The organism is Streptomyces sp. NPDC059454, assembly GCF_042749965.1.
Classification (GTDB): Bacteria; Actinomycetota; Actinomycetes; order Streptomycetales; family Streptomycetaceae; genus Streptomyces.
Window position 1 is genome coordinate 10,983 of the sequence record NZ_JBHYVC010000040.1, and the last position, 56,113, is coordinate 67,095.

At 71.0% G+C, this 56,113-nt stretch carries 45 protein-coding genes and 10 pseudogenes; 18 read left to right on the top strand and 37 right to left on the bottom strand.

Annotation, left to right across the window (positions count from 1 at the left end; all coding sequences use genetic code 11):
- Positions 1 to 282 precede the first annotated feature (282 nt).
- Complete coding sequence (locus ACFXAE_RS24370; protein WP_384718412.1) at positions 283 to 546, bottom strand: hypothetical protein; 264 nt, start codon at positions 544 to 546, stop codon at positions 283 to 285.
- A gap of 287 nt (positions 547 to 833) precedes the next feature.
- Between ACFXAE_RS24370 and ACFXAE_RS24375 the strand changes: the two are divergent.
- A pseudogene (locus ACFXAE_RS24375) lies at positions 834 to 2,492 on the top strand (NACHT domain-containing protein).
- On the opposite strand, the pseudogene ACFXAE_RS24380 reads toward ACFXAE_RS24375, so the two are convergent.
- Both ACFXAE_RS24380 and ACFXAE_RS24385 read right to left on the bottom strand, forming a co-directional pair.
- Positions 2,423 to 3,384, bottom strand: a pseudogene (locus ACFXAE_RS24380) (IS5 family transposase). The pseudogenes ACFXAE_RS24375 and ACFXAE_RS24380 overlap by 70 nt on opposite strands.
- Before the next feature lie 143 nt (positions 3,385 to 3,527).
- On the bottom strand, positions 3,528 to 4,562 hold the full coding sequence (locus ACFXAE_RS24385) for a LuxR C-terminal-related transcriptional regulator (protein WP_384718414.1): 1,035 nt from the start codon (positions 4,560 to 4,562) through the stop codon (positions 3,528 to 3,530).
- 96 nt (positions 4,563 to 4,658) lie between these two features.
- On the opposite strand from ACFXAE_RS24385, the gene ACFXAE_RS24390 reads away from it, so the two are divergent.
- From ACFXAE_RS24390 to ACFXAE_RS24405, 4 genes and pseudogenes are all read left to right on the top strand, one after another.
- Positions 4,659 to 5,063, top strand: coding sequence for a hypothetical protein (locus ACFXAE_RS24390; RefSeq protein ID WP_056792618.1), 405 nt, complete (start codon positions 4,659 to 4,661; stop codon positions 5,061 to 5,063).
- 53 nt (positions 5,064 to 5,116) lie between these two features.
- Complete coding sequence (locus ACFXAE_RS24395; protein ID WP_055512680.1) at positions 5,117 to 5,890, top strand: glucose 1-dehydrogenase; 774 nt, start codon at positions 5,117 to 5,119, stop codon at positions 5,888 to 5,890.
- Between the two features lie 6 nt (positions 5,891 to 5,896).
- A pseudogene (locus tag ACFXAE_RS24400) lies at positions 5,897 to 6,052 on the top strand (IS5/IS1182 family transposase); the annotation flags it as partial.
- A 46-nt stretch (positions 6,053 to 6,098) separates the two neighbouring features.
- Positions 6,099 to 7,676, top strand: coding sequence for a hypothetical protein (locus ACFXAE_RS24405; RefSeq protein WP_384718417.1), 1,578 nt, complete (start codon positions 6,099 to 6,101; stop codon positions 7,674 to 7,676).
- A 418-nt stretch (positions 7,677 to 8,094) separates the two neighbouring features.
- Here the strand turns inward: ACFXAE_RS24405 and gvpJ are convergent, their stop codons facing one another.
- Positions 8,095 to 8,460: a gas vesicle protein GvpJ gene (gene gvpJ, locus ACFXAE_RS24410; RefSeq protein ID WP_384718497.1), complete on the bottom strand. Its 366-nt coding sequence runs from the start codon at positions 8,458 to 8,460 to the stop codon at positions 8,095 to 8,097.
- A gap of 774 nt (positions 8,461 to 9,234) precedes the next feature.
- On the opposite strand from gvpJ, the gene ACFXAE_RS24415 reads away from it, so the two are divergent.
- Both ACFXAE_RS24415 and ACFXAE_RS24420 read left to right on the top strand, forming a co-directional pair.
- Positions 9,235 to 9,720 carry a hypothetical protein gene (locus tag ACFXAE_RS24415; protein ID WP_384718419.1) on the top strand — a complete coding sequence of 162 codons (486 nt, stop codon included), beginning with the start codon at positions 9,235 to 9,237 and terminating at the stop codon, positions 9,718 to 9,720.
- A 36-nt stretch (positions 9,721 to 9,756) separates the two neighbouring features.
- Positions 9,757 to 10,665, top strand: a complete 909-nt coding sequence (locus ACFXAE_RS24420) for an NAD-dependent epimerase/dehydratase family protein (protein WP_384718421.1) — start codon at positions 9,757 to 9,759, stop codon at positions 10,663 to 10,665.
- 109 nt (positions 10,666 to 10,774) lie between these two features.
- Here the strand turns inward: ACFXAE_RS24420 and ACFXAE_RS24425 are convergent.
- A pseudogene (locus ACFXAE_RS24425) lies at positions 10,775 to 12,143 on the bottom strand (IS1380 family transposase).
- A 488-nt stretch (positions 12,144 to 12,631) separates the two neighbouring features.
- Here ACFXAE_RS24425 and ACFXAE_RS24430 point away from each other — a divergent pair.
- Positions 12,632 to 13,156, top strand: a complete 525-nt coding sequence (locus ACFXAE_RS24430; RefSeq protein WP_384718423.1) for a hypothetical protein — start codon at positions 12,632 to 12,634, stop codon at positions 13,154 to 13,156.
- Positions 13,157 to 13,277: 121 nt separating this feature from the next.
- Here ACFXAE_RS24430 and ACFXAE_RS24435 read toward each other — a convergent pair.
- Both ACFXAE_RS24435 and ACFXAE_RS24440 read right to left on the bottom strand, forming a co-directional pair.
- A pseudogene (locus ACFXAE_RS24435) lies at positions 13,278 to 13,397 on the bottom strand (HTH domain-containing protein); the annotation flags it as partial.
- 148 nt (positions 13,398 to 13,545) lie between these two features.
- On the bottom strand, positions 13,546 to 14,199 hold the full coding sequence (locus ACFXAE_RS24440) for a GNAT family N-acetyltransferase (protein WP_384718425.1): 654 nt from the start codon (positions 14,197 to 14,199) through the stop codon (positions 13,546 to 13,548).
- A gap of 142 nt (positions 14,200 to 14,341) precedes the next feature.
- Between ACFXAE_RS24440 and ACFXAE_RS24445 the strand changes: the two are divergent.
- The 3 genes and pseudogenes from ACFXAE_RS24445 to ACFXAE_RS24455 form a co-directional block, all read left to right on the top strand.
- Positions 14,342 to 14,431 (top strand): annotated as a pseudogene (locus ACFXAE_RS24445) (transposase); the annotation flags it as partial.
- Between the two features lie 878 nt (positions 14,432 to 15,309).
- Positions 15,310 to 16,167, top strand: coding sequence for a MerR family transcriptional regulator (locus ACFXAE_RS24450; RefSeq protein WP_384718427.1), 858 nt, complete (start codon positions 15,310 to 15,312; stop codon positions 16,165 to 16,167).
- 11 nt (positions 16,168 to 16,178) lie between these two features.
- A pseudogene (locus tag ACFXAE_RS24455) lies at positions 16,179 to 16,400 on the top strand (IS6 family transposase); the annotation flags it as partial.
- A 142-nt stretch (positions 16,401 to 16,542) separates the two neighbouring features.
- On the opposite strand, the gene ACFXAE_RS24460 reads toward ACFXAE_RS24455, so the two are convergent.
- From ACFXAE_RS24460 to ACFXAE_RS24570, 23 genes are all read right to left on the bottom strand, one after another.
- The gene (locus tag ACFXAE_RS24460; RefSeq protein WP_384718429.1) at positions 16,543 to 17,379 is read right to left on the bottom strand and encodes an ABC transporter permease; all 837 of its coding nucleotides are present in this window, start codon (positions 17,377 to 17,379) and stop codon (positions 16,543 to 16,545) included.
- 5 nt (positions 17,380 to 17,384) lie between these two features.
- Positions 17,385 to 18,254, bottom strand: a complete 870-nt coding sequence (locus tag ACFXAE_RS24465) for an ABC transporter permease (RefSeq protein WP_384718431.1) — start codon at positions 18,252 to 18,254, stop codon at positions 17,385 to 17,387.
- Positions 18,251 to 19,270, bottom strand: a complete 1,020-nt coding sequence (locus ACFXAE_RS24470) for an ATP-binding cassette domain-containing protein (RefSeq protein WP_384718433.1) — start codon at positions 19,268 to 19,270, stop codon at positions 18,251 to 18,253. Before ACFXAE_RS24470 ends, ACFXAE_RS24465 begins: the two co-directional genes overlap by 4 nt.
- On the bottom strand, positions 19,267 to 20,352 hold the full coding sequence (locus ACFXAE_RS24475; RefSeq protein WP_384718435.1) for a hypothetical protein: 1,086 nt from the start codon (positions 20,350 to 20,352) through the stop codon (positions 19,267 to 19,269). Before ACFXAE_RS24475 ends, ACFXAE_RS24470 begins: the two co-directional genes overlap by 4 nt.
- A gap of 174 nt (positions 20,353 to 20,526) precedes the next feature.
- Complete coding sequence (locus ACFXAE_RS24480; RefSeq protein ID WP_384718437.1) at positions 20,527 to 22,068, bottom strand: hypothetical protein; 1,542 nt, start codon at positions 22,066 to 22,068, stop codon at positions 20,527 to 20,529.
- Positions 22,065 to 24,497: a pyridoxal phosphate-dependent decarboxylase family protein gene (locus ACFXAE_RS24485; RefSeq protein ID WP_384718439.1), complete on the bottom strand. Its 2,433-nt coding sequence runs from the start codon at positions 24,495 to 24,497 to the stop codon at positions 22,065 to 22,067. Before ACFXAE_RS24485 ends, ACFXAE_RS24480 begins: the two co-directional genes overlap by 4 nt.
- Before the next feature lies 1 nt (position 24,498).
- Positions 24,499 to 25,167 carry a class I SAM-dependent methyltransferase gene (locus tag ACFXAE_RS24490; RefSeq protein ID WP_384718441.1) on the bottom strand — a complete coding sequence of 223 codons (669 nt, stop codon included), beginning with the start codon at positions 25,165 to 25,167 and terminating at the stop codon, positions 24,499 to 24,501.
- Positions 25,164 to 26,282: a hypothetical protein gene (locus tag ACFXAE_RS24495; RefSeq protein ID WP_384718443.1), complete on the bottom strand. Its 1,119-nt coding sequence runs from the start codon at positions 26,280 to 26,282 to the stop codon at positions 25,164 to 25,166. The genes ACFXAE_RS24490 and ACFXAE_RS24495 overlap by 4 nt, the downstream gene beginning before the upstream one ends.
- Before the next feature lie 23 nt (positions 26,283 to 26,305).
- Positions 26,306 to 27,367 (bottom strand): monodechloroaminopyrrolnitrin synthase PrnB family protein, encoded by a 1,062-nt coding sequence (locus ACFXAE_RS24500; RefSeq protein WP_384718445.1) that lies wholly within the window; start codon positions 27,365 to 27,367, stop codon positions 26,306 to 26,308.
- Between the two features lie 154 nt (positions 27,368 to 27,521).
- Positions 27,522 to 28,175, bottom strand: coding sequence for an HAD family hydrolase (locus ACFXAE_RS24505; RefSeq protein ID WP_384718447.1), 654 nt, complete (start codon positions 28,173 to 28,175; stop codon positions 27,522 to 27,524).
- Positions 28,176 to 28,758: 583 nt separating this feature from the next.
- Positions 28,759 to 28,995 carry a transposase gene (locus ACFXAE_RS24510; protein WP_384718449.1) on the bottom strand — a complete coding sequence of 79 codons (237 nt, stop codon included), beginning with the start codon at positions 28,993 to 28,995 and terminating at the stop codon, positions 28,759 to 28,761.
- A 316-nt stretch (positions 28,996 to 29,311) separates the two neighbouring features.
- Positions 29,312 to 30,349: a 3-oxoacyl-ACP synthase III family protein gene (locus ACFXAE_RS24515; protein ID WP_384718451.1), complete on the bottom strand. Its 1,038-nt coding sequence runs from the start codon at positions 30,347 to 30,349 to the stop codon at positions 29,312 to 29,314.
- Positions 30,350 to 30,464: 115 nt separating this feature from the next.
- Positions 30,465 to 31,640 carry a hydroxymethylglutaryl-CoA synthase gene (locus ACFXAE_RS24520; protein WP_384718453.1) on the bottom strand — a complete coding sequence of 392 codons (1,176 nt, stop codon included), beginning with the start codon at positions 31,638 to 31,640 and terminating at the stop codon, positions 30,465 to 30,467.
- Complete coding sequence (locus ACFXAE_RS24525; RefSeq protein WP_384718455.1) at positions 31,630 to 32,706, bottom strand: hydroxymethylglutaryl-CoA reductase; 1,077 nt, start codon at positions 32,704 to 32,706, stop codon at positions 31,630 to 31,632. The genes ACFXAE_RS24520 and ACFXAE_RS24525 overlap by 11 nt, the downstream gene beginning before the upstream one ends.
- Positions 32,703 to 33,779 carry a type 2 isopentenyl-diphosphate Delta-isomerase gene (gene fni, locus ACFXAE_RS24530; protein ID WP_384718457.1) on the bottom strand — a complete coding sequence of 359 codons (1,077 nt, stop codon included), beginning with the start codon at positions 33,777 to 33,779 and terminating at the stop codon, positions 32,703 to 32,705. Before fni ends, ACFXAE_RS24525 begins: the two co-directional genes overlap by 4 nt.
- Positions 33,754 to 34,941 carry a phosphomevalonate kinase gene (locus ACFXAE_RS24535; protein WP_384718459.1) on the bottom strand — a complete coding sequence of 396 codons (1,188 nt, stop codon included), beginning with the start codon at positions 34,939 to 34,941 and terminating at the stop codon, positions 33,754 to 33,756. Before ACFXAE_RS24535 ends, fni begins: the two co-directional genes overlap by 26 nt.
- Positions 34,941 to 35,942: a diphosphomevalonate decarboxylase gene (mvaD, locus tag ACFXAE_RS24540; RefSeq protein ID WP_384718461.1), complete on the bottom strand. Its 1,002-nt coding sequence runs from the start codon at positions 35,940 to 35,942 to the stop codon at positions 34,941 to 34,943. The genes ACFXAE_RS24535 and mvaD overlap by 1 nt, the downstream gene beginning before the upstream one ends.
- The gene (mvk, locus tag ACFXAE_RS24545) at positions 35,929 to 36,933 is read right to left on the bottom strand and encodes a mevalonate kinase (protein WP_384718463.1); all 1,005 of its coding nucleotides are present in this window, start codon (positions 36,931 to 36,933) and stop codon (positions 35,929 to 35,931) included. Before mvk ends, mvaD begins: the two co-directional genes overlap by 14 nt.
- 147 nt (positions 36,934 to 37,080) lie before the next feature.
- Positions 37,081 to 38,451 (bottom strand): protoporphyrinogen/coproporphyrinogen oxidase, encoded by a 1,371-nt coding sequence (locus ACFXAE_RS24550; RefSeq protein ID WP_384718465.1) that lies wholly within the window; start codon positions 38,449 to 38,451, stop codon positions 37,081 to 37,083.
- A complete protein-coding gene (locus ACFXAE_RS24555; RefSeq protein WP_384718467.1) occupies positions 38,448 to 39,929 on the bottom strand; it encodes a protoporphyrinogen/coproporphyrinogen oxidase in 1,482 nt (493 codons plus the stop codon). Before ACFXAE_RS24555 ends, ACFXAE_RS24550 begins: the two co-directional genes overlap by 4 nt.
- Positions 39,926 to 40,951 (bottom strand): terpene synthase family protein, encoded by a 1,026-nt coding sequence (locus ACFXAE_RS24560; RefSeq protein ID WP_384718469.1) that lies wholly within the window; start codon positions 40,949 to 40,951, stop codon positions 39,926 to 39,928. Before ACFXAE_RS24560 ends, ACFXAE_RS24555 begins: the two co-directional genes overlap by 4 nt.
- A gap of 250 nt (positions 40,952 to 41,201) precedes the next feature.
- Complete coding sequence (locus ACFXAE_RS24565; RefSeq protein ID WP_384718471.1) at positions 41,202 to 42,263, bottom strand: polyprenyl synthetase family protein; 1,062 nt, start codon at positions 42,261 to 42,263, stop codon at positions 41,202 to 41,204.
- Positions 42,260 to 43,360 carry a polyprenyl synthetase family protein gene (locus tag ACFXAE_RS24570; protein ID WP_384718473.1) on the bottom strand — a complete coding sequence of 367 codons (1,101 nt, stop codon included), beginning with the start codon at positions 43,358 to 43,360 and terminating at the stop codon, positions 42,260 to 42,262. Before ACFXAE_RS24570 ends, ACFXAE_RS24565 begins: the two co-directional genes overlap by 4 nt.
- A 615-nt stretch (positions 43,361 to 43,975) precedes the next feature.
- On the opposite strand from ACFXAE_RS24570, the gene ACFXAE_RS24575 reads away from it, so the two are divergent.
- The 3 genes from ACFXAE_RS24575 (at position 43,976) to ACFXAE_RS24585 (ending at position 47,708) form a co-directional block, all read left to right on the top strand.
- On the top strand, positions 43,976 to 45,331 hold the full coding sequence (locus ACFXAE_RS24575; RefSeq protein ID WP_384718475.1) for a tol-pal system YbgF family protein: 1,356 nt from the start codon (positions 43,976 to 43,978) through the stop codon (positions 45,329 to 45,331).
- Positions 45,332 to 45,575: 244 nt separating this feature from the next.
- A complete protein-coding gene (locus ACFXAE_RS24580; RefSeq protein ID WP_384718477.1) occupies positions 45,576 to 46,979 on the top strand; it encodes a cytochrome P450 in 1,404 nt (467 codons plus the stop codon).
- Between the two features lie 498 nt (positions 46,980 to 47,477).
- A complete protein-coding gene (locus tag ACFXAE_RS24585) occupies positions 47,478 to 47,708 on the top strand; it encodes a hypothetical protein (protein WP_384718479.1) in 231 nt (76 codons plus the stop codon).
- Positions 47,709 to 48,035: 327 nt separating this feature from the next.
- Here the strand turns inward: ACFXAE_RS24585 and ACFXAE_RS24590 are convergent, their stop codons facing one another.
- The 4 genes and pseudogenes from ACFXAE_RS24590 to ACFXAE_RS24605 form a co-directional block, all read right to left on the bottom strand.
- Positions 48,036 to 49,646 carry a hypothetical protein gene (locus ACFXAE_RS24590; RefSeq protein ID WP_384718501.1) on the bottom strand — a complete coding sequence of 537 codons (1,611 nt, stop codon included), beginning with the start codon at positions 49,644 to 49,646 and terminating at the stop codon, positions 48,036 to 48,038.
- Positions 49,647 to 49,827: 181 nt separating this feature from the next.
- Complete coding sequence (locus ACFXAE_RS24595; protein ID WP_384718499.1) at positions 49,828 to 49,989, bottom strand: DUF6192 family protein; 162 nt, start codon at positions 49,987 to 49,989, stop codon at positions 49,828 to 49,830.
- 101 nt (positions 49,990 to 50,090) lie between these two features.
- A pseudogene (locus ACFXAE_RS24600) lies at positions 50,091 to 50,429 on the bottom strand (transposase family protein); the annotation flags it as partial.
- A gap of 100 nt (positions 50,430 to 50,529) precedes the next feature.
- On the bottom strand, positions 50,530 to 50,997 hold the full coding sequence (locus ACFXAE_RS24605) for a winged helix-turn-helix transcriptional regulator (RefSeq protein WP_384718481.1): 468 nt from the start codon (positions 50,995 to 50,997) through the stop codon (positions 50,530 to 50,532).
- 105 nt (positions 50,998 to 51,102) lie between these two features.
- Here ACFXAE_RS24605 and ACFXAE_RS24610 point away from each other — a divergent pair, with 105 nt between their 5' ends.
- Positions 51,103 to 51,597, top strand: coding sequence for a PaaI family thioesterase (locus ACFXAE_RS24610; protein ID WP_384718483.1), 495 nt, complete (start codon positions 51,103 to 51,105; stop codon positions 51,595 to 51,597).
- Positions 51,598 to 51,909: 312 nt separating this feature from the next.
- Here the strand turns inward: ACFXAE_RS24610 and ACFXAE_RS24615 are convergent, their stop codons facing one another.
- Entirely contained in the window at positions 51,910 to 52,452 is a 543-nt protein-coding gene (locus ACFXAE_RS24615) for a DapH/DapD/GlmU-related protein (RefSeq protein ID WP_384718485.1), read from the bottom strand.
- 45 nt (positions 52,453 to 52,497) lie between these two features.
- Between ACFXAE_RS24615 and ACFXAE_RS24620 the strand changes: the two are divergent.
- Positions 52,498 to 53,462, top strand: a pseudogene (locus ACFXAE_RS24620) (transposase); the annotation flags it as partial.
- A 415-nt stretch (positions 53,463 to 53,877) separates the two neighbouring features.
- On the opposite strand, the gene tpg reads toward ACFXAE_RS24620, so the two are convergent.
- On the bottom strand, positions 53,878 to 54,435 hold the full coding sequence (tpg, locus tag ACFXAE_RS24625; protein WP_384718487.1) for a telomere-protecting terminal protein Tpg: 558 nt from the start codon (positions 54,433 to 54,435) through the stop codon (positions 53,878 to 53,880).
- A gap of 12 nt (positions 54,436 to 54,447) precedes the next feature.
- Positions 54,448 to 54,768, bottom strand: a pseudogene (locus ACFXAE_RS24630) (transcriptional regulator); the annotation flags it as partial.
- Positions 54,769 to 55,000: 232 nt separating this feature from the next.
- Between ACFXAE_RS24630 and ACFXAE_RS24635 the strand changes: the two are divergent.
- Both ACFXAE_RS24635 and ACFXAE_RS24640 read left to right on the top strand, forming a co-directional pair.
- The gene (locus ACFXAE_RS24635) at positions 55,001 to 55,429 is read left to right on the top strand and encodes a phage holin family protein (protein WP_384718489.1); all 429 of its coding nucleotides are present in this window, start codon (positions 55,001 to 55,003) and stop codon (positions 55,427 to 55,429) included.
- Positions 55,426 to 55,875 (top strand): DUF3618 domain-containing protein, encoded by a 450-nt coding sequence (locus tag ACFXAE_RS24640; RefSeq protein ID WP_384718491.1) that lies wholly within the window; start codon positions 55,426 to 55,428, stop codon positions 55,873 to 55,875. The genes ACFXAE_RS24635 and ACFXAE_RS24640 overlap by 4 nt, the downstream gene beginning before the upstream one ends.
- Positions 55,876 to 56,113 lie beyond the last annotated feature (238 nt).

Genomic DNA, 56,113 nt, shown 5'->3' on the forward strand with positions numbered 1-56,113 from the left:
CCGCCCGGGGGGGGGGGCGGGGCCCCCCCCCCCCGGGCCCCCCCGCCGCGGGGGGGGGGGGCCCCCGTTCGGCCCCCCCCCCCCCCCCGGGGCTCCCTGCGCTCCTGGTGTGAACACACCCGATCGCGCGGCAGTCGCACGGTGGCCGGCTCCCCACCGTTTCGTCGTACGACTCCGGCACTCAACGGTCATGGAGAACCCTCGGCACCGTCAGCCCACCGGGGCGTATCGCGCTGCCCGGCGTACCCGCGCCTGTGCCGTTCGGAGATTCGTCTCCGCTGGTCAGGTCGCGTATCTGTACTCGTTGATCACGCTGCCGAGTATTCGGGGGCGTGGAAGCCGGTGAGCGGACGGGGTGACCATGGGCGTCGGGTGCGCCTGGGCAAGGAAAGGGGACTGTCCGCGAGCCTGGCGGGGGCGATGGCCGTTGTCATGCCGGGCGTAGGAATCGAGGGCATGCCTCGTGTGCGTCTCGTTCCAGATCAAGAGGTGGTCGAGGGCTTCGTGCCGCAGGGTTCCAATGATCCGTTCGCAGTGCGCGTTCATCCGAGGGGTCCGCGGTGCGGTCCTGTACCACCCGATACACCAGTGAGACGATCACCCGGACAGGGTTCCAGCAGACCGTGATGCCGCGCCAGAACCCCTCCGGGCAGCAGAGACGAGTTTCCGGACAGTACAGGCCGCCGGTGTGACATGGACGCCGCCGCAGCCGATGCCGAGCACCCGGCTTCGCGGTTCTCCGCGTCCTTCGCAATCATGCCGACGGGACTACCGGCGCGCGCGGTAGCGTCGGCCTCGGCCGAGCCTGTGCGGACGCGGGAGTGAGGAACATCGTGGCACGCAGACTCCTGGCGTTCGCCGACGCGCTGGTGCTTCTCGGTGCCGAACCGCCGCGGCTGGCGGCATTGGATCGGACGCTCGGTGGGGCGTTGAATCTGGCGACCGCTGGGGTCAGCGGCACGGTGATCGGCATGGCCGACGCCAGCGGACGCCTCCTCGGCCTCGGACGTGACGCGATCCGCGGCGTCGGCGCCCGTCTGGACCGTACCCAGGGGCGTGCGGAGCGGACCGATGTGCTCCGCGCGGCGCACACGGTCATCGTCGTGGTGGCCTTCTTCGAGGCGATGGAGGAGTTGGAGCTTCCGTTCGCCCTCGCCTAGGTGCGACTGACCCGGGACGAGCAACTCACCCTTGCCCGAACCGAATCGGGCCCGCCCCCGCAGACGTCGGATCTGGTGTCGCTGCTGCTCGCCACGGACCTGCCCTGCCCGGCACCGCACATACCGGCTTCGGCGCTCACCGCGATGCTGCTCGCGAGTTACGCGGACTACGCCCGCAGGTTCTGCGCCTTCCTGGAAGGCCTTGCCCTTTGGGAACACATGGACGCGTTGCGGCGCCTTCGGGCCCGTACGGCTCTCATGGATGATCTGCCGCGCGTGGCTCATGACCGATACCAGAGTCTGTACGTCGAGCTCGCCAAAGAGGCGCCCGAATTCGGCTTCTGGGTCACACACGTGGCGCAGCAGGCGATCCACACAGACGTCGGCCGTGCCCTGTCCGGGATCGAGACTCTCCTCACCCGCACCACCGAGGTGCTGCGCCCGCCGGCCGACGTGGCCTCCGCGCTGACACGCGCTCACCGGGCGGCGCTCGCTCACCCAGTGCTGGACGCCGCGTCGGCGCCGGACGGCATCAGGATCCCCACCCTTCAGGACCTCTACCTCGACCCGGACTTCCGCGTCAGTGCCGTCTCCGGGCAGGCCGCACCGGCCGACCACGAGTGGTGGGGACGGCTGCCCCTCCGTCGAGACCTCACCCGCTACCTGGCCGGGGCCCTCACCTCTCCTCAACTCGCCGAGGCGCCCCTGCTGATCCTGGGCCAGCCCGGTGCCGGCAAATCCGTCCTCACCCGGGTGCTCGCCGCACGGCTCCCCTCCGTCGGTTTCCTCCCCGTGCGCGTGCCGCTGCGGGACGTCCGGGTGGAGGACGAACTGCAGGACCAGATCGAACAGGCGATCCGCGCCTCCACCGGCGAACGGGTCAGCTGGCCGGAACTGGTACGCGCGGCAGGAGGCAGTACTCCCGTTCTGCTCCTGGACGGCTTCGACGAGTTGCTGCAGACGACCGGCGTCCACCAAACCAACTTCCTGGAGCGCGTGTCCCAGTTCCAACGGCGTGAGGCGGATCAGGGACGACCCGTGCTGGCCTTGGTGACGAGCCGGACCTCCGTGGCCGACCGTGCCCGATACCCCACCGGCATGGTCGTCCTGCGCCTGGAGCCCTTCCGCGCCGAGCAGATCACGACCTGGCTGGCCGTGTGGAACGAGGCCAACACGACCGGACCCTCGGCGCACGGCCGCGGCCCCCTCACCTGGCAGCACCTCGAACGGCACGCCGAACTAGGGACCGTATTGAGTTCCGATCAATGGGTGGCTCGGGTGAGGTCCTTGAGCCAGATCATCGAGGCGCGTAGGTGGAGGCCGGCGAGGTAGCTGTCGGGAGACTTGTCGTACCGGGTGGCGATGCCACGCCAGGCCTTCATCTTGTTGATCAGCCGCTCGACGGTGTTCCTCTCCTTGTAGAGCTCGGCGTCGAAGTCGACGGGCCTACCGCCCTGGGAGCCCTTCTTCTTGCGGTTGGCCAGCTGGTCCTTCTTCTCCGGGATGACCGCACGGATGCGGCGTTTGCGCAAGTGGGCGCGGTTGGCACGGGAAGAATAGGCCTTGTCGCCCGCCACGGCGTCCGGCCGGGTGCGCGGACGGCCCACGGGCAGACGGACGCGCATCTGGTTCAGGACGGGGATGAACTGAGGGCTGTCGGCGGCCTGCCCGGCGGTCAGGAGCAGCACCAGCGGGCGGCACCTGCGGTCGCCGGTGAGGTGGATCTTGCTGGTCTGCCCGCCCCGGGAGCGGCCCAGCGAAGCGGCCTTCAGCCGCAGCCGGTGCCGACGCCGGACGCGGCGCCACTCCTGCCGTCCGGGGTCGGTGTCGATGTCCTGTCCGGTTCGTCCGTTGTTGTCACCCCCTTTGACCTGGCTTTTTCTTCGGCCGCGGCCTTCTCCAGCGCGGTGAGGACGTCTGGGCTCAGGTGCATGCCGGCCGCGTCCTGGTGGGCGCGCACGGTGGTGGAGTCGATACTGACCAGGGACAGGTCCACCTCGTCCCGCCGGGCCGCCTCCGCGATCAGCCCCTCCAGCAGGGCCTGGAAGACGCCCGCGTCGCGCCACTGCCTAAAGCGGTTGTGCACGGTGGGCCAGGCACCGAACTCAGCCGGCATCTCCCGCCACTGCCCACCGGTCCTGAACCGCCAGATCACCCCCTCGAACTGCTGCCGCAACCGCTCGGGATACGGACCGAACCGGCCGATCGGCAGATAGGACTCGATGAACTCTCATTCAGCGTCGCTCAGTTGCACCTGCGTCATGACACCAGGTCTACCGGCTCACGCCGTGCCGCGAGGTCGAATCCCGCAGATTGATCACAACTGGATACGGTCCCTAACGAAAAACTCAGTAATCACTCGTCCGGTCACAGGCCCAGGACCGTCGCCACCAGTTCGCTGCGGCTGCGGACACCGGTCTTCGCGAACACACTCTTCAGATGGTCCTGCACGGTCGCCGCGGTGATGTGCAGTTCCACGGCGATGGTCCGCGACGGCAGACCGGCGACGACTCGCGCCAGCACGTCCCGCTCACGCGGTGTAAGCCCGTATGCGAGCAGCAGTATCTCGGCCACGTCGGCGGCCGGCGCCGGATGTACCGTCACGGCGATGGCCGCCGGGTGCGGGCCACCACTCAGCGGCGAGGCCTGGACGGAGAGCCACCGGCCCGAGCGGCCGCGGATGCGTCCGTACGCCGGCAGCTCAGCGCCTCTTCCCCGTGCGGCCACCTCCAGGATCGCGGACGGCAGTTCCGCCTGCGACGGGCCCAGCTCGTCCCGCCAGAGTTTCGCGGCCAGGTTCTCCGAAAACAGCCGCAAGTCCTGGTCGAGCAGGAGCACTCCGGCCTCGGACGGGCCCGCAGCGGTGTCGTCGGGTGCCCGGTGGGCGGCCCGGCGCAGGGCCGCACCGACCGGGGCGGACAGCCGCCGCAGGACGCCGACGTCGGCCGGGGTGAAGTCGGGCCGCCGGCCGCCGCGGAAGAGGGCGACGACGCCCCAGCAGCGGCCGTCCACCACGAAGCCCGCCCGCAGCTCGTGCCGTGCGTCGATCATCGGCAGCACGGTCCGGTAGCGGTGGCTGGATTCCGGATCACCGCCAGTGGCCGCACCGAGCGTGCCCGCGGACACCTCGGAGCGGGCCAGCGCCGCGAACTTCAGGACGTCGTCCACCAGGTACTCGTTGTGCGCGGCGGCCGCGGCCGCCTCCGGTACGAGCCCGGCGCTGACTTGGTCGGCGGTCAGCAGCGTCATCGGGTCGATCGTGCTGAAGCAGTAGGAGTCGGCCGGGATGAGGCGTGTCAGCCGGTCGGCGATCCGGCGGCGCAGTATTCGGGAGTCGAGGTCGAGACGGCAGATCGCCTCGATGTCGCGCACGGTCTCGCGCCGGATCATCGGGGAACTCACCCTTGCCACGGTATCCCAGAAATGTGGGAGGGCCGCCCGACCTCCAGGCGCCTACCGTGGGTCCGAGAAACCCCAGGTCACCGGAGGTACACCGACATGTCCCCGTCCATGCTCAACGTCGGACTGGATCCAGCGCTGGTGGACGACGCGCCCTCGTCACGGGCGGCGTTCCCTGAAATCGACGCCGAGGCGGTCCGGGCCGGAATGGCCGCGGGCCGGGCTCGGCTCGAGGAGCTCGGCCTCAGTGTCGATGTCTGCCTGCTCGACTACGGCCGCACGGCCGAGGCGGTCTTTCGCGCCGCGTTGACCGCCAAGGACTACGACATCGTGCTGATCGGCGCCGGCGTCCGGCTGGACCCGGAGCTGACCCCGCTGTTGGAGGTGCTGGTCAACACCACCCACGAGCTGGCACCCGGCGCGAAGCTCTGCTTCAACGTCAGCCCGACGACGGCTGTCGAAGCCGTCCAGCGGTGGTGGCCCGAACACAAGCCGCTGGTCTAGGCGCTCCATAGCACTCAAGAGACGATTCGATGAACGGGAGGCGGTCTTCCGCCATGTCTGCAAGAGCACTCGAGGACAAGGTCGCACTGGTCACCGGCGGCAGCCGGGGCATCGGCCGGGCGATCGCGGAGCGGCTCGCCCAGGACGGCGCCGCCGTCGGCGTCACCTACGCCCGCGACGAGACGGCGGCGAGCGAGACCGTCGAAAACATCCGCAAGAACGGAGGACGGGCCTTCGCACTCCAGGCGGGGCTGGGCGAACGCGGCGACGCGGCCCGCCTCTGGGCCGCCTTCGACGCCGCGGGCACGGAGCACGTGCCCGACGGGAAGCTCGACATCATCGTCAACAACGTCGGCATCGGGGATTTCGCATCCCTGGAGTCGTTGACCGAGGACGCCTTCGACAAGGTCTTCGCCGTGAACGTGCGTGCACCGTTCTTCGTCACGCAGCAGGGACTGCCGCGCCTGCGCGACGGGGGCCGGATCATCAACATCTCCAGCTCCGTGGCCCGCCTGGCCACGCCGGGAATGATCGCCTACGGCGCCACCAAGGGAGCCCTGGACAACTTCAGTCTCGCCCTCGCCAAGGAGCTGGGCCCCCGGGGCATCACGGTCAACTCGGTGGCCCCCGGAACCGTCCTCACCGATGCCAGCGCGGCCACCCTGCTGGGCGATCCGCATGCCGAGGCGCAAGCGGCGTCTCTTGCCGCCCTCGGCCGGATCGGGCGGCCGGAAGACATGGCCGACATCGTGGCCTTCCTCGCCTCCGACGACGCACGCTGGGTAACCGGCCAGGTCATCGACGCAACGGGAGGCATGGCCCTCTGACGTGCTAAGGAGAGGAACACCGTCGAGCGGCTGATCAACAAGATGAAGGCCTGGCGTGGCATCGCCACCCGGTACGACAAGTCTCCCGACAGCTACCTCGCCGGCCTCCACCTACGCGCCTCGATGATCTGCCTCAAGGACCTCACCCGAGCCACCCATTGATCGGAACTCAATACGGTCCCTAGCCTCCCAGCCCCTGCTGTTGACGATGCTCGCGTTGTACGACGCCGCCGAGGGCGCTCTGCGGCGCGCCGACGACGACTTCGACGTCACCGAGTTGTACGAGCAACTGCTGTCCTCCTTCGCCCGGCGCGAGGTCGGCAAAACGACACTCCATGCCCTCCCCGACGAGGACACGGCCGCCCTCGTCGAGCAGGAGCTGCAACGCCTGTCGCTCGTGGCCTTCGCCCAGCTGAACCGGGGCCGCCAGTGGGTGTCGGCCGACGAACTCGAGCAGGACCTCACCGCCGTACTGGGCAGGCAGCCGGTACGGCCACCGGGATTCCGCACCCCGCTCACCGCCGCCGAAACGGCGCTCGGCCGCTTCTTCTTCGTCCAGCGAGCCCAGTCAGTGCGGGACGGCCAGGTACTCGCCACCTACGAGTTCCTGCACGCGACCTTCGGCGAGTATCTGGCCGTACGCCTCACCCTGCACCTGCTCACCGACCTGCTCGCACCCCGCCCCGCGCTCTCCCTCGGGGACGCCCGCATCGACGACGACCTCGCCTACGCGCTGCTCTCCTACACCTCCCTGGCGTCCCGGCAAATGCTGCGCTTCGCGCGGTCGCTGACCGGCAGGCTGTCCGCGACTGAACGGCGCCGGCTGGCCCGGACCCTCATCCAGGTCCTGCCCCAGCACACGACCCGCACCGGCGACCAGCACCCGGCCTACCGGCCCGCTCTCCTGCGCACCACGACACGCCACGGCCTGTACGGTTCCAACCTCGTGCTCCTGACGGTGCTGCTCGCCGAGCGCTGCTCCGCCGCCGAGCTGTTCCCGGCCTCCGCGGACCCGCCGGGTGCCTGGCACCGGCACTGCCTGCTGTGGCGCTCGGCGATGAACGAGAGCCAGTGGACGGACTTCGCTCTGTCCCTCGACGTGCATCACACGTGGGACGACGAGGGCCGGGCCCTGGAGATATCGCTTCGCTCCGAGCCAGGCACCCCACCGCAGCCCCTCGACATGAACTGGCACTTCCGCTACCCGCGAGGCAGCGGAGGCCCAGGTTGGTCACGGTCGTACTGGGACGAGCTGTGGCACAAGACGGCCGTGTCCGGCGGAACCAATGACTCGGTGATGCGGCATGCCCTGGACCCGGTGTTCCGGTGGCTCGGCCAGGCCGTGACCGTGTTCAGTCCGGTCGACGGTGCTCCGGCCTCGTCACTCGCCCACGACCTGCTCGAACTGCTGCTGGCCGATCGCCCGACCATGAGCGACAGGGAGCTGGGCGATCTCTACGACCGGGCGGTCCGGGGAACGCGGCCGCTGATGGACATGCGCCACCCCCACCTGGTATCGGCCGTGCACACCCTTCTCACGGTCTTCGGCCAGGACAGGGGGCGGGTCCCCGGTGACGCGCACGACGACGTCCTGCTGTTTCTGGCACAGCTCATTCGGCTCATGTTCGGTGACAGCGAGAGGGTACAGCCGTTGCCGGTGACCGTCTCCGATGCGCTGTCCCATGCGCTGGCGTCCCACCGACCTCTGGTGCACGCCCTCGTATCGACGGAGGACCGGGCCCTGATCGCGCGCCACCACGATCCGGCCACCGGCCCACCGGAGTGAGCAGTCGGGCCGACGGCCGGCGAGGCAGTCGGTTGGCGGCCCTGACTGCTTCCAGCGGGTTCCACAGCATCTGCTCAGCGACGACGATCTCCTCGACCGGCCGGCAGACCAGCCGCGAGGTCGCCTCACGAGCGACCGCTTCGCCGTCATCCGGGTTGGACGCCTGATGACGGGCTGCCTCGATGAGTTGCCGGAACTGCTGCCTGTCCATGGAGGCGAAGCCTGCCACCCGGCCCCGCTTCCGCTCCGCGCCCACCCCGTTCCCCCGGGTCGGGTGGCCCCCGGCTGGACGCTCCACAGAATGCGGGTAACGGCCTCGTCGGACACACCGAACCGACGGGCGTAGCCTCGGAATCGCCGCGTATGTGACATACAGTCATCTTGTTTCAGGATACTGGCAGTTCAGCTTCACGGCCGGTCACTTCCCGTGCCTCTCCCTGCGGGCCTGCTGGAAGGCGTCGGAGATCGTCTCGACGGCTCCGGACAGGAGACCCTTCGTCGCACCGCGGGCCCCCGACTCCTTGATACGTCCCGGCAGTTCGGTTACTCCGGCAGGCTTGCGCGGGCCTGCCTCCAGGTCAAGACGGTTGCATGCCTCGGCGAAGCGCAGATAGGTGTCGACGCTGGCCACCACGATGCGCACGTCGATCTTCACTATCTCGATACCGACGAGCGAGACGCGTACGAAGGCGTCGATCACCAGGCCCCGGTCGAGGATCAGTTCCAGCACGTCGTAGAGGCCGCTGGACCCTCCCCCACCGCCTTGCTGCGCCACTACGGTCACCGCCACCAGCCCCTTCCCTCAGGTGGTGTGGGCCCGTACCGGCGACCTGCCGCACGCCCGGCCCGGCGGAATCCGGGATGCGCACGGGGAGGGCCTCGCACGGCCCACGGTTCTCGGCTGCCCGGCTGGCAGCGTCCTTCTTGCGGATTACCCCTGCTCCGCCACTCAAACAGACGTCCGAAACGGATCCGGTCCTCTGAAGCGGCGGGAAAGGGGCGGCCGTGCCCGGTTCAGCCCAGCCGTGGATGCAGGCCCGGACCGTGGCCGGTGAGCGGGGTCAGGGACAGGTCGGTCCGCTCCTCGCCTGGCTCCAGCAGGGTGTCCACTTCAAAGGATCAGCCTCAGAGATCACTTACACCACTCCAGCGGACGTGACGCGGTGCGCGGGCTCGGGAGTCCGCCACCTGTAGGGCGGCGAAGCCGGCGTGCGAGGGGTGAGGGAAAGTCGTGGTGAAGGCCGGCGGCTCCCCACGGTGCCGTATGCCGCGCATCTCCCCGTCGACCCGGTCGGTGCTCGGCCATCTGCAGCAGGGAGGGCTCTTTGAGCTCCCGCTGCTTGATGGGAGAGCTCACTCATCATGATTCCCGGTCATCCGGGCCCTGTGCGGTGGCCGACCTGAGCCCGTGGGCAAGGAGGCGCGCCCGATGCGACCTCGGTGAAGCGCTTCGGTCGTGAGCCGGGGACGCGGCCGAGGGCCGCAGCCAGGTGAGCGGTCCTTGCCGAAACGGCAAAGAAGATGGCCGGAGGCTCAACTCGACAGGCACATTTCATCCATGACCGATCAACAACAGACCATGCATGAGGTCATGAGCCTCCTGGCGCCGTCCATGGCTGCGGACGGCCCCGTTCACCAGGTTGCCACCCGGTTCGTGCAGACCTACAGCCTGACGCGTGTCGACCCCGACTTCCACGAGTTGTTCGCCGAGACCGTCGAGGTGTGGCACAGCTTCGACCACGAGACCGTCTCGCTGTCCGGCGGTGAGTTCGCGGGTGCGATGGTACGGATGCTCCGCGCGACCAAGGACATGGTCCGTGGCCACTGCGACCGGATCTGGTCCCTCACGGTTGACCACGACGGCTTCGCACTGGCCGCGACCGCCTCCGGTGAGCTGGAGGACGACACCCCGGTGCGCATCTCCCGCTGCCTGCTGGTGACCGTTCGCGATGGCCGCATCACCCGTATCGATGAGTTCGGCGACCAGCGGCAGCGCACACCACTCGACGAGGCCCTCCGAGCGGCCGGCCGATTCCGCAGCTAGACCCCAGCCCCGAACACCTCCCGGCAAGGATTCACCATGGACGTCTTCCTCACGGGCGCGAGCGGCTACATCGGCGGAGCCGTCGCCCAGCGCCTGATCCGCGACAAGCACACCATACGCGGCCTGACCCGCACCCCCGGCGTGGTCGATGCTCTCGCCGCGGCGGGCATCGAGCCGGTCGTCGGCGACCTCGACGACACCGCCCTGCTCGAGCGGGAAGCCCGGCGGGCGGACGCGGTCATCAACACCGCCAACAGCGATCACCGCGGCGCCGTCGAAACCTTCATCGCTGCGCTGCGCGGCTCGGGAAAGGTACTCGTCCACACCAGCGGAACCAGCGTCATCGGAGATGACGCCCAGGGGCAAAGCGCCTCCGGCACGGTCTTCGACGACTCCATTGCGTTCAGTCCGGGTAACCATCCCATCCGCCGTGCCCGCTACGACGTCGAGCGCACTGTCGTCGATGCCGGCGACACGGGGCTGCGCACGGTCGTACTGTGCAACTCGCTGATCTACGGCAACGGAACGGGCCCCCGCCCGCAGACGGTATTGATCCCACCGCTGGTCAACCAGGCCCTCAGCAGCGGCATCGTCCGCGTGGTCGGACGCGGCCTCAACCGATGGTCGACCGTACATCTCGACGACATGACCGACCTCTACCGGCTGACTCTCACCGAGCCCGCGGCCGCCGGGTTCTACTTCGTGGAGGGGGGCGAGGACGCCTCGTTCGCCGAGATCGGACAGGCAATCGCCCGCCGTCTTGGCCTGGGGCCGGTCGAGCCGTGGGACCTGGACTCTGCCGGGGCCGCGTGGGGTGAGGGATTCGCCCGCTATGCGCTCGGCACCAACAGCCGCGTCCGCGCCACCCGCGCTCGGGCTCTCGGCTGGCGACCCTCGCGTCCATCCGTCACCGACTGGATCGAACGCGACATGCCCCTGCCGTGATCCGGGCAATCCGGAGTGGGCACCGCGTCCATCAAACAGGGAGCGACCCTGCGCCGGGTTCCACGGCTCCGGCTGGGGATGTCTCGTCGGAACAGGACGTCGTTGCCGGTCAACCGGGGACCGGAAGTGCTTGCAGTCGCTCGAACGCGGTGGTGATCACCTGGGTCCAGGGCCAGTGGCGGGCCAGGCGGAGCCAGAGGCGGCGGCCAGTGGTGACGAGCTGGGCGGCGGTGGAGAAGAGCCCGGCCGCAGGCGCTCGGGCTCCCAGCGCCGTGCCTCGCCGGTGAGGGCCGGCATGGGCATCCGGGCCACCAGGTCCAGGGCGAGCTGGACGATCTCCGGCCAGACGCGGTTCTGGTCGGCTTCGTGCAGGGGCAGGTTCCGCAGCCCGGTGTCGCGGGCGGCTCGGATGCGGTCCTCGGCCCGTGCGCGTTGGCGGTGCCGCAGCTCCAGGGCCGCAATCAGGGCACCGGTGGCGTTGGTGGCGAAGCAGGTGATCCGCATGCCGTCGGCGTCGGCGATGTGCAACTGGGCTCCGGGGTGCGGCCGTTCTTTGCGGACGATCAGCCGCATGCCCTTCGGCCAGCCCTTGAGGACGTCACCGGCGAGTTCGGCGACCCACGCACCGTCGCGTATGGTGCCGTCAGGTTCGATCGCGGGCGTCCAGGCGGAGGCGGGGACGAGCGGGACGGCCTGATGGATGGCATCGGTGATGACCATCCCGACCGAGCAGGACAGCCACCGTCCCCGCTGCGTGAGCCAGTTCAGGAAGTCGTGGGTGCCGTCGGCGGAGTCGGTGCGGATCAGGGCCCGCCGTCCGCGCCGGTGCTGCTTCGGCAGTTGGGCCGGCGCCTGCCGGGCGATGGCGATGTGGTCGGCCGCGGTGTTGCTGCCCGCGTTGCCCGGCCGCAGCAGGCCCGCGACCGGCTCCCGGAGCCACCTGGGCCGTGGTCGACGAACGCGACCAGCGGGTGGTGGCCGAAGGTCCTCTTCCAGGTCGCGGCGGCGTCCTGCTTCCCCGAGTGGGCCTGGACCAGCACGCCGTCGATGTCCACGACCACCTCGCCGGCCGCATTCGGCGCCGCGCCACCGGCCAACTTCCAGAGCCGCTGCCGGACTTCGGAGCATGCCTGCCGGATCGCCGTGAGCGCGCGGGGACCGGCCGCGGCGAGGACGTCGACCAGCCGGGACACCGTCGGGTAGGAGGCGACCGGGCCGAACAGGTCGGGCTCGGCCCGCAGCATGGCCACGTCGGACAGGCAGTCCCCGCCCAGCGCGACGGCCAGGGCGAGGTCGAGCACGACCTTGCCGGGATCGTGCACCGCCCCTGGCCTGCGCCACGGCTCCAGCGCCGTCGGCAACGCGGCGTCCGGGCCGGTCCGGCGGACGGTCTCCGCCATCAGCACCGCGCCGGCCTGCGAGACAGCACCAGCCCCACCGCCCCGGACGCGCGGATAGAACCCACTACGCCTCTTCACTCGGGGAGTGCTTCTTCCTCTGCGGCAACTGGACCCTGGACAAGCCCTGTCGTCCCAGTTCAGAGGCGCTCTCCGTTTGGTTGATCAGGACCCGGACAAGCCCACGCGGGACCGTCTGACCGTCCGAAACGGCCGCGCATGCCAGTGTCGCGCTCGAGGACGGCCAGGCCGCTCAGCGGCAGGCGATGCTGTGACTTCCCGATAGAAGTCCGGCCAAGATCATCCCACTGCCCCTTTTGGGCTCACCTTGGCCAGACCCCCAGAACGCCATGACCGCGGCGACCACCACCCCGACCGCGGTAACAATGGCACCGAACGCCGCTGAAGAAATCCGACCGAGTTCCACCGTTTGCTATACAGACCCCCCGCTCGGGCGCGCGTCCAGTCGCCGGTAAGCGCGGCCGCGCACGGCCTCGATGAACGGGAGAGCGCGGGGTATCCGGGAGGCTACGACGCTGTCCCGACTCCCCTTCGAGGAGGTCTGCACCGTGCTCTCGCTCAAGCGCTTACTCGACCGCAGTCTGACCGCTCAGGCGACCCTGGTCTTCCTGCTGGGACTGAGCATCACGGCCCTGTTCCGCAGGGACGAGCACCCGGCCGTCTGGGTGTTCCAGAGCGCTCTCTACACCGGGATCGCCGTCGCGGTCCTGGCCGTCCAGCGCCGCCGGGCCGCCCGGGCCGTGGGCACCGACGCGGGCGGACTCGCCGATCTGAACCGGAAGATCCGGCACCATGAGGTGCCGCAGGACCCCGAGGAGCAGGCGGCCATGCGACGGCTGGCCGCCGAGCAGCTCGGCCAGATGGAGCGGGCGGGCAAGTGGCTGCCGTACTGGCTCGGCGCCATGGGCCTCGTCACGGTCGGCATGTTCGTCCTGGGGGCCGTCAGCGGATCCCTGGTCTTCCCCCTTCTCTTCGCGGCCGGCATGGTCGCACTGTGCTCCTGGGTCCTGTGGATGCGCCGCCGCTCCCTGGACCACCTCCGTTGGATGCGCCAGGCCCTACGACAGGAGTGAGCGGCCGGGGAGGGCGGGGGACGGTGGGCAAGTCCCCGAAATCGGCGGCCTTCCGAAGCGGTGAACCCGCGTGGCGGAGGTCTCGGCAGGGCAACGCGTGAGGACACTCCCAGCCCTACCCATCACGGCGCAGGGTGCGCCGGTTGACACCGAGGCGTTCGGCGAGTTCGGCCCCGGACCGGTCGCGGTGGGTCTGCAGCAGGGAGAGCAGCTTCAACAGCCGCCCGGAGGTCTCCAGCATGCCGTAAGACTGCCGGAAGGTGAGGACCGAAACTGGCCTGGGGACTGTTCTGAGTTCAGATCACGTGGGGGGTTGGAGGCCGCGGAGTCACAGGATGGCGCCGCGTAGGTGGAGTCCGGCGAGGTGGGCCAGTGGTGTCATATTCAGCTCATTGGGTGGCATCCGATGGCTCATACCAGAGGCTCGTCATCGGCGAGCGCACGGTCCAGCCCAGCGAGGAGTAAAGCGCCCGGCCGTCGGGCGTGCCGACCAGGAGGCCAGTCTCCGCACCTGCCTCGTACGCGGTGCTCTGCAGCGTGCGCATCACCAGGCCGCCGAGGCCCTTGCGCCGGTGCTCGGCGGCGGTCTCGACCTGGTCGGCCACGGCATGGGCGCCTACCTGGGCGATCTGTCCACGGGCGGCGAAGTGCCCGGCACGCGTGCGGACCAATACCCGGCTGACGCCGCCCCGGGTCCAACTGGTGAGCGTGTACCCGCCCGGCACCTCGGGGCGCTCCGGTACCAGGTGACAGGTCATCAGAAAACCGGGGCTGTCGCGCCGCCAGCCCGGCCCGACCCAGGGCAGGACCGCCTGGTCCTCGGCGAACAGCTTCAGCCACGTCCCGGGCGCGCTCGTCGCGGCGACGATCTTGCGCACATCGGCCTCGGAGGGCTCCGGCAGAACGTGCCGGGCGACGTGCTCGGGTCGCCCGACGTCGATCGTCCACCCCCACGGCTCGTCGACCGGGTCCGAGCTGCCGCGGGAGACGACCCAGCCGTTGATCCACATCCGCACGAGCTCACTGATCCTGGTGTCCGGCATCGCCGCCCGCCCCCTGAATGGTAATAGGTGATAGTACAAAATGGACCTTACGCAACAGGGGGAGGATTTGACCATAGGAGCAGGTCGCTCGGCCAAGGACCACGAGCGATTGCCATGGGTAGCCACTGGGACTGTTCCGAACCGGACTGGGAGTCCGTGGCGGGACGTCCCTGAGCGCTACGGATCCTGGTCGACCGTCTCGGCCGGTTCCAGCTGTGGGTGGCGGCTGGAACCCTTCAGGCATGGATGGACGGGATGATCGCCAAGGCCGCCACGCGGGGCAGGTCGACCTCAGCCCGGTCAGCGTGGACTCCACGGTGGCCCGCGCGCACCACCACGCGGCCGGGATGGTCGTCGACCCGGAGTTGCTGCGGAATCCGGAGAAGGCCGTCGCGGAGGAAAAAGGGGCTTCACCAAGGGGCAGAACAAACCGCTACTGGCGGTGCCCGACCCGACCGACGAGACGGACGACGCGACTCGCGAGCAACGCCGCCGCGTGCGCCGCCGCAAGGCCCGGCTCCGCGCGGCTGAGCCGGGGCGCTCGCGCGGCGGGCTGACCACCAGGACCCACCTTGCGGCCGAGCGCCACTGTCGGCCGTTGTCCTTCATGCTCACGCCCGGGCAGGCCGCCGACGCCGCTGTCCGACCCCGGTACCCACGGAGGTGATCCGGCCGATGCGCTCCACCTGGTCGTCCCCTCGCTGCCGGGATTCGCCTTCTCCACCCCACTGGCCGGACCGGTCATGGCCCGGCAGGCCGGCGAGATGCTGGGGGTGGATATCAGCGTGCGGGCCAGACTGGAGCCGCTGTGCGGGAAGCCGGCCAGGCCGGCCGACCGCGGCTGGCTTCGGAAACTTCCCGACGGCCGGTTCACCGCTCGCCTGTGACCAGGGACGCTGCCGCCCTGATGGCGCTCGTTGATCGAATTCCCCACCCCTCAGGCTGTTCCCCGGGTCTGCTCATCCGGGACGTCTTCTCTGCCCGTGCAGCGGTCCGTACGACTTTGATGGTGCGGGAGCGCGGGGCGCGCCTACGGCAGCGGGGTTTGCACGTGCCGTAGCGGCATGTGGTCCAGTAGGCGGCGAGCACGACATTGAGAGGTTCCCTCGCATGCCCCTTCCTGCTGTTCCCCGCCGGGTCAAGATCGGCGATGCCGCCGCGTTCGCCGGAACCACACCCCGCGCCATCCGCCACTACCACGCCATCGGGCTCCTCGCCGAACCGGAACGCGGCAGCGACGACCGCCGCCGCTACGGATACGACGACATGATCCGCTTGCTGTGGATCCGCAGGATGGCTGATGCGGGTATCTCCCTGGACGACATCCGGGCCGGCTTCGAGGGCGCCACCGGCATCGAGCAGTCCCTGGCCCGGCTGGAGGAGTCCCTCGTCTCCAAGGCTGCCGCCATCGAGGCCCAGCGGGCCGCCGTGCACCGTCTCCGCGAGGTGGGCAGCCCCCTGGGCCTGCTCTCACCGCTGGTCAGTGGCCGCCTGCGCGATCTGCCGCCCGAAGCCCTGCGCCTGGCCGATCTCGATACCCTCCTGGTCACGGAGCGTATCCTCGGCTCCCTGGGCGCCGCCGTCCAGGCCGACCGGTTCATCGTCCTGGCCATCCACCCCGAACTGCGGGCCGAGGAGGACCGACTGGCCGAGGCCGAGGCGGCCCTGGACGACACCATGTCCCCCGACGACCCCCGCATCGAAGACCTGGCCGCCCAGCGGTGTGCTCACGAGACCGCCCTGGCAGCCGCCATCGAAAGATCCGGCCTGGAAGAGGCCCTCAACAGCCTCCTGGACCGGGAGGACGAGCACACCGGCGAGGAGGAAGGCGGAGCGAGGATGAGCGTGATGGAGGCCATCGGCAAGATGCCGTACGACTTCTCCCCGGCCCGCGTCCGGTACGAGGAACGTGTCATCGAACTGCTTCACTCGGCCGATCAGGACGGCGACACCCCACGGACCCGCTGACTGGAATCGGCGCCCACCAGGGCCCGGACAACCGGGCCGGGAACTCCCACCGGCCGACGAGGCAACGCGAGCGCGCGATGAAAGGCTTCCGATCGGTAGGTGCCGCACAACGGTTCCTGGCCGCGTTCAGCGGCATCTCACCCCACATCCGACCTCGCCGTCCCCTCCTCACCGCCCCGAACTACCGCGCCGATATGATCACCCGCATCGCCGGCCTGCCCGCCGCAACCTGAGCCGCTGTTACCACCGAAGCCGAAACGCGCCGAACCGGCTCACCCCCTCGAGCACTCGCTCAACCTGGCGACGCCGGCGCGGTAGTCGACCTCGCATCCGTCGCCCCCGGCCGGGGGCGACGGGCCAACGCCCCCTCGCGCGTCACCCGTTGTGGGAGTACCACGCCAGGCAGCGGCGCCACACCGCAAGGCCGGACAGTACGGCCAACAGGGCGACCAGCGGTGACAGATGGACCAGTACGGGCGAGACGGGCACCGTGTCGGCGTGACCGGTCAGCCATGCCGCCGGGTAGTAGCCGGCGAACGCGATCGGGATGCCGAACGTGAAGGCGCCCTGCAGGACCGCCGGAAACACACTCAGCGGGTAGTTGCCGAAGTTGCCCGCGGTGTTGTCGAGCCAGAAGAACAGGGACTCACTGCCCCGGAACCGCAGCACCAGACCCGCGATGTGCAGGTTGAGCCCCAGCTCGATCACCGTGGCGGCGGCGACCGCGACCGCCAGGAAGCACAGCGCGGCCGGCGACCAGGTGACGTCCAGCAGGGACAGGCACACGGTCAGCGACGCTCCGGCCACCACCAGGTCCCCCAGGGCGTTGATCGGCGCCTCGTACGTGAACACCTGGAGCAGCACCGGTGCCGGACGCGTGCGGAAGGCCTCGAAGCGGCCCTCCCGCAACAGGTGCGGGATCAGCCCGAGATTGCCGAAGAACAGCATGTACAGTCCGTGTCCGAGCATCCGGATACTGCTGATCAACAGGATTTCCCCGAGGCCCCAGCCGCCGAGCGAGGGGAACCGGCTGAAGATGACCGTCGCGAAGAGAAGCACCGTGATCTGGTAGGTCACACCGTTGGCGACGGCCATCGCAAAGTCCGCCCGGTTGGCGAGCTGGCTGCGCAGACCGGCCCGCATGATCACGGCGGCCAGCCGCAGCCTGCCCACCCGGCGGGCGGGCGCGGCGGTGCCGGGAGTCGTCGTCATCCGCGTCACCCTCCCAGCACGAGCAGTCGGCGGGCCGCGCGCTGCCACATCACGCGGCTCAGCAGGGCCAGTACGACGCACCACAGGGCCTGCTCGGCGACGTACGGCCAGCACTCCGCCGCGGGGATACGCCCCGTGTACAGCGAGACCGGCACGTTGACGGTCGCCGCGAACGGAAGGTGGACGGCGACGGCGCGCAGCCAGTCCGGGAAGAACCACAGTGGGATCAGTCCGCCCGACAGCAGCAGTTGGGCGAAGGCCGCCAGCCGGTTCACACCGAAGGAGGTGATGGTCCAGAAGCTGGTCAGGTCTACCAGCAGGCCGATCTGGTAGAAGACGATCTGACCGAGTCCGTAGGCCAGCACGGTGACCGCCGCGGCGGCCGGGGACGGCGGCAGCGCGACCAGCCCGCAGGCCACGCCCACCGCCAGGCCGGCCAGCAGCCAGGCCGTGGCGTACAGGCTCTCGCCCAGGCCGCGCCAGGCGCAGTAGCGGCGGGCGGAGAGCGGGCGGACGAACCAGAACACCACCGATCCGTCACGGATCTTGCTCTGCGCGGTCTCCTGGGAGGCCCCCTCCATGATGACCCGGCCGGTCCCCATGAGCGTGGCGAGCACCGAGTAGGTGATGGCCTGGGACATGTCGAGGCCGACGACCGTCTCGCCGCTCTCGCCGTACAGCGCGCGCCACAACAGTACGTACAGGAAGACCTGTGTGACGATCACGAAGGCCGTCGCGGCGATGCGCGGCCGGTAGGCCCACTCGGTGCGCGGCACCAGAGTCATGAGGCGGTGTGCGCGGGGGGACGGCCACGACGCCGGGTCGGGCCGGTCGGCCGGCTGCGAGGCGGGGGCGGAGCGGTCGGTGAGGCTCACGTGGCCACCCCCGCAGCTCCGGTCGCCGGCTCAGGGCGAGCGCGCCGGTGCAGGGCGCGCAGGACGTCCTCGGCCGTCGCCCCCTCGTAGCGCACCGAGCGGACCGGGTGCGCGGCGAGCAGCTCGGCGGTGACCTCCGCCCGGTCCGCCCCGGGGAGCGGCCTGACCCGCACGGTCGCCCCCTTGACGGACACGACCGTGGCCCGGACCAGGTCCAGCGGCGGCGGTGGCGTCTCGAACTCGACGAGGAACGACTGTTCGGCGTCGGCGGCGACGGCCAGCCGGTCACGCTGCCCGTCGTGCACGACCCGTCCGCGGTCGATGACGACGATACGGCGGCACAGTGCCTCGACCTCCGCCATGTCATGGGTCGTCAGCACCACCGAGTGGTCGCCGGTGGCGGCCAGCCGTGACAGCAGCTCCCGCACCTGGTCCTTGACCATGACGTCCAGGCCGATGGTGGGTTCGTCGAGGAAGAGGACCCGCGGCCGGTACAGCAGGGCGGCGGCCAGATCGCACCGCACTCGCTGGCCCAGTGAGAGGAACCGTACCGGGGTGTCCCAGAATTCGGAGAGGGTGAGTACGTCGTCGAGTTCGGTCAGTGTCTCCCGCCAGACCTCGTCGGGCAGCCCGTAGACGTCGCGGAGGATGGAGAAGGAGTCCCGTGCGGGCAGGTCCCACCACAACTGTGTGCGCTGCCCGAAGGTGACGCCCATGTTCCGGGCGTTGCGCTCCCGGTCGGCGTAGGGGTCGAGCCCGCAGACCCGGACCGTGCCGGTGTCCGGCAGCAGCAGGCCCGTCATCAGTTTGATCAGGGTGGACTTGCCGGCCCCGTTCTGTCCGAGCAGCCCGACGAACTCGCCCCGCGAGATGCGGAGGTGGACGTCGTCCAGTGCGACCGCGCGTTCCGTCGGCCGGTGGAAGGGGCGGCGGATGCTCCAGGCGCCGGCGGCGCCCCAGGTGCGGAACGTCTTGGTGACGCCGGTGACCTCGATCACCGGATCGGCACCGCTCATGAAGTGCTCCCGGACGGCGCCGGGCCGGTGCCTTTGGCCGTGACGTCCTGGGCGCCCCGCAGCACCGCGGCCTCCACCAGCGGGTGCAGCAGCTCCCCCACGGCCGTCAGCCAGCGCACCGGGACGACCCGGCGCAGCGCGCCCGGCACGAGTGTGGCCAGGGCCGTGCGGGCGGCGGGCCGTGTGGGGTCGGGGAATCTTCCGTCGGGCGCGCCGAGGTCCCGGGTGACCACACCGAGCGTGTAGGCGGTGCTCCACACCTCGGCGAGCAGGACGTCACTGACCCGGTCGTGCACGAACGCGCGGTGCGGGAGGGTCTCCAGCGCCTGCCGCAGCGCTCCCACGATCTGTTCCCGCCCGATGCCCCGCTCCGCCAGTGCCTCCTCCGCCGGCACCCGGCGCCAGCCGTCGGCGGCGGCGGGGTCGTGCAGGTAGACCACGGCGAGCTGCTCCCACCAGCAGAAGTACGGCACGGCGGTCATCGCCGGGAGGACGGAGCCGCCCGGGTCGGCGGCTGCGGACAGACAGGCGGCGCTGCGCGGGCCCATGACCTCGTTGCCCACGAGACTGGGCGGATTGGCGTGGTCGACCGGTCCGGCCACGGGGACGAGTTTGTCCACCCCCCGCAGGTGGTCGAGCAGGGTGACGTCGTCGGTCGCCTCGGGCGTGGCCTTCGCGGCCGCGTACTCCTCGAAGCCGAGAGCAAGCGGTGCGGGCAGCACCAGGGCCACCGACGGCAGGTAGTCGTCCACCACGGGCGCCCACGCGTGGCCGAGCAGCGCGGCGGCGCGGACGGCGTTCGCGGTGCGCGAGCCCCACTCCGTGAACAGGCTCAGGGACGCCTCCGGCCGCGCCGCCGCCAGCGCGGCGACCGTGCTCGCGAACCCCGGGAGCGGCAACGCGTCGTCCTGGACGACCAGGTGGTGCGTGGCGCCCGGTGCCACCGCCTGCCAGGCGCGGCGGGCGGTGCGCAGCGCCGACGGCGGCCCCCCGGGCTCCGGGTCGGTCACGATCCGCGCAGCCAGCGCGGGATGGGCCTCGCTCAACGCCCGTGCCGCGGCCGCGCGTTGCGGATGAGCCATGATCACGGTGGACAGGAGCGGGTCTGAGGGGTGCGGTGTCATTCTCAGGTCTTTCTCGTGGGCGGCGGGGTCGGAGGCTGAAGTCGGGGGTGGCGGGGCGAGGGGCGGCGACGGGAGTAACGTCTGTGCGGGCGGGCCCGGCCCGGGGGCTTCCGGGCCGGGCCCGCCCTCGGCTCACCGCTCGGTCTTGCCGAGGGCGGGCGGCACGCCGCGCATGGCCCGGTACAGGTGTCCGAGCGGTCCTGCCCAGTGCAGCAGCGGCTGGAGCAGGAAGGCGGGCACCAGTGCGAGGGCGGACGGCCACGTGGGCGCCTCGGTCCGTGCGGCGGCCCCGCGATGGACGGCCAGCCACTGACGCGCCTTCGTCACGCACCACGTGGCGTGCAGCACCGTGTACGCGCACGCCGTCGAGGCCCACACCAGCAGCGCACCGCCCGAGCCGTCGACGACGAGGGCCGCGATCGCGGCCAGCACCACGGCGGGACCGCCGAACCACCATGCCGTGTCGAGGCCCTCCTTGACGAGCACGACGGTGTTGCGCGGCCGGAAGGCGCGCAACACCGGATCGGTCAGCAGCCGCCGGCACCCGGCGAGCGAGCCATGGGCCACGAGCGCGTACGCCTTCCCGAGCGCCTCGGGCCGGGGGTAACGGTCGACCAGGTTGAACACGGGCAGGACGTCCATGACGGCACCGGCGGTGGACAGCTTGTAGCCGACGAGCAGATCGTCGACCGGTTCCTCGTACATGCCGATGGACACCAGGGTGTCGTGGCGGACGAACAGCCCGGCGCCGACCCCGTACACCACCGGCTCCGCGAGGGCCGTGAGTCCCGCGGGCAGCTGCGCGGACCGGATGCGGCGCCGGGCCAGGATGCGGTACGCCTCCACGCCCGTCCGGCGGCGCAGATCGGCCAGGGCGTGGGCGCGCATCAGTACGTCCGTGCCGCCGCGTCGTGCCGCGTGCGGTCGGCGCAGCTGGAGCGGGAGCTGCTGGACCAGGTCGGGCGCGGGTCCGTCGCCCCGGGACACGGTGGCCGCCAGCTGCTCCAGGCTGCTCAGGTCCGGCTGCGAGTCGGCGTCGTACAACCCCACGTAGGTGTAGGCCGGGTCGGCGTCCGGGGGGAGCACGTTTGGCAGTTGTTCGACGGCGTGCACGAGCTGACTGCTCTTGGCGCCCTCGTCCGTGTAGTGCAAGTGGTGCAGGCCGACCCCGGGGTGGTCGGCCGCGATCACCGGCAGCAGGGCGGCGGCAACCTCACGCGTGGTGGGGACGGCGTCGATCTCGGCACGCAGGGTGCCGGCCGGGTCTCTGGAGGCGCGGGTGCGCCGCACGGTCTCCGCGGCTCGGCCGGACGGCACGATCCCGGCGAGCCGGGCGGCCGCGTCCTCGGCGCCGCCGCTGACCAGATCGTCCGCCAGAGCGGGCACCCGTGCCGCCACGGCGTCCCGCTCCCGCTCCTCCCGCTGCGTGGTCACCACGACGACATGCAGCAGACCCAGTGGGTACGACAGCCCGGCCGCCGCCCGCACCACCTCGGCCAGCAACTCCTGTTCGCGAAGGGCCGGCACCAGCAGGACGACGTGCGGCGCCGCGTCGGCGACAGGCACGGCGTGCCGCCGCCGGTCGAGGACGCGGGCGGCGAACGCCGCTCGCACGCTGAGCAGGCCCCCCCACGACAGGACGCCCCACAGCACGACGAGTGCGACCGTGCTCATGACGGCTCCGCCTGTCCGGACGGGCCGTTCGGACAGGCGGACAGGTGCCGGTGCCCTCCCTCGGAGCGGGCCGCCTCACGCAGCGCCCGCACCGGCGGATACAGACCGGCGGCCCAGGTCACCACCTCGACAGGCGTCAGGCTCTCCGGGTCACCGACCGGGATGCCCGTCAGCAGTGCGGACAGCCGGGCGCCCAGGCCGAGCGGCACCGAGAACACGGCCTCGCCGGGCCCGTCGACCGCGGTGAGCGTCACCCGCAGATCGCCTTCCCCGACGGCCGGCACCACACGGACGAGGTCCAGCTCCGCGGACCGGGCCAGCACGTCGCCGCCCGGCAGAGCGGGCACGTGAGGTGTGCCGGGCGAGGAATGCCGTCGCCCCACGGTCATCTCGATGATCGTGTCGAAGAACCGGTTGGGAAACCGGCGGTACTGGCCGCGCAGCAGATGCCGCCGCCGTGGCAGCGCCGGATCGGCGTGCCGGGCCACCCGGTCGACGCGCGGGGCGGTGTCGTCGTCCGGCACCCTCACCCGCAGCTCCAGCGAGGTGTCCAGGGAGAAGGAGTAGTCGTCGCCGTCGCGGTGCACGCTGCGCGCGTCCTTGCCGACCTTGACCACGATCGTGTCGCGGAAGACCTGCACCTCGTCGTTGTACCGGCGGTCCCCGTACTTGTACTCGACGGACCGCAGTGTCCCGTCGGCGTGGAAGTTGGCGAGGACCACGGGCCGGTCGGTGTCCCGGGGTTCGGGGCCGAAGACGGAAAAGTGGGCGGCGCCGACCAGCGACAGCTTCTGCTGGTTGCGGTCGAGGACCTCCAGCGCGTACCGCCGGGGATCGGTCACCCCGAACAGCTCGTTGGCGAAGGGGCTGTCCAGGTCGGGCGCATAGACGTACAGGCCCTGGTGCGCCCCGTCGCCGTCCCACGGGCGTGCGGTCAGTTCCTCGTCGAGGCCCGCCCGGTCCTGGAAGGTGTGGAAGGAGTACGTGTGCGGATAGCCGTCCGGGTCGCGGCGCTGTGGAGGATGGACCACGAGGTGTCTCAGGCAGACGCTGCTGCGCCGCAACTCCCGCAGCTCGCCCGGCGGACCGGGAGCCGCGGTGTCCCCGGCGGGACGCCGGGACCGCGACGGTGAGGGTGCGCGGACCGCGGCGGCGAGGGCGGTGCCGAAGCCGTCGACGTGGGCCCGGGTCAGGTGGGGCATGGCGTAGAAGTGGTAGAAGAGCCGCTCCTCGTCCGTGCCGTCCGGCGCAGTCCACGACAGCATGTTGCCCACCAGGCGGTAGCACTCGGTGAGTTCGGCGGGCAGGCGGCCGCCCTCGTGGGAGAAGCCGGCGACGACGACGGTGTTGCCGGGTGAGGGCAGCACCACCGCGTCGGGATCGGCGGCGCGTATCGCGTCGGCCAGTCGGTCGCGTACGGCCAGACAGTGGCGGAACACCTGCCGGTAGCCGTCCGCCGCCACCCCGAAGACCAGCGACCACAGGGCGGCGGCCATCGCGCCGGAGCGTGACCCGGTGATCGTCTCGTCGAGGAAGCCGGACATCGGGGCGGGCACCGCGCCATGGCCCATCAGGCCCTTGCGGCACAGGAAAACCCCGCAGCTGTAGGGCATGAGGCCGGACTTGTGCGGGTCGAGCACGATCGAGTGCACGTGCGCGTTGCGGAAGTCGAAGGGCGTTTCCGGGGCGGTGAAGGGCAGGATCATGCCGCCGTGCGCCGCGTCCACGTGGTGGAAGAGCCTCAGGTTGCCGCCGTCCGCGGCCCGTCGTGCGAGCACGTCGGCGATCTCGTCCACCGGGTCGACCAGGCCGGTGTTGTAGTAGCCGGCGGTGGACACCACGATCACCCCGGTGCGGTCGCCCGCCGAGCTCTGTGCCGCGAGATCGTCCAGCGCGGCCTCCACCGCCGCGGCCTCCAGCCGCCAGGACGGGCCCGCCGGGCAGAGCCGCAGCTCGAGGCCGAGTATTTCCGCGGCCTTCGCCACGGAGTGGTGGGTGAGCGTCGACGCGAGGACGACGACCCGTCCGGCGTCCGCGGCACGCAGCGCGTTGCGGCCGACGCGCAGCCCGGCGAGGGTGCCCTCGTTGGCGCCGCTGGTGACGTACCCGTCGGCGGCGTCGGCGCGCAGGAGCCCGGCGAGCGCGAGGACCGCCTCCCGCTCCAGGCGTCGGGTGCCGCGGACGCCGTCGCCGAAGCGGGTGTGCAGGCCGACGTTGTTGGGGTTGCGTGCGGCGAAGCGGCCGAAGGTCTCCAGGGCCAGGTCGTGCGGTGCTGTCATGGCGAAGCCGAGCCGCACCGGGTCGTCCGGGGTGTGCCAGCCGGGCACCTCCGCGAGGCGGGCGTCGAGCAGCGCGTCCAACTCCCGCTTGGGCAAGGGGTTCTGCGGGAAGGGGTCGGCCTCGGTCGAACCGTCGTCCAGGTCGGCCATGTCAGTCCCCCTCCCGGCGCAGCACGCAGCGAAGGACGGCGCGCGGCCCGACGTCCAGGTCACGGACGTAGGTGTGCACCTCGCCCCGGGCGGCCAGTCCGGCCGCGGTGAACGCCGCGAGCACCTCGTCGACGGGCAGCAGCACCATGGGGACGTTGTCGGGCAGCAGGTACTGGCCGTCCTCCATGCCCGCGCGCAGCATGGGATCCAGGGTCTCGCAGGTGAAGGTGTTCAGGGCCAGCAGCCCGCCGGGACGCAGCACCCGGGCCAGTTCGGTGACCGTCGCCGCCCACTGGGTCCGGTCCACCGCGTTGTGCAGGACGCCGTAGCACACCGCGAGGGCGAACGTCCCGTCCTCCGCGGGGATCTCGTGCGCGGGGCCCTGCCGGACCGAGACACGGCCGGACGGATACGCGGCCGTCCTGGCCCGGGTCGCCTCCACCATCTCCGCGTGCAGGTCGACGGCGAGGACGTCGAAGCCCCGTTCCAGCAGGGCAAGGGTGTTACGGCCGCCGCCGCAGCCGACGTCGAGGGCGGGGCCGTCGACGGCTGTGCTGTCGAGCAGGTCGGTCAGATAGGGCTGTACGTCGAGGGAGCGGAACTCCCTGACGGTGCCGGGAGAGTTCCAGTAGGCGGCGGCCCGATCGGCGGCCGTGGTCACGTCGGTCATGGGACGAGCCCCGTTTCCTCGTAGGTGCCGTTGTGCGGCCGGGCGTGTATGACGTCCATGTCCAGCTCGGCGAAGCGGTCGCCGCACCGGTCGGGGTCGTCGGTGAGGGCGAAGAAGGCCGGGCCGACGGAGGACAGGGCGAGCATGGTCGCCGCCTTGTCGTGCCACAGGGACTCCAGTCGCCCCGCCAGTTCGACGAGGCCGGGATGCGAGAAGGCGCAGTTCTCGATACTGCCCATCCGGAACCGGTAGTCGAACACGAGGGACCCGAGCGGGCCGAGGTCGCCGCGCAGCGCGGCCGGCATGGCCTCGTGCAGCATCCGGAACGCGATCGTGGGCGCCCACCGTTCACCGGTCGCGCGGAACCGGTCGAACTGCTCCATCTCGGCGGCCATCAGCTCGTCGGTGGGACGCTCCTCGAGAGACCGCGGCACGCCGATCACCAGCGACAGACGATCGGGCACCGGCACCGACAGCACCACCGTGCTGCGGCCCGCCACGACCTGTACGCCTCCCGGGTACAGACCAGAGGCCGCCGAGCCACCGATGCACTGCACCGGCGTCAGCAGACCGGGCCGGCTGCCGTGCTCCTCCCCGTGGTTGGCGGTGAGATACGGCAGCAGGCCGGCGCGGTCCACCGGACAGCCGTACAGGTGGTTGACCGCCGTGGCGACCGCCGCGATGAGGCTGCTGCTGGAGCCGAACCCGGCGTGCACGGGCAGCCGGTCGCTCTCGGCACCGATCGCCAGGTCGCACTCCACACCGAGGGCCGCGCACATGATCCGGGCGGCGTGCTCGACCAGTTCCGGCCGTCGTACCTCCGGGTCCAGGACGAGGCCGGTGCCCGGCGCGAGCCTCCGCACGTGGACGTGGTGGAACCGGGCGACGGAGAGGACGACCTCTCCGGCGTCGTAGATCAGGTTGTTGTCGGCCGCGATCGCCGCCGGTTGCAGCGCCATCGCGTTGAGCCGGGTGGGATAGCGCACGCGCACCTCGGCGGCGGGTGCCGGCACGGGACCGGACGGCGTGGCCAGGGGGTGGTGGACGGTGCCGGGGGCGAAGGGCTCGAAGCCGACGGGCGCGACGGGCTCTGTCGACGGTGGCGGGGAGGTCATCGAGCTCTTTGGGGTCGTGGAGGTCACCGCTGTGCCCTTCCGGCGGCCGGCTCCTCGGAGAGCAGCCGGTGCCTTTCGAGGGTGAGGTCCGCCAGGTGGTCGAGGGAGTCGGTGGTGTAGCCGCCGCTGCCCAGGGAGCCGTCCGGACGCACGTTCATGTTGGCCTTGGCCAGTTGCAGATGGGGCAGCCGGAAGCGCAGCACCTCCCGCATCAACGACCGCAGTTCGGCCAGGTTGCGCTGCACCTCGGGACCGTGGGGGCGGTGCCGGGCGGCCTCGTCCACGAGGCGGGGCAGCAACGGCCGGTGCCGCCGGGCCCGGTCGCTCGCCGCCCGGTAGGCGGCGGGGAGATAGAGGAGGTTCTCGGCCAGGTACTGCTCGTACCACTCCTCCCGGGGCTCGCCCGGCTCCGGCCTGATCAGCAGGATGTCCACGAGCAGCGGAGTCATCTGCGCCCCGCCCGGTGCGTACAGCACCTGCCCGCCGACGGTCATGGGCGGGAAGTACGGCCGCATCTCGAAGGAGAACGTCTCCGGAGTGATGGCCCGCTTCACCGACAGCAGCGACTGCGCGAAGACGGTGAACCCGCGGGTGGCCTCGGCCAGCAGCTCCACCAGCGCGGGATCGTCGACGGGAAGGGTGAGCGTCTCCAGGAGCGCGTCGACGGCGGGGCGCAGGGCGATGCCGGCCGTGCGGACCTCCCGAATGAACAGAGCCTCCTCGGGCAGTCCGGTGAAGGACCGCACGGCGTCTTGAGGGTTGCGCAGCGCGTAGGTGTAGACGCTGTCCCGGGGCACCTCCTCGGCGAGCGCGCCCAGCTTGAGCAGCGTCTCCTCCGCGTACGGAACGGTCCGGTAGTCGACCCCGTGGCGCTCCAGGGAGGCGAGGACGAAGCCGAGGTCACGCAGGGCCGCGTTGGCGGTCACGGCGTCGTGAACACGGTCAGGAACCCGGCCGGTCCACAGCCGGGCGAGTGCGTCGAGGCCGGAGACGTCCCCGGCTCGGTTGAGGGCCGGCAGCCGCGAGGCATCGCGGGCGGCGTCGAATGGATCACAACCGGACACGAGTAAGTCCAGGTCACGCATGGATGAAGCGAGCAGCACGGAAATTGCAGTCTCCAAAGTGAGGGCCGGGCGAGGGCAGCAGCGGCTGCGCCGGCTCAGACGTCGCCCCGGGGCCGGAGTCGGTCGTGCGGTGCCTACGGTCGTGTGTCGCCGGTCACCGGGCGGTGCCCGTTCGTCAGAGGACGCCGATCAGCTCGTCGAGCGTGCGTACGCGACGCGCGACGGGGCCGGGGGGCACAGCGGAGTCCGGGGCATCGGTCACCCAGACCGCGGCCAGGCCCGCCGCGTGTGCCGCGGCCAGCCCGGCGTAGGAGTCCTCGACCGCGAGGGCCTGGTGCGGGTCCGTGAGAGAGGCGCGCAGCGCCCCCAGATAGGTGTCGGGAGCGGGCTTGGTCCGCACTCCCGGGCCCGCACAGTGCACCGAGCGGAAGGCGGACCGGATACCGAGCCGTTCCAGGTGGCTCTCCACCCAGTCGTGGCAGTTCCCCGATGCCACGGCGAGGCGGTGGCCCCGTTCCCGGCAGTGGGCCAGGAAGGGACGGACCCCGGCACCGGCGTCGAGGAGGTCGGCCTCGGCACGGTTGAGCCGTTCGAACTCGTTCCACAATGCCTGTGTTCGGTGCCGGCCGACCGTGTCGAGCAGGTCCCGGCGCAGCATGTCCCGGTCGAGTGTGCGGTCGGGCCGCACACTGATTCCGCGGCGCAGTTCCACCGCCTTGTCCCGCAGCAGCCGATGCCAGACTGCGATGCTTGTTCGTTCCGTGTCGAGCAGTACCCCGTCGAAGTCCAGGACGATCAGCCGTCCTGTCCCACCGGAGCGTTCGATCACCGCTCCCACTGCGTTCCCCCGTCCCCGTGCACTCCGAAGCCGACGGCACGCACCGAGGTACGACCGCCCACTTCATTCTGTGGTCTGGACCTTTGCGCACTCTAAACGGCGTGGACCGGTACTTCAACCAGTCCCGTACGCACGGGAGTCGATCCAGGTCACAGCGTGACGGCCCGCGCACGCCCCGGACGTCGGGCCGAGGAAGCCGTACGTGACGCGTCGTCGCGGCGGGTTCGCGGCGGCGCGATCAGCATGTTCCGACGGGGCTGCGGGCACTGCCACATGCAACAGACGGCCGGCCGTCCCCGAGGGATGACCCGCCGTACGGAGACGTCCGCTCGTGGCGTCACGAGATGCGTCGTGACCGGCCACCGATCACCGGAACCGATCACCGTGGACGGGCCGACCAACCTGTTTCCGTATCCGTACCACTGGGTCGGCATCGACGGTCCGGGCGAACTCGAGCGGCGACTCGGTCGAGCCGGTACCTCGCCGTGACTCCGGTCGCGAGCACGGCTGTTCGTGACCGGACACTTCGGCTGCTCCTGCTTGCCTCGACTGTCGTTCCGTCGTTCCGCCGAGGTCAGCCCACCGCGTTCGCCCGCTCTGCCGCGCCCAGTTCCGAGAGGGGACGGGCTGCGTCCTCCTGGTTCCGCCCTCCCACTGCCTCGGCGAAGTCACGCGCATCCGCCTCGTGAACGGGCGTGGCCGCGTCCGCATTGGCCTGTCCCGCGGCGAACATCCCGGCCGCCTCCATGCGGATGCGTTCGCGAAACGCCCGCCGCTCGGCGGTCAGACCGCCGCCTTGCGGATGCCTCATGCTTCCGGCATACCGCGACCACCCTTACTTGTCAGCCTCGCGACATCACGCCGACAAGCTCGGTAACCAAGTGAAATGGCGTCTTGGTATTCGTCGCCCGACGCGATCGCGGAGCTGGAGCGGCCGGCGCGGGCCCTGCGCTGCGGATGGGACCTGACCCGGCTGTGTCGCGTACGTGGGCGTCGGCGAACCTCGGCCCTGTGACGTTCGGAGACTTCCGGAGGGCGTCGCACCACAGCGCCCCTCATTCAGTCGGAGCGGGATGGAGGATCGCGTCCCCGCCCGGGGGTGGCATCCTCGCCGAGGCCAAGCCGGGTCAGGTGTGGCGTGGGGGCGGGGGTTCCCATTCCAACAGGGCGAGTCCGGCGGCCATGCCTCCGCCGAAGCCGGCCAGGAGAACGAGGTCGCCCGGTGCCAGACGGCTCGCCGTGTGGTCAAGAGTCACGGGCACCGACGCCGCTCCGGTGTTGCCGTACTCGCGTACCGTCGTATGGGCTCGTTCCGGCGGGAAGCCGAGGTCGGCCGCGAGTTTCTCGAGCATGCGGCCGTTGGCCTGGTGCGGCACGAAGTGGACTCGGGGTGCGCGCTCGCCGGACGCCGGAGCACCGTGCTCGTGGAGGAAGTCGTCGATCATCGGTCCGACGTGGTCCTCGACGAAGGCACGGACGGCCCGGCCGTCCATCGTGAAGTAGTGCAGACCGTCCGCGAGGGACTCCGGCGTGGCCGGAATGCGGCTGCCGCCGGCTGGGACGCGGATCAGGTCACGGTGGTCGGGGAACGAGGCCAGGCGGGTGGCGATCACGCCCCTTCCGCGGACGGGGCCCAGGACGACGGCGCCCGCACCGTCACCGAACAGGACCGCGGTGCGGCGGTCGGCCGGGTCGAGGATGCGGGAGTAGATGTCGGCGCCGACGACCAGCGCGTGTCCTGCGGTGCCGTGCAGCATCCGCTCAACCGTGGTCAGGGCGAACACGAAGCCGCTGCACACGGCGTTCAGGTCGTAGGCGGGCGTGCCGGGCGGGGCGCCGAGTTCGGCGGCGACCGCGGCGGCGGTGGGGGGTTGCGGCGAGTCCGGGGTGGAGGTCGCCACGACGATCAGGGAGAGGTCACCGACGCCGATGCCGGCGTCGGTGAGTGCGGTGCGGGCGGCGGTCGCGGCGAGACCGGAGGTGACGTCGTCGGGCTTGGCCCAGCGGCGTGCCCGGATGCCGGTCCGCTCCACGATCCACTCCGGCGTCACCCCGGCCGGCGTTCCCACCTCCTCGTTGGTGACGACGTCGCCGGGCAGGCAGGAACCGGTGCCGAGCACTCCGATGGCTCCCGCGGTGAGGACAGCGGCTGAAGGACGTGTCATGTCGACTCGTTTCCGATCGGTCCGGAAGGGCGGGGACGGACTGTGCCGCGGCGCGTCGGACGTCCGGTGCCGGTCCCGGAGCCCGCGCCGCCCGTGTGCCGGAGAGCCGCTGCCGTCAGGCGGCCTCGTAGATGCGCTGGTGGTCGCGGAGGGCCGCCAGCCGGAACGGGCCGCGGGTCTGGTGCGGCAGTTCGTACCAGCTGCCGTCGGTGGGCAGACTCTGCCGGCGCAGCCCGCGGTAGGTCTCGTAGTCGATGGCCTGCCGGGCACCGACGGCCTCCCGGTGCGCGTCGGCACGCAGGTGCGATTGATAGCCGGGGCGCACCCGGGTGGCGAAGAACTCGGCGACGCTGCCGGAGCCGTAGCTGAACAGGCCCAGCGCCCGGCCCTCCAGGTCGGGGCAGTTCTCCAGGGCGGCGGTGAGGGCCAGGTACACGGAGGCGGTGTAGCTGTTGCCCACGGTCTCGTTGTAGCCGGTGGTGGGGGCCACGGCGGCGCGCAGGGTCTCCTCGTCCGTGCGGGCTCCGCACGTCTCCAGCAGCGCCCGGTGCGCCTTGAAGGCCAGCCTCGTGTAGGGCTGGTGGTAGCAGAAGGCCCGGAACTCCTCCAGCGGCAGACCGCCGCGGTCGCGGTAGTCGCGCCAGGCGCCCTCGACCGCGTCGAGGTAGGCCGTGACCGACTCCTTGCCGTTGACCAGTGCGGTGGCGCGGTAGTTGGGGCGCCAGAAGTCCATCACGTCCGCGGTGAACAGGCCTGAGGGGCCGGTGAGTTCGAGCAGGGCGGGGTCGGCCGAGACGAGCATGGCGGCGGCCGCCGCGCCCTGGGTGGCCTCGCCGGGGCTGTCGAGGTCGTAGCGGGAGATGTCACTGGCGATGACGAGGACCTGCTGATCGGGGTCCCGCTGGACCAGGCCGGCCGCGAACTGCAGTGCGGCGGTGGCGCCGTAGCAGGCCTGCTTGACCTCGACGACGCGGACGTGCGGCGGCAGGGCCAGCAGGGAGTGGACGTACACGCCTGCCGCCTTGGACTGGTCGATGGAACTCTCGGTGGCGAGGACGACGGTGCGGATGCGGTCGGGGCCGTGCCGTTGCACCAGCGGCAGCGCGGCGGCCGCGGCCATGGTGACGATGTCCTCGTCGGCGGTGGGAACGCTCATCGCGTGCTGGCCGAGTCCCTTGTGGTATTTGGCGACATCGGTGCCGTTGGAGCGGGCCAGTTCGGTGTGGTTCAGGACGAGGCTGGTGGTGCGGAAGGACAGGTCGTGAATGCCGATGGCGGTCTCAACGGACATGGGCGTCTCCCGTGGCGCGTTCGAATCGGTTGTGGACCTTCATCAGTTCGCCGGGGTTGGTCTGGGCGGCGAGGAGGGACAGTTCGCCGCACAGGACGGTGGCGGCGGCGAGTACGGCGAGCCGTCGCGCGTTCTCGCCGGCGGGCCGGTCCTCGCGGCAGCCGAGCCGGGTGAGGTGGGCGTCGACGAAGCCGAGGCCCTTGCCGTTGCCGACCGTGCCGAGGATCAGGTTGGGAAGGGTGCAGGAGAAGTAGAGGTCCCCGTCGCGGTCCTGGGCGTAGGTGACGCCCTGGGAGCCCTCCACGATGTTCGCCGCGTCCTGACCGGTGGCCAGGTAGAAGGCGAGGAGCATGTTGGCGTAGTGGGCGTTGGCCGAGCGGATGCCGCCGGCCAGCAAGGTGCCGACGAGGTTCTTGTTGATGTTGAGGGCGGTGATCCGGTCGGCGGTGGTGTGCAGGCGTGCCTGCACGATGTGCCGGGGCACGAGGATCTCGGCGACGACGTTCTTTCCGCGGCCGAGGATGCCGTTGACGGCGGTGGCCTTCTTGTCGGTGCAGTAGTTCGCGGAGATGGAGCCGTAGCGGATGCCCGGGACGGTGGCGAGGAGATGCGCCAGCAGGGCGTCGGAGGCGAGAGTGGCCATGTTGTGGCCGGAAGCGTCGCCCGTGGCGAACTCGAAGCGGATGAACAGCAGCGGCCCGGTGATCTCATGGCGGACATCGAGGAGCCGGGCGAAGCGGCTGCTTGCGCGGGTGATCTCCCGCAGCCGCGGAAGGTCGTCCTGGACGGCGCGGGCGGCGGTGTACGCGGCGGCCGCGTCGTCGGCCTCCACCAGGACCGACCGCGTCATCCGCTCGTCGACGAGAGTGGTGCGGATGCCTCCCTCGACCAGCCGGGAGATCTTCGCGCCGCGGCCGACGGACGGCCACAGCGGCGATTCGTAGGTGGCCAGGGGCACCTCGGTCTCGGTGGCGGTGACGTTGCCGGAGATGCGCAGGGGGCCGACCCAGCGCAGGGGGACGCCCGCCGCCGTGAGGTCGGTGGACGGTTCTGCCGTGAGGGTCATGAGGTGACTCCTTTCTCCGCGGTCGTCAGGCCGCGGTCGAGGCTGAAGGTGCGCAGCGATCCGGTCAGCAGCACGTCGCAGTCGGCGAGGGCGTCCGGGCTGTGCGCGCCGAGCAGGGTCATGAGGGCGGTGAGGTGGTCCAGCCAGGTGGTGATGTGCCGCACGAGGGCGTCCACACCACCGTCGAGGAGCGTGGTGAGGAAGGGGCCGGAGGCACCGACCGCGCGTGCGCCCAGAGCGAGTGCCCGGGCGACGTCCAGGGGGTTGCGTACGCCTCCTGAGGCGAGCAGTGGCAGGCCACAGTCACGGGCGTCGAGGAGCGCGGCCGGGGTGCTCAGGCCCCAGCCCTCCAGATAGGCGTAGTCGGGCCGGTCCCGGCGGCCGTTCTCGATGCGGGCGAAGTCGGTTCCGCCACTGCCGGCCACGTCGGCGGCACGCACTCCGAGGGAAGCCAGTTCGCGCACGGTGCGCCCGCTCAGCCCGAAGCCGACCTCCTTGACGACGACGGGCACGTCGACGGCGGCAGCGATGCGTTCGATACCGGTGGCCCAGTGCGCGAAGGACCGGTCGCCCTCGGGCATGACGGTCTCCTGCACCGTGTTGATGTGTATCTGCAAGGCGTCGGCGTCCAGCAGGCCGACGGCCCGGCGGGCCTGCTCGGGGGTGGCTTCGGCGTTGAGGTTGGCCAGGACGAAGCCGTCGGGGTGTTCGCGGCGCACGGGGGTGAAGGTGGACGCCGTGCCGGGGTCCTTGAGGTAGGGGCTCATGGAGCCGGTGGCGATGGGCAGTCCGGTCTCGCGGGCGGCGACGGCCAGATCGCGGTTGATCTCACCGGTGCGCGGACTGCCGCCGGTCATGGCGTTGATGTACAGCGGTACCGGCCAGTCGACTCCGGCGAAGTGGGTCGCCAGTGAGACCTTCTCGCGGTCGGTGCCGGCGAGAGCGTGGTGGACGAAGCGCACCTCGTCGAACTGGTTCGGCCGCGGTGGCCCGGCGGGTGGCGGCTCGCCCTCGCCGGTGTGCTGGGCGTGGGCGAGCCGTACGTGGTCATCCTTGCGGTGGTGTGCGGTCATCGGGTGTGTCCTCGCGGGAAGGGGGGACGTCTGGGACGGTGCGGGCTTCGCGACCGGCGTCGTCGGCGACGCCTGCGGTCACCCGCAGCGGCAGGGGGGTGATGCCGGCCGCCGTCCAGCGCCGTCGCAGCAGTTCGGCGGAGCGGTCGGCGGGAAGCAGGGCGATGCCGCAGTCGCCGCCGCCCGCGCCGGAGGGCTTGGCGGCGGCGCCGCAGGATTCGGCCACCTCGCAGAGGCGGTGCAGGGGTGCGGTGACGATGCCGAGGGAGGTCTCCGCGTCGAGCCGGGTCAGCAAACTCCGGGCGGTGCGCACGGCGTCGAGGAGCGCTTCCGTCTCTTCGCCTCGCAGAGCCCGCTCGGCGGCCGAGACACACTGCTCGCTGTCGTCGAGGAAGCGGGTACGGGGAGCGCCGTGCCAACCCGGCCGGGTGGCGAGGTCGGCGACGAGGGCGGTGGTGGACGCCGGGCTGCCGCTCCAGCCCACGTGCAGGGCGAGTCCGGTGGGAGGCGGCAGCGGCCGGGCAACGACGTGCGCCCAGGGCCGCTCCAGGGTGTGGGTGACGCCGTGCCGGTGCAGGTCGTTCAGCAGGGCCTGCCGGTCGGGTGACCGGTAGGCCACCCACCCCTGCCAGGTCGAGGCCGCCAGATCGGCGCCGGAAGGTCCCGCGTCGACCCGGACGCCGGCCAGCAGCGCGAGCCGGAAGCGGTCGTCGGTGGACAGCCGCATGCCGTAGTGGTCCGCCAGGGCCCGGATGGACGCGACGGTGACCGCCGCGCTGGATCCCAGGCCGGTCTTGACGCCTGCGCGGTGCAGGTCGCTGCGCACCGAGAGCCGCACCGGCGCGAGGCCGAGCCCTCGTTCGGTCCGCAGTTGCCCGATCGTCTCCACGGCCGACACGATGTGGACCAGCACACCGCGCACGGGGGCCGGATCCTGTCCCGGGAGCGCCTCGAGCCCTTGTGGGCCGCGGCGGAGCCGCACCTCGTGCCCGAGCAGGTCCGAGCCGATCACGACGTCCGCTTCCTCGGCGGCCGTCGAGGCGGTGACGGTGACGTACCGGTCCACCGCGGCGACGATGGCGGGCCGTCCTGGTTCTAGGACCGCGTACTCCCCTGCCACCATGAGCTTTCCGGGTGCGCGGCGAGTGGTCAGGGCCGCCATCAGGCCGTCACCTGCCGGAGCCGGGCACCGGGGCCGCGGTGCGCCACGACCACCCGGGCGTCGGTGACCTCGCGCATCCGGTCGGCGATCCGTTGCGCGTCGGCGGGAGCGCACAGGACTTTGACGTTGGGCCCGGCGTCCATCGTCGCCCAGGCGCCGACGCCTTCCGCGCGCAGGCGGCGGACGTGGCCCAGCACCGCGTCCGTGGCGGTGGTGCGGTAGCGGACGGCGGGTCGCGCGGCCTCCATGGCGGCGTGCATGGCGAGGGCGTTGCGCTCGGTGATCGTGCCGGCGGCTGTCATGTCGCCGTCGCGCAGCGCCGTGTACATGCGGGCGAGGTCGGCGCGGCTGTCCGTCACCCAGTCCCGGTACAGCGGCGAGGTGGCGACCGTGCGCCGCATGGCCTCCCTGCTCGACACGGGTTTCGGGCCCTCCTCCAGGACCACGGCGACCAGTGCGGCGTCCAGGCGGGCGTCCGCGACCGGTTCCGCGTAGGAGGCACGGTCGGGATAGGGTGCGTCGGGATCGCCGGCGTGCCAGACGACGAAGCCGCCGAAGACGGATCGCGCGGCCGATCCGGATCCGCGGCGCGCCAGCCGGGACAGTTGCTCGGCGTCGCCGGGCAGGCCGTAGACGTGGGCGGCTGCCAAGGCCAGCGCGGCGAATCCGCCGGCGGAGGAGGCGAGTCCGGCTCCCACCGGCACCGTGTTGCGGGTGTCGACGACGGCCCGTTCCCGGCGCCCGGCATGCTCGCGCACCAGGTCCAGGAAGGTGGTGGCGCGGCGCAGTACCTCGCCTTCGGCGGGCGCGCCGTCCATGACGACGTGATCCGTCGCCGCGTCCGGGGCGAGCCGGACCGCGGTCGTCGTGGGGAACACGTCCAGCGTCATCGACAGACTGTCCGTGAAGGGCAGGACCAGGCGTTCGTCACGTTTGCCCCAGTACTTGATCAGGGCGATGTTGGGATGCGCCACGGCCACCGCTGTCTCACGGGCTGTCATGTCCGTCTCCCTTCCCGACGGCGGTGGTCCACGTACGGGCGCCCGTACGGTCGGCGAGTGCGGTGGACACCGACCCGGCGTGCTCGACGGTCGTGGTCAGGGCCACGATGCAGCCGCCGAGTCCGCCGCCGCTCATCTTGGCTCCGAGCGCGCCCGCGTCGAGGGCGGCACGGACCAGCGCGTCGGTACGGCCGGTGGTCAGACCGAGGTCGGCGAGGAGCCGGTGGCAGTCGGTGAGGCGCCGGCCCAGCTCGGGGAGGTGACCGGCCGCCAGGTCGTCGAGCGCGGCTCGGGTGAACCCGGTCGACCGGTGGACGAACCGCGTGCGGTGGTCCGGGTTTCGCGCGAAGGCGTCCCGCAGCATCCTGACGGCTTTCCCGGTGCCTCCGCCACTGCCGCTGTCAGCCACGACAACGTGGAATCCGGCGCCGACCGACGGGGTACGGGGCCGCCCGTCCTCGAGGAGTACGGGCCGCTCGCGGCCGGTGGCCAGCGCGTCGATGCCGCTGGCCAGGCCGTGCGCCGACCGCTCGGACACCTGCACGAGGTCGAAGGTCTCCTGTTCGTCCAGGCCGGTCCCGAAGAGGGCGTCGAGCGCACGCACCAGCGCGCGGGCGTTCGCGGCGCTGGATCCCAGGCCGCGGGACGGCGGGACGCGGCTGTCGAGGCGTATCTCCAGCGCAGGGGGTGCGGCCAGGCCCGCCCGTTCGACGAAGGCGTCGAGGAGCAGCCGGAGTTCCTCGGGTACGTCCCCTTCCGCCTCCTCCGGGGTGCCGTGCGGGCCGGGTGCGACGAGACGCAGGCGGGAGACACCGGTGCCGGGTCCTGGCGTGCGGCGCACGGTGGCCCGGCAGGTCAGCGCCGGCAGCGGGAGTGCCAGTGCCGGGGCGCCGTAGACCACCGCGTGCTCGCCGAGCAGGATGGCCTTGCCGTGCGCCTCGCCCGTCGCGGCCCGCTGGACGTCGGTCGTGGACGTGCGGTGCGTGGACATGATCCGCGTTCCTTTCTTCCGGCAGGCGACTGGTCGGGGCGGCGGTCCCCCACACGGGGTGGTCGGCCGGTGTCGTCGCTTCGGCCGCCCACGGACGAGGCCTGCGACGCGCTTCTCCCGCTCGCCCCGTGGTCGATGGGGCGGGCCCTAAGGGCGGCCGGCGGCGACCGCGCCCGTCGTGACGACCTCGCTCACCCGCTCGGCAGCGCGTTCGCCCGTGACGAGGCTGGAGTTGGTCGCGCTGAAGGCGAGGTAGTCCCCGGCGAGCTGAATGCGCGAGCGGGAGTCGAGGCCGCGGTTGAAGTCGCGCAGCCGTGCGTAGTCACCGGGTTTGCGCAGGATGACCGCGTTCTTCCACCGCTGCACGTACGCCATGTCCTGGTGCTCCTCGATGTGCCGGGCCATCTCCGGCCACGCCTGCCGGTGCACCTCGTGGGTGCGCGCCTCGATCTCCTCGTCGTCGGCCTCCCAGTGCCGCATCGCCCACGGATAGCGGTAGTAGCTGGTCAGCAGCGCGTGGCCCTGCGGGGCGCGGCCGGGGGCGAAGTTGTGGTTGAAGGTGATGACCCCCAGGTCGGGGTGCTCGCGTTGCGGGAAGAGCACGCAGGTGGCCGTCTCGTCCGGGACGCGGTCGACGCCGAAGTAGACGTGGATGTCCGGTACGTACGGCACGCTCGCCAGGTAGTCCCGTGTCGTCGGGGCCAGGCCCGGGCACAGCCGGGCGGCGACCGGCCCCGGCAGGGCGACCACCGCGGCGGCGGCTTCCTCGGTGTGCTCGGGTTCGCCCTCCCGCTGCCAGTGCACCCGGACGCCGTCCGAGGTCTCCTCCACCTGGGTGACCTCGGCGCGGGTTTCCACGTCCAGCCGGGAGGCGAGTGTCGTGGTGAGGGTGTCCACCCGGTCGTGGAAGTTGAACCAGGTGGAGTTCACGGCCGGCATCGAGAACAGGAAGTTGACCACCGACAGGTCGGGGGGCGAGTTGAAGAACATGGCGCTCATCGGGTCCACGACCCAGTCGCGGAACCGGGTGTCGAGCCGGCGTTCCGCGTAGGCGGCGGCCGTCTCGGTGTCGAGGGCGGCCGCCTCGCCCATGTCGCTGTCCCAGCGCAGCCGGCTCGCGTACTTGTTGAGGTCCGACTGCAGCCGCACCATGGCGGGCAGCGAGGTCCAGGGGAGCAGGCCCGAGCGCTTGAGGTCGGTGGGCCGGTTCGCCCGCAGCCGGTGGACGCGGCCCTCGCGGCGGATCCCGACGAGGTTGTTGGTACGCAGGGTGGTGTCCTCGATGCCGAGGTCGCGGACGAGGTCGCGCATCTGCGTGTAGTTCTCGATCAGCAGGATCGCGGCCAGGTCCATGTGGTACCCACGGCGTTCCACTGTGCGCATCCGGCCGCCGGCACGGTCCTCGGCCTCCAGGACGCGCACCGGGTGCCCGGCCTGCTGAAGGCGGAAGGCCGCGGTCATACCGGCGATGCCGGCCCCCACGACGATGATCGGTTCCTTGGTGCCCGTGGCGTTCACTGTGTTCCTTTCGTCCGAGCGGAGACGGGTACGCGCAGGTGGGATCGGGCCGGCGGAGGCGCTGCCTCCAGCCGCTCCCACATCTGGTGGGACGCCCGCACCGCCGAGCAGATGCTGTGATGCGTGCTGGACTGGGTGAAGAAGTCACCGCCGGCCAGCCGGACCCGGGAGGTGGCCGGCCATGCCGAGCTGAGCCGTGCGATCTCCCGGTAGTCGCCCGGCCGGCGGAAGACCACGCAGTGGCCGGGACGCATGACATGCGTCATGACGGTGTGGTTCTCGGTCTCGGGCGTCAGTCCCACGGTCCGCAGAGCCGACTGCGCGTGATCGACGAGCTGCTCCTCGGGCCGGTCGCGGTGGCGGTCCGACCAGGAGCCCCGGAAGTGCGCCATCACCAGCCCCCGCCCCTCCGGCACCCGGCCGGGAGCGGTGTTGTGCGGCAGGATCACGCCCACCAGCGCGGGGTGCTCGGACCGCGGGACGTTGACCATCACGGCCTGTTCGGCGGTGGGCCGGTCCAGGCCGAAGGCCACGTGGACGCTGCCGGTGTACTCGACGCGCCGGAAGAACTCGCTGAACGGCCGCTGCATCTGGCCGTAGAGATCCGGTGCCCGGGAGGCGGGCACGGCCAGCACGCAGCCGTCGGCCCGCTCGGTGTGCTCTCCCGTGCCGTCCTGTGCCTGCCAGGTGACCGCGACCCCGCCGGCGCTCTCCTCGACCTGGCGCACCGTGGCGTGGTAGGTGACGGGCAGTCGGGCGGCGAGGAGCCGCGGCAGCACCCCGACCCCGTCACGGAAGGTGAACAGGCCGCCGCCGCCCAGCAGGGAGTTGAGCAGCATGAACGGTGCGACGGACGAGGTGCGCTCGACGTCCTGGAGTGAGGCGAGCATGCACAGGGGGTCCAGCAGGTGGTCGACGGTGCCCGGCCTCAGCCCGCGGCGGACCGCGTAGCCGGCGACGGACTCGCCGTCGTGGCGGGCCGCCGCGGACATGTCGTACCAGTCCAGCGAGCGCCGGATGCGCAGGTGGTCCAGCATCAGCTTGGGCAGGTCGGACGGGAACGGCGCGAACCGCAGCAGCCCGGCCGCCATACGCGGCAGGGAGCCGACCCGTACGTGGTGCACCCGGCGCTCGCGCATGAGTCCGATGACGTCGGAGGAGGGCAGCAGCCGGTCGCCGACGCCGGCCAGCTCCGCGAGCCGCAGCATCGCGTGGTAGCGCCGCGACAGCAGGGAGGCACCGGTGTCGACGAAGAACCCGCCGCGCCGCACCGAACCCATCCGGCCGCCGACGTACTCGGGTCCGGAGCTTTCGAGCACGGTGACCCGGCAGCCGCGCCGCTGCAGGAGGAAGGCGCTGGTGAGCCCGGCGATGCCCGCGCCGACCACGACGACGTGGGGGCGTCCGGGGCGCTGGGGCCCGGCCTTGGGGGACGCCGCGGGGGACGGACTGTCCGGTGCGGGCCGGCCGCCGGTCACGCGGGGACCTCCGAACGGGGCTCGTCCCGGTCGTAGCGGCTGTGCCGCAGGTACCACTCGACGTGGTTCTGGAAGCTGAGCAGTCCGTCGGCCCAGGTCTCCAGCGCCGCCTTCTCGCCGGCGGTGTAGGGACCGCCTGTTCCGGTGGGGCCGCCGGCCTGCTTCAGCGCCTGCTTCAGCGACCTCACCCGCTGCTCGATGCGGTCCAGGGTCTCGGTGGCGGCGTCCTGCAGCGACATGTTCTCCAGGCGGTGCAGCAGGACCACGAGGTTGTAGGCGTCCGGCCGGTCCAGTTCCTTCGACACCGAGCACAGGTCGTTGATCCAGGAGGCGATGTCGGCCGCGCAGCCGATCATCTCGGTGTACTCGGGGGTGCCGTAGAAGCGCGCCGGCAGCCGTACCGACTCGGCCTGCTCCACGAAGTCCAGCAAGGGCAGTACCGGTCCGGTGTCACGGCGCAGGGCGATGTAGGAGTCGACGCCGGGCAGGACACCGCGTGCCCGGTAGTCGGACTCCACGACGAGGGAGGTGAAGTAGTCGTCCAGGTGCGCGAGGAGTTCGCCGAACTGCACCGGCGCCATGTGCTGCGCGGTCCGCTCCAGCAGGTCCGCCAGCGCGCGCTGGAGGGCGTCCTCGGGGACGGGCAGCGGCTCGCGGTGCCTGGCGGCGTCCACCAGGCGCCTGAGCGGGGCCGCCGCCCGGTCGGCGGCGGCGGCGCCGGCGCCGGCGGCTCCGTCCTCGAAGTGGTCGTCGAGGTTGAAGTACCACATCGTCCACTGGGTGATCAGTACGCGGATGCCGGTGTCCGCCCGCGGATAGCCGTGGCTGACCAGCTCACCCGCGCACAGGCGGCGCAGCGGATGCCGGGGGTCGCCGGAGTCGATCAGCCCCAGGCGCCTGGCCCATTCCGCGCCGCCGGTCTCGACGGCGGCGATGTCGCCGGGTTCACGGGCGGGTGCGGCAGGAAAGGGCCAGCGGGGCAGGACGGTGTCGAGGACCGGATCGGAGACCGGGCTGTGCACGATGTCTCTCCTTTCCCGGCCGTCGGCCGGGCGGGGCGCCGGCCCGCGAAGGGCGCGGCAAGGGACTGGGAGAACGGTCGGGGTGTCGGCCCGACCGGGGTGGACGACCGGGGGCCGGTCCTGTCGGGCGGAGGGACGCACGGTGCGCACCGCCGAGTGGCCGTGCGGTGGTACGCGTCCGCGTGTGCCCGGCTGAGGTGGTGCGGTGGTGCGCGGTCCGCCGAAGCGGCCGGGCACCGGGGCACCGGTGTCAGTGATTCCGGAGGGCCAGCCACGCGGCGAGCGTGCGCAGCGGCCGGGTGTCGCCGGCGGGCAGGCGGGTGGCGTCGAGATGGTCCAGCGCTTCGGTCAGGTGTCGGCGCGCGAGGTCGCTGGTCCGCTGCCGTCCTCCCGCGCGCTCGACGAGAGAAGCGGCCCGCCGGAGGGTGTCGGCGTCGTCCAGGGCGGGGTCGCGGGCGTAGAGCTCGGCCAGCTCGGCGGTCTCGGGAGCGTCCGAGCCGAGGGCGGCCACCACAGGCAGGCTCTTCTTGCGTGCGTGAAGGTCGGCGCCGGCCGGTTTGCCCGTCGCGCGGGGGTCGCCCCAGATGCCGAGCAGGTCGTCCACGTGCTGGAAGGCCAGGCCGAGGGAGCGTCCGAAGGCGTCCAGTTCCGCCGCCCGCCCCTTGTCCGCCCCGCCGGCCAGGGCGCCCAGACGGCACGCGGCGCCCATGAGCGCGCCGGTCTTCCGCGCTGCCATGGTGGTGCACTCGGCGAGGGAGACGTCGGCCCGTTCCTCGAACCCGATGTCCTCGAACTGCCCGCCGATGAACTGCTGTACGGCCTCGTTCAGCGCCGTGGCGGCCGATGCGCCCCGGCCGTCGTGCTGGGCCAGGGAGATCGCCAGGGCGAGCATGGCGTCCCCGGCCAGCAGCGCGTCGGCGACGCCGAAGGCACGCCAGGCGGCGGACCGGTGCCGGCGCGTGTCGTCTCCGTCGATGATGTCGTCGTGCACCAGCGAGGAGTCGTGCGCGAGTTGCACGGCCGCGGCGCAGTGCGCGCCGGTTCCGGGAGGGGCGCCGAGGGCCCGTGCGGAGAGCAGGGCGAGAGCGGGGCGTACCGCCTTGCCCCAGCCGTCGGTGACGGGCCGGCCGTGCGCGTCCCACCATCCCAGGTGGTAGCCGACGACGATCCGCGCCTGCGGGTGCAGGGAGTCCACCGCTTCCCGCAGCAGCGGGTCGGTCACCTCCTTGGCGTGGTGGAGCCATGCCTCGGGACCGGCGTCACCGGCGAGGGCGGTGCGGGTGCTCGTGTCTGTGGTCTCGGCCGCGTTCACAGGGCTGCTCCCTTCGGGGCGGGGGCGGTCGGGACCCGGGTGGTCCACTGTTCGTGGCGGGCCAGCACGTGGCGGAACAGGGCGGACAGGGTGTCGACAGGGCCGGCTTCTCCTCCCGCCCGGCTCAGCGTGTGCAGGGCCTGGTCGAGGTAGTGGCGGGCGGTCCGCTCGGCCGCCGCGCGCCCGCCCGCCTCCTCGACGAGGCGGGCCAGAGCGGCCAGTTCGGCCTCTGCGGGGGTCTCGGTGGCGCTCAGCCGGGCGGCCAGCCGGGAGCCGGCTGCGGTTTCGGAGCGCAGCGCGGCAATGACGGGGTAGGTCCTCTTGCCACTGCGCAGGTCGCCGTAGGCGTCCTTGCCGCTGGCGGCGGGATCACCCCACAGATTCTCGATGTCGTCGGCGATCTGCCACGCCACGCCCAGGTCCCAGGCGGCGGATCGGAGCATGCGGGCCGCCGTCGCGGGGGCGTGAGCGAGAACCGCGCCCACTTCGAGACAGCCGCCGAGGAGACCGCTGGTCTTGGCGCACGCGGCCAGATAGTCGTCGGTGTCCACTTCGTCCACCGGGCAACCGTCCAGTTCCAGGTCGGCGGCCTGTCCCTGGATGATGGCGTCCACCGCCGATGTCATCGCCCCGGCCGCCGGCTGCCCTGCGGTTCCCCGGACTTCGGTGACGACCCGCAGCGCCTGGATCAACAACGCGTCGCCCGCCAGTACGGCGGGCCCCCGCCCGAAGACCACCCAGGCGGTGGGGCGGCCCCGCCGCAGTTCGTCGGCGTCCATCAGGTCGTCGTGCAACAGGGAGAAGTTGTGCACCAGTTCGGCGGCGACCGCCCCGGGCACCGCGGAAGCGGTGCTCCCGCCGAACGCCCGCGCCGCGAGCACGGCCAGAGCGGCGCGCAGCATCTTGCCGGTGCGGCCGTCGGCGGGTGTGCCGTCGGGACGGCACCAGCCCAGGTGATAGGCGCTGATGCGAGCCAGCCGGGGGTGCAGGCCCTCCACCACGGTGCGCAGGGCGGGAAGCGTGGCGGCCCTGCACTCGGCCAGCGTCTTCCTGACGGTGTCCACAGCCGGGGCGCTGAGGACCTCTGTCTGGTTCATGGACGTCGTCTCCACTCCCACTGGTCGGGTCATGACGGTGCGCCGCGAGGCCCGCGGACTCGCCGGGCCGATCTTCGAGGGGGTGCGTCGTGCGGTGACCGCAGGCGCCGACGCGCTCAGGACCGGCTCGCGCGGTCGCACGAGGCGCTCGGCCCGGCTCCGGTGCCGGCGGCGCACCCGGTCCTCGCGGGCGCCGCGTTCTTCTCTGTGCTTGTCCGTGCCGGTGGTCCGAGAGGCGCACCGCGCGATCCCGACCGAGAAACGGCGCGCAATTCGGGAACCGAATTCACTGATCTGCCGACACCTGAAGTCAAGCAGCGGATCCCACACGATTCCAAGGGATTCCCGACGTCTCGGTGTCCCACGGGTCGCCTCCTTGTGAAGTTGTGAACTCGTGACCGAACGTATTGCCCGTCACCGCTCCGACGACTCCGTCACATACGGGAAGTGGCCGGAAACAACCCGTTACGCATTCGGCCGACGCGGTCAGACGATGAGTGAGTCTTGATCGCGAGACAGGACCGGCAGGCGGTCACAGCGCGACGGCAGCCACCGGCATAAAACCGTCACGACGGATTTCCGTTTCTGTCACCAAAATGCGCTTGAGGAGTTTTCGTGGCACGCAGCCATCCGAATCATCAGCTGAAGCGGCTCATAGGGGAGGCGGGATTGTCGGGCGAGGCTCTTGCCCGGGCCGTCAATCTCGCCGCCGCGGAGAACAAGCGGGTGCTCCGGTACAACCGCAAGGCGGTGGCCGGCTGGCTGGCCGGCTCCCGCCCCCCTGCCCCGGTGCCCGTGCTGGTGGCCGAGATCCTGACCCGGCGGCTCGGCAGGCACATCAGCGTCCAGGAGACCGGACTGGCGCAGGTGCCGGACGAACCGGCGGACGCATTACGCGCGACCGGCGGCAGGGGCCGGGAGGCACTGGCGATGCTGACCACGGCCGACACCGGTTCGGAGACCCGGGCGACGTTTCGCGCCCTTCCCTTTCGGCTGGGCAGCACCCCTCCGGCCTGGGCCGAGATCGAGCCACGTTCCACCGTGGGCGACTGGCGACTGGGACCGGGCGATCTGGAAGCCTTGACGCACACCATCACGCACTACGCGGAGACCATCGACACCTACGGCGGCGCCCACGGCCGCACCGCGCTGGCCACCTATCTGGCCACGGACGGCGCCGCCTTCCTCGCTGCCCGAACCGACCGGCGGACCCACTCGCTGCTCCTCGGAAAGCTGTCCCGGCTGACCCACCTGCTGGCCCGTATGTGCGCGGACTGCCGTCAGAGCGGGGTGGCCCAGCAGTATTTCCACGTGGCCGCGCAGCTGGCGATCGAGGCCGGGGACCGCACGCAGTACGCCGTCACCCTGCGGGCGACAAGTGCGCTGTCGGGTCAGCTCGGGCATCGGGACACGGTGCTCGCCGGTTCGGCGTGGTCGGCCGCGCCCGAGGACGCTCCGCCGCCCATCCGGGCGTACCTGATGAGTCATCTCGCCGTGGTGCACGCGACGGCAGGGGAGGAACGCCGGTCGCTCTCGGAGCTCTCGGACGCGATGACGCTGCACGGCGGACAGGACGACCCCTGCTCCCCCTTCAGCGGCTATCCCGTGGCCGCCCTGCACTACCAGCGGGGCCATGTGCACCAAAGCCTCGGCGACTACGGCCGGGCCGCTCAGGCGCTCGCCGCGTCCCTGCGGCACCGGCCGCCGCGCGCACACCGCGCCCGCGCGCTGACGCTCGCCAGGCTCGGGGAGATCCATCTGCTGGAGGGACGGCTGGACCGGGCCTGTGCCGTCACCGACCAGCTGCTCGACCACTACGGGCGGATCCGCTGCCCGCGCACCGCCGACCGGCTCGAGGATCTGCGCACACGGCTGCTGCCCTACGGACGGCGGCCGTCGGTACGGTCGACCCTCGGCCGCTTGAGCGGCTACACCGCCTACCAGAGCTCCCCGGAGTGCCTCGCGGTGTGAACGGCGCTCCAACGACCCGGTGACGGAAGGGTACTTGCGGCACCGTCGCCATCTGTCCTGACCGCACCACGGCACACAAGGTCACAAGCGTGAGCCGCGGAGGACACCTACGAGCCGGGCACCCCTGTCGGACGGCGAGCGGTCCGGCATGCAATGGATGGAAGGAGAGATCGACGGGCCGATGCCCCGCGGGGCCGGACCGGTCGCCTCCTGCCACGCCGAACCACGGAAAGGGATGCCAGGGATGGAGACGAACCCGGCCGAGGTGCCCACTGTCGACGGACTGCCCCTTCTGGGCTCTCTGCTGGACCTGCGGCGAGACCCGTTGGGCACATACGAGCGAGCCCGCGGGGAGCACGGTGACGTGGTGCGGTTCGTGTCCGGGCCACCCGGGCTGCGTACGACGATCCACTTCGTCTTCTCGGCAGCCGGCGCCCAACAGGTGCTGGCGGGTCAGTCGGCCAACTTCCGCAAGGACGACCGTTTCTCGCAGGAGATGCGGCAGACCTTCGGGAACGGCCTGCTCAGCAGCCTCGACGACGACCACATCAGGCAACGGCGACTTCTCTCCCCACTGTTCACCAAGAAGCGGGTGGCGGAATACGCCACGGCCGTGTGCGACGAGGCCGACGTCCTGTGCGCCGAATGGGAGGCCGACCGCGGCGGGCGGCCCGATCTGAACGAGGACATGAGCCGGCTCACCGTAAGGACGATCACCCGCATCCTGTTCGGCTCGGATGCCGAGCAGGCGGCGGAGGTGGTGCGGCGCTGCATGCCCGTCCTCAGCACGTACACCCTCCGGCGCGGCCTCATGCCCGTGAACCTGCCCCGGTCCTGCCCCACACCCGCCAACCGCCGGGCACGTGCGGCTCAGGGGGAACTGCACGCGCTGTGTGACCGCCTGATCGAACAGCGCCGGCGCAGCGGCACCCCGGGCAACGCGGCGGGGACTGATCTGCTGACCCTGCTCATCAATGCGCGCAGCGAGGAGGACACTCCGCTCACCGACGAGGAGCTGCGCGACCAGGTACTGGTCTTCCTGCTGGCAGGTTCGGACACAACGGCCACGTCACTCACGTTCACCATGTACCTGCTGGCGCAGCACCAGGACGTCCAGGACTCCGTCCGCGACGAGGTGCGCTCCGTCCTCGGCGGACGCCGGCCCGCCCCGGCCGACCTGGACGCCCTGCCCTCCGTGGAGCGGGTGCTCAAAGAGGCCATGCGCCTCTATCCGGCGGCACCGGTCCTCATCCGCCGGGCGGTGCGGTCGACGGTCGTCGACGGGTACGCAATACCGGCCGGCGCCTACGTGTACGTGTCGCCCTGGGTGACGCACCGCCATCCCTCCTACTGGCCGGACCCCGAGCGGTTCGCCCCCGGCCGCTTCCACCCGGAGGAGGAGAGCACCAGGCCGCGCTACGCGTGGTTCCCGCTCGGCGGCGGCCCGCGCTCCTGCATCGGCAACCACTTCGCCATGCTGCAGATGAAACTCGCCGTGGCGACGCTGCTTCAGCGGTACCGCTTCACCGAGGCACCGACGCACGTTCCACTGGAGGTGGGTGTCACCATCCGGGCGGCGCGGGCCGTGAACTGCAGTCTGTCCCCGGTCGGCCGCGTTACGACGGGTACGCTTTCCCGGTCCCGCTGAGCCCGGCCAGGCCCGCCGAGGCCCGTGGGACACCGGAGCCGGCGATCGATGACGGACGTCCACCGTGCGGACACCGCCCGCGGCTCCCGCACTGCACCCTCGACACCAGGCGGAGTGGATATCGCCGTCGGTGACCCGCCAGGAAGCCGAAACGGACATGAACCGGTCCGCCACATCACCCCATACGGGCACCCCGGCACCCCGGGGAGGAGCGACCGTCCGAACAGACAGCGCCACAAACCGGCGAATGTCCTGCGTCTTCAACCTGCGGGCAATGAACGGAAAGATGCCCGACAGCGGGCACTGGAACTCGACCGATTCTGGTCAAACATTCTCCTGCTGCAGCTATCACTTGCCTCGACCTTGAGAATGCCTTAGCCTGTTCATTGTCATTCCAAATGGCCTATCGAGCCGAATCCGGCACGGCGAGGTGGCGTGAAGTAAACCCACCGAAATATGCGGCGCATACCTTCGTCCGGACTTCGACGGGAGACAGAAATGGGCGGTGCCTCGCCTTTGCTCAAGAGGCCCGAACAGGTCGCGCAGAAAATCACCGATGATTTCGCAGTGCCGCAAATAATCGTCGTTCCCCCACACCGCATCACGTCCGGGCGCGACCCGGCCGGACCGCTCGCCACCGATGATCCCTTCACCTGGCTGCCGTGGCGCCCTGACGAGGACACGGACGAGGACGAGGAGCACGAGTCCTCCCCCGCAGAACCCCAATGATCAGCACCCCCGACGAACCGTGCGCCCGAGAACGCTTCGATCGCCGTGAAGGTGACCGGCCCGAGACGTAGGGTCCGTCAAGTGAACGACTCTGGCTCACATTCGGCGGTAACGCATGGCGACAGCGGTTACCGACGGCAAGCCGCGCAGGCCAGAGGGCGTGCGGGGCCTTCAAGCCGGGTTCTCGTCCCTGGGCACGGCGACAACGCCCTTCTGTGAGCTGCACCATCAAAGCCTGGGCGAACGTGACACACGGTCACCACCGCAAGCGAAGGCGGCCCCGCCGGATGGGTTCCGGGAGGCCGCCTCGTACGCGGTTGCCGCTTGCTAGCGGACGTCGACGTAGTCCTCGGTCCCGTAGTCCGCGTAGTGGGTCGAGACCGTGTCCGTGTACCGCATCTGCCAGGTGCCGTCCTGCTTCGCGGTGAACTTCTTGCTGAACGTGCCGTCACTCAGCGTCTTGGTGCTGCCCAGCTCCTTCCACGCGGAACCGGCCGCCTTGGCCTTGAACCAGACGCGGATCTTCTGCCCGGCGTACGGCCGCCAGGTGGAGCCCGACTTCTGCATCAGGCCGCCCTTGGCGGTGAGTGTCGAGCCCTTGCGCACGCCTTCGGGCGAGACACCGTCGTTCCAGACCTTCGTGTACTTGCGCCCCAGCTTGACGCCGGCACTGTCCACGCCCGCGTTGACGATGCGGAGCCGCCACTCGGCGCCCGAGTCCGCCTTTTTCGACGAGGACGCCTTGAAGGAGGCGCCGTACGCGGCGTCGAAGGTGCCCGTGCTCGTCCAGGACCCGCCCGTGGGGCGGTAGTCGATGGAGATCTTCGCCTTGGTGCCCGCCGGGTACGAGCCCTCCGTGACGCCGAGCTTGCCGGTGAAGGTGACCTTGCGGTACTTGTCCACCTTGCCCTCGACGTTCGACAGCTTGCTCGTCCGGGAGGGCCTGGCCACCGTGAAGGAGTGCGGGGCCGGCGCGGTGAACCAGTTCGACTCGGTCGGCCGGACACTCACCTGCCCGCTCTGCTTGACGGTGTACCCCGTGGCCAGGACGCCGTCCTGGCCGCTCGCCGCGATGGTGTCGGTGCTGGAGCCGGTGCCGATCCGCACCTCCTTGGCGACGGGCTTCTCGGTGCCGTCGTCCGCGATACGGGTGAGCTTGCCCCGGATGGGGATCTCACTGCCGTACGGGGCGGTGACCGTGCCCGTGGGGGTGTCCACCTTGAGCTTCAGTTCCTGCTTACGGAAGGGCAGGCTCAGCGACTCGTACTGCTCGTCGAACATGTACTCGAACTTGGTGGTGGTGGCGGGGCTGTACTCGTTGTAGTACTCGGTGGTGGTGAAGCGCCCCGCATCGTTCGTCCACACCCACCCCTCGCCGTGGGTGTCCCGGGCGCGGTAGTAGATGCCCACCCCGGTGAACGGCTTGACCTCGTGGGTGTTCGGGTCCTCGGCCACCAGGGATCCGGACACCTTGATGGTGGGGTTGTCGTAGGAGACCCACGGGTGGTTGCTGCTGATGGTCAGCTTGGGGTTGAGACCGTAGTTGAGGTAGCCGGTCGAATGCTGGACGACCTCGTTCGACTGTCCTTCCCTGGCCACGACGTCGATCACATAGGAGCCCATGGCGGGCAGGGTGACCGGCTCGGACCGGAAGACACTCTCGTAGCAGTCGCTCGTGGCGGAGCACTTGTCGGTGCCTTCGAGACGGACGCTGGCGAGGACCTCGGACTTGTTCTTCTCGTGGATCTTGAGCGTGACGTCCTCCGGGCGGAAACCGGAGGACATGTGCTCGTAGGAGGCGTAAATCTTGCCGCCCTCCTGCACCGTCTCCGTACGGCCGCGGGAGTCGCCGTCACCCGCGTGCGCAGCGGGCACGGCGATCAACGTGGCAGAGGAGGCCACCAGGCTCGTGGCCAGCACTGCCGTGAACTTCTTCAAAGCTCCCCCATCGAGTATTGCCATTGTGTCGCGCGTTCGACCCGTGGGGCAGACGAATGGTTGTACGGACAACCAGCCGCATATGCCTCCGTGGTCACCGCCTCGTCGCCTTCGGCCGGCTCCCGGACGGCCTCCGCCTTCTCCACCCCGGTGACCGGCGCCTCCTCGCTCTTCCAGCCCATCACCCCTTCGCCGCCTCACCCGTCCACTGGCGCAGCCCCGTGCGCTCGTTGAGCGGTGGCGTGCGGACCGGCTCGAACCGGTCCGGATGCGACGCGAGGATTCTGTGCACCTCGTAGGACACACCGGCCTGCCGGTGCCCGGCCGGCCACCGCGCGGCCACCCCCGCTGTGTGCGCACCGCGTGAAAGGACAGCCCCAGCCGGGCGGCGAACAGCGCGAAGGGCTCCACCACCCGCAACTCGGGCTCCCCGACCGGCAGATGCCCACGTCTCTCGTGCTCCCCCGAGTAATAGGGCCGGTCCGCGGCGATCCTGTCGATCGGCAGCAGGATCCCGTCCAGCGGCAGATACGCCTTCGACGATGCTGTCCGGACCGCCTCCGCAAGGGTCGGCCCGAGAGCGGCCAGAACCTCGACGGCCTCGGTGATGTACCGGTACGCGGTCGTGGTCCCGATGCCGAACCCGGCCGCGAGCTGGGCACACGGGTGGCCGTTGCGGAGATGGACAAGAGTGAGCGGGACCTGACGGCCGGCACTCAGGCGCCGCCAGCGGGTACCGGGCTCCTGGCGGCGCTGACGGAGCTCGGCGGACAGGAAGCGCAGGGCAGAACCGGACACGTCGACGCCCCGTTAAACGAGCCGGACCGGGCCACGATCCTACGGTGGCGGTGCCGCGGGTCACACCGACTGCCCTATCCGACCCTCAGGGCAGCGGCCGGGCCGCCGGGCCCGGCCGCGCGGTGACCTCGGCGGGTGTGAGGGCCCCGTGTCCCCGCTCGCAGCCGACCGTCACCCGGACCGGCGCCCCGCACTCCGCATGCCGCAGGTCGAGGACCGGCTCAGGACCCGCGTCCGTGTGGGCCTCGCCCCACTGCTTCAGCGCCACAAGCACCGGCCACAGATCCCAGCCCTTGCGGGTCACCCGGTACTCGTTGCGGGAACGGCTGCCAGGCTCCTGGTACGGCACGGCCCTGAGGATGCCTGCCGCGGTCAACTTCCGCAGGCGGTCGCTGAGGACGGCCTCGGACAGGCCGATGTGGCGGCGGAACTCGTCGAACCGGCGCACCCCGTTGCAGGCGTCGCGCAGGATCAGCAGCGTCCACTTCTCCCCGACCACGTCGAGCGTGAGCTGGACCGGGCAGTTCTCCGTGCTCGTCTCAAGCCACTCCATGCCACCATCGTAGAAGCCTGACTTCATGATTGACAGCCAGATGGCACGAAGATAGCTTCGTTATTCGAAGCCAGATGGCGGAGCCGGACCGGGAGGAGCGGGGCTGTGGGACGCACACGCACGTACGAGTGGGAGGACCCCGCGCTCACCGCGGCCGCCGCGGGACAGGGCTCCGGCCTGGACTTCCTCCGCGACCTGCAGGCAGGAAAACTGCCCGGCGCGCCCGTGGGCGCCACAGTCGGCTTCACGCTCGACGAGGTGGAGAAAGGGCGCGCGGTGTTCTCCCTCGTCCCCGGTGAGCAGCACTACAACCCCATCGGCAGCGTGCACGGCGGGATCTACGCGACGCTGCTCGACTCGGCGGCCGGCTGCGCCGTTCAGTCGACACTGCCGCCGGGCACGGCCTACACGTCACTCGATCTGACCGTGAAGTTCCTGCGCCGGATCACCGTGGACACCGGCACGGTACGCGCCATCGGCACGGTGATCAGCAGCGGCCGTCAAACCGCCCTGGCCCAGGCCCAGTTGATGGATGCGACGGACCGTGTACTCGCCCATGCCACGAGTACCTGCATGCTGTTCCCGCTCCCCAGCGCCTGACCGGTCCACCTCCGGCTCCGATCAGCGCCCCAAGCCCACCCTGTATCGCGGCTATGCCGACGGTGAAGGGTTCCGCTCGTCCTTCACTCGGATGGAGGGTCCCGGACACCGGGCCACAGGCGCCGTAGACCGGTACTGCATCACGATGAGCATGCCCGGGCCGGCGCCCGGTACGACCGGCGATCCGGAGAAGCAGACCCAGAAGCAGTTCGCCACCGTGACAGACGACCTGCGCGGCTACTGCAAACGCTGACACGGCCGTTGTGGTCATGGCTGCCCGCAGTCGGGCTCGGCGTGGCCCCGACGAGGCCGTCACCACTTTCGGCGCACGGTTGCCTTGCCGCCGGTCACCAAGCTTGCCGGCGGAACGTCATCGGCCACGACCGCGCCAGCGGCAACCACGGCGTCACGGCCAATGCTGACGCCGGGCAGGATCGTGGCCCCGGCGCCGATCCACACGTTCTCCGCCACGTCGATGGGTGCGCCGGTGAGGTACAGCCGCCGCTCCTCGGGATCAACCGGGTGGCCGCTGGTGATGAACGTGACCTTCGGTCCGATCATCACGCGTTCGCCGAGCCGGATACCGGCATAGTCCAGGAACGTGCAGTTCTGGTTGATGAAGACGCGCTCGGAGAGGTCGAGGTTCAGGCCATGGTCCGTGTAGAAGGGCGGATAGACCGTGACTCCCGGCGGCAGTGGCTTGCCAAGGATCTGCTCGAACAGTCCTGCCTTGCCCGCTTCGTCTTCGAAAGGCAGGGCGTTCAGGCGGGAGGTGAGCTCGGTGACCCGCAGGACCCTCTCGGCCATGGCCTGGAACTCGGCGCTGCGGATGCGCATGAGACGGTCGCTGGACATGCCACGATCCTTTCTGTGCACCGGTGGCGGGACAAGACTCACCGGATGATCAAAGTCCAGGGGGGCGACGGAGACGAAAACGAGGGCGTCCAAGGTCGTTGTGCGACGAACAACCTGGACACCCTTGCGACGGCACCCTATGTGAAGACCGAGGACCTGCTGAAGGCGTCTCCGCATCCGGCGCCATGGGGTGCGGCCGTCGGGACCGCCCCGCAGCTCGCCGACGCCGAACTCGTCACGCCGGCAATGATGCAGGCGATGCTCGGCTTCACCTCCCGGGCCAGGTGGCTCCGCCACGCCCGCGGTCACCTGCGGCACCTCTTTCCGTACCTGCCCCAGCAGCCCGGCTGCAACAAGCGCCCGCGCAAGGCCGCCGCGCTGCTGCGGCAGGTCACCCGGCTGCCGGCCGCCGACACCTCGGTATGGAGCGACGACGTGTGGATCGTGGACTCCACCCCGGTGGAATGCGGCCGCTCCCGCGAGACCGTCAAACGCTCCGACCTGGCTGGATGGGCCGAGTACGGGCACTGCGCCCGTCACAGCCGCTTCTTCCGGGGCATGCGTCCGCACCTGGTGTGCACCCTCCAGGGCCTGCCCGTCGCATTCGCCCTGACCGGCGCCAAGGCCGACGAACGCGAAGCACTGCTGGACCTGCTCGCCGCCGACCGGGCCTGGATTCCGCCCGCCCTGGACAGACGCCGACCGGCGACAGGAACCACTTCGGCCGCGCCTTCGAAGAGCAGCTTGCCGAACTGGACATGCGGTTGCTGCGGCCGGCCCGCAAGAGCGGGCCGGAACGGCCCGGCGCCCCGCTGTTCAAACCACTGCGGCAGGTCATCGAGTCGGTCGACAAGACCTTCAAGGGTCAACTCGACCTCAAACAGCACCGAGGCCGCGCATCAGGCGGCGTGATCGCCCGCGTCATGCAGCGCATCCCCGCGCCGACCGCCGCGATCTGGCACAACGACCACACCGGGCAGCCCGTCCTACGCTCACTGACCGCCTATGATCCACTGACTTGGAATCGATCATCCGGGATCCGCGGGACTGACGGATCCGGAGAAGGCCCTCCCACTGGTGCGCGGCAGGCCGTTCGGGGGCAGGCCCCTGCCGTGGGCCGATCCCCTCGTCCAGGAGATGACCACCCGGATCACCGACGTCGCCCACACCGTGGCCGCCTACCGCACTCCTGCCGGCCCGCCCCGGGACCTCGATGCGGCCCGGCAGGCCGTGGCGACCGGGCCGGAGGTGGACGACGCGGCAGAACTGATCCACTGGGACCGGCTCCGCCTTGAGGCCGCAGCCGGAAACCGGTCAGGACTGCATACGGCGGTACCGGCGGTACCCGGACCGGCCAAGCACAGCGCTGAATGCCCACGAGGGACACCCACGGCGGACGCGGCCGAAAGGCCGAAGAATGTGCTGCTACAGGTCGAACTCGAGGTGCTCGATGTCCGTGAACCGGACCTCTTCCAGGGAACCGGCGCGGCGGCCGCTGTCCTGGAAGTACATCTCCTTGAGTCCTTCGGCGGCGATCTGCTGGAGCTGCTGGTCGCCGGCGCCGGCTTCCTGGGCGTCGAAGAGGCGGGCGGCGTGCTGCGGGGACAGGGCGACGGTCAGGTGCCGGATGCGGGACTCGTCCGTCGACCCGATGGGGGCGGTGTAGCCGAGGCGGGCGCGGGTGTCGATGACGATGCCGCCGGTGGTCGCGGCCTTCTGGCGGGCCTTGGCGCGGATCTGCGGCTGCCACCGCTTTTTCACCTCGCGTTCCAGGCGGGCGGCGAGGTCCGGGCGGGGCTTTTTGATCTGGTCCTTCACGTACCGCTCGACGGTGCGCTGGGAGATCCGCAGCATCTGGGCGACCGCGCGGGTGCCCTTGAGCTGTTTGACCAGGTACCGCATCTGCGCGGGCGCGCTCTTGGGCGCCGGGCGGGTGAACGCATTCTGCACCGCGGCGTCCAGGCCGTCCCCGAACAGGCTCATCGTCGCCTTCTCCTACTCTCCGTTGTCGACGTCGGTGACGGTGCCGTCCTTGATGTACCGGGCGAGGTTGAGCTCCGGTGCGTCGAACCGGTCACGGACCTCCTCGCCCCACAGGACGGTCTGGGTGCCCTCGTGCTTGACCAGGCCCGGGTTGACACCGAGCTTGAAACCGCCGGGCAGCGGCTTGCCGTCGCGGTAGGGCAGGAAGTCCAGCGGAGAGGGTCCGCCCGCCGCGTAGACGACGCAGTCGGAGAGGACGGCGACCGGGTACTGCCCGGTGAACGCCGCATGCTTGACGATTTTGCGGTGCAGGTTGATCCGGGTGCGGGAGATGGCGTGGTCTCCTCACGACAAGGCCGACGACCGCCCCGCCTCCTCTGCCTCCTTCCCTCCCGGCACACCGCCGCCGTGGCACCCGCCGGCGCAGTGCGTGCAATACCGGCCGCATCACCCGCCGTGAACTCGCCTGGCCGGGGTACTCGCGCCCTCATCGGACAGGGCCGGGCGCCTGACTGAGCCCGGCCTGCAGGAACTCAGAGAGAGGGGGATCACCTTCGTGTCGAGCATGCCGCCACACCGTGCGGGATCCGTCCCGGACACCGGCCGCTCCGGCCAGGAGCCGGTGAGCGAGCTGGTGCAGCGGGCCTCGCAGCAGCTGACCGAGCTGGTGCGTGGCGAACTGCGCCTGGCCCAGGCGGAGATGAAGCAAAAGGGCAAGCGCTACGGCAAGGGCGGTGGTCTGTTCGGCGGCGCCGGCGTCGTCGGTTTCCTCATGGCGCAGGCACTGGTCGCCAGCGTGATCGCCGCACTGGCGGTGGCGCTGCCGGTGTGGGCAGCTGGGCTGATCGTCACAGCGGTGCTGGGTGTGATCGCCGCGGTGATGGCCATGAGTGGAAAGAAGCAGGTCGACCGGGCCGCTCCGCCCACGCCCGAGCAGACGGTCGAGAACGTGAAGGCCGACGTGGCCGAGATCAAGGAGAGTGCGCACCGATGACCCAGCCGCCCCACGACGAGCCCACCGCCTCCAGTCCTCAGGAGCTGCGCGAGCAGGTCGAGCGGACCCGTACCGAGCTCGGGAAGACAGTCGAAGTGCTCGCGGCGAAGGCCGACGTCAAGGCGCGCGCCCAGGAGAAGGCCACCGAGGTCAGGGAGCAGGCTGCGGCGAAGGCCGGTGAGCTGAGGGAGAAGGCTGTCGACCTGGTCCACCAGGCGCAGGAGAGGCTGCCCGATCCGGTCAAGGACAAGGCCGCCCAGGCTGCCGAGCAGGCTCGGACGAAGGCGTCCCAGGCCGGTCGGATGTGGCAGGACAAGGCGCCCGAGCCGGTGCGGCAGAAGACCACCCAAGGGGCACAACTGGCGCGCGACAACCGCAAGACGCTGCTGACGGCAGCGAGTGCAGCGGTCGCGGTGTGGCTGGTGTGCCGGCGCCGGAAGGCGTGAGCCGGGCGTAGGCATCGAGAATCGTCGACAAGCCGGTCGGTCCGGCGCTCGGTGCCGTCAGCGGCACGGCCACGGGAGCGCTGTTCCAGCAGACGTGAAAGACGTTCGGTCACGATGAGGGCGCCCCGGGCGTCACCGCCTGACCGGAACCCGGCCCGGCTGATGGGCACGAGGGGCGGGGGGGGCGGGCCGGGCAGGGGACCCGCCGGGGCGCCCCCCCCCCCCCCCCGCGCCCCCC

Excerpts from the sequence above, each read along its gene's own strand:
- ACFXAE_RS24370 (WP_384718412.1), bottom strand. The coding sequence starts at position 546 with ATGAACGCGCACTGCGAACGGATCATTGGAACCCTGCGGCACGAAGCC.
- ACFXAE_RS24390 (WP_056792618.1), top strand. The coding sequence starts at position 4,659 with ATGTCCCCGTCCATGCTCAACGTCGGACTGGATCCAGCGCTGGTGGAC.
- ACFXAE_RS24395 (WP_055512680.1), top strand. The coding sequence starts at position 5,117 with ATGTCTGCAAGAGCACTCGAGGACAAGGTCGCACTGGTCACCGGCGGC.
- ACFXAE_RS24405 (WP_384718417.1), top strand. The coding sequence starts at position 6,099 with ATGCTCGCGTTGTACGACGCCGCCGAGGGCGCTCTGCGGCGCGCCGAC.
- ACFXAE_RS24415 (WP_384718419.1), top strand. The coding sequence starts at position 9,235 with ATGACCGATCAACAACAGACCATGCATGAGGTCATGAGCCTCCTGGCG.
- ACFXAE_RS24420 (WP_384718421.1), top strand. The coding sequence starts at position 9,757 with ATGGACGTCTTCCTCACGGGCGCGAGCGGCTACATCGGCGGAGCCGTC.
- ACFXAE_RS24440 (WP_384718425.1), bottom strand. The coding sequence starts at position 14,199 with ATGCCGGACACCAGGATCAGTGAGCTCGTGCGGATGTGGATCAACGGC.
- ACFXAE_RS24450 (WP_384718427.1), top strand. The coding sequence starts at position 15,310 with ATGCCCCTTCCTGCTGTTCCCCGCCGGGTCAAGATCGGCGATGCCGCC.
- ACFXAE_RS24460 (WP_384718429.1), bottom strand. The coding sequence starts at position 17,379 with ATGACGACGACTCCCGGCACCGCCGCGCCCGCCCGCCGGGTGGGCAGG.
- ACFXAE_RS24470 (WP_384718433.1), bottom strand. The coding sequence starts at position 19,270 with ATGAGCGGTGCCGATCCGGTGATCGAGGTCACCGGCGTCACCAAGACG.
- ACFXAE_RS24475 (WP_384718435.1), bottom strand. The coding sequence starts at position 20,352 with ATGGCTCATCCGCAACGCGCGGCCGCGGCACGGGCGTTGAGCGAGGCC.
- ACFXAE_RS24480 (WP_384718437.1), bottom strand. The coding sequence starts at position 22,068 with ATGAGCACGGTCGCACTCGTCGTGCTGTGGGGCGTCCTGTCGTGGGGG.
- ACFXAE_RS24485 (WP_384718439.1), bottom strand. The coding sequence starts at position 24,497 with ATGGCCGACCTGGACGACGGTTCGACCGAGGCCGACCCCTTCCCGCAG.
- ACFXAE_RS24490 (WP_384718441.1), bottom strand. The coding sequence starts at position 25,167 with ATGACCGACGTGACCACGGCCGCCGATCGGGCCGCCGCCTACTGGAAC.
- ACFXAE_RS24495 (WP_384718443.1), bottom strand. The coding sequence starts at position 26,282 with ATGACCTCCCCGCCACCGTCGACAGAGCCCGTCGCGCCCGTCGGCTTC.
- ACFXAE_RS24500 (WP_384718445.1), bottom strand. The coding sequence starts at position 27,367 with ATGCGTGACCTGGACTTACTCGTGTCCGGTTGTGATCCATTCGACGCC.
- ACFXAE_RS24510 (WP_384718449.1), bottom strand. The coding sequence starts at position 28,995 with ATGAGGCATCCGCAAGGCGGCGGTCTGACCGCCGAGCGGCGGGCGTTT.
- ACFXAE_RS24515 (WP_384718451.1), bottom strand. The coding sequence starts at position 30,349 with ATGACACGTCCTTCAGCCGCTGTCCTCACCGCGGGAGCCATCGGAGTG.
- ACFXAE_RS24520 (WP_384718453.1), bottom strand. The coding sequence starts at position 31,640 with ATGTCCGTTGAGACCGCCATCGGCATTCACGACCTGTCCTTCCGCACC.
- ACFXAE_RS24525 (WP_384718455.1), bottom strand. The coding sequence starts at position 32,706 with ATGACCCTCACGGCAGAACCGTCCACCGACCTCACGGCGGCGGGCGTC.
- fni (WP_384718457.1), bottom strand. The coding sequence starts at position 33,779 with ATGACCGCACACCACCGCAAGGATGACCACGTACGGCTCGCCCACGCC.
- ACFXAE_RS24535 (WP_384718459.1), bottom strand. The coding sequence starts at position 34,941 with ATGGCGGCCCTGACCACTCGCCGCGCACCCGGAAAGCTCATGGTGGCA.
- mvaD (WP_384718461.1), bottom strand. The coding sequence starts at position 35,942 with ATGACAGCCCGTGAGACAGCGGTGGCCGTGGCGCATCCCAACATCGCC.
- mvk (WP_384718463.1), bottom strand. The coding sequence starts at position 36,933 with ATGTCCACGCACCGCACGTCCACGACCGACGTCCAGCGGGCCGCGACG.
- ACFXAE_RS24570 (WP_384718473.1), bottom strand. The coding sequence starts at position 43,360 with ATGAACCAGACAGAGGTCCTCAGCGCCCCGGCTGTGGACACCGTCAGG.
- ACFXAE_RS24580 (WP_384718477.1), top strand. The coding sequence starts at position 45,576 with ATGGAGACGAACCCGGCCGAGGTGCCCACTGTCGACGGACTGCCCCTT.
- ACFXAE_RS24585 (WP_384718479.1), top strand. The coding sequence starts at position 47,478 with ATGGGCGGTGCCTCGCCTTTGCTCAAGAGGCCCGAACAGGTCGCGCAG.
- ACFXAE_RS24605 (WP_384718481.1), bottom strand. The coding sequence starts at position 50,997 with ATGGAGTGGCTTGAGACGAGCACGGAGAACTGCCCGGTCCAGCTCACG.
- ACFXAE_RS24615 (WP_384718485.1), bottom strand. The coding sequence starts at position 52,452 with ATGTCCAGCGACCGTCTCATGCGCATCCGCAGCGCCGAGTTCCAGGCC.
- tpg (WP_384718487.1), bottom strand. The coding sequence starts at position 54,435 with ATGAGCCTGTTCGGGGACGGCCTGGACGCCGCGGTGCAGAATGCGTTC.
- ACFXAE_RS24635 (WP_384718489.1), top strand. The coding sequence starts at position 55,001 with ATGCCGCCACACCGTGCGGGATCCGTCCCGGACACCGGCCGCTCCGGC.
- ACFXAE_RS24640 (WP_384718491.1), top strand. The coding sequence starts at position 55,426 with ATGACCCAGCCGCCCCACGACGAGCCCACCGCCTCCAGTCCTCAGGAG.